This window comes from Agarivorans sp. D1326 (assembly GCF_056958115.1).
Window position 1 is genome coordinate 1 of record NZ_JBTWEN010000008.1, and the last position, 57,671, is coordinate 57,671.

General features: G+C 45.9%; 49 protein-coding genes (1 of these 49 running past the window's edge). 25 read left to right on the top strand and 24 right to left on the bottom strand.

Annotated features, from left to right (window positions below; all coding sequences use genetic code 11):
* Nucleotides 1–183: 183 nt before the first annotated feature.
* Nucleotides 184–1,521: an MATE family efflux transporter gene (locus ACYFDN_RS15245; protein ID WP_483511795.1), complete on the top strand. Its 1,338-nt coding sequence runs from the start codon at nt 184–186 to the stop codon at nt 1,519–1,521.
* Between the two features lie 56 nt (nt 1,522–1,577).
* On the opposite strand, the gene ACYFDN_RS15250 is transcribed toward ACYFDN_RS15245, so the two are convergent.
* The 3 genes from ACYFDN_RS15250 to ACYFDN_RS15260 all read right to left on the bottom strand — a co-directional run bounded on the left by ACYFDN_RS15250 (nt 1,578) and on the right by ACYFDN_RS15260 (nt 5,378).
* Complete coding sequence (locus tag ACYFDN_RS15250; RefSeq protein WP_483511796.1) at nt 1,578–2,549, bottom strand: aldo/keto reductase; 972 nt, start codon at nt 2,547–2,549, stop codon at nt 1,578–1,580.
* A gap of 141 nt (nt 2,550–2,690) precedes the next feature.
* Nucleotides 2,691–3,968, bottom strand: a complete 1,278-nt coding sequence (locus ACYFDN_RS15255; RefSeq protein ID WP_483511797.1) for an NAD(P)/FAD-dependent oxidoreductase — start codon at nt 3,966–3,968, stop codon at nt 2,691–2,693.
* 39 nt (nt 3,969–4,007) lie between these two features.
* Nucleotides 4,008–5,378 carry a glutamine synthetase family protein gene (locus tag ACYFDN_RS15260; RefSeq protein WP_483511798.1) on the bottom strand — a complete coding sequence of 457 codons (1,371 nt, stop codon included), beginning with the start codon at nt 5,376–5,378 and terminating at the stop codon, nt 4,008–4,010.
* A gap of 234 nt (nt 5,379–5,612) precedes the next feature.
* Here ACYFDN_RS15260 and ACYFDN_RS15265 point away from each other — a divergent pair, with 234 nt between their 5' ends.
* The 7 genes from ACYFDN_RS15265 to ACYFDN_RS15295 are packed head-to-tail and all read left to right on the top strand — an operon-like array spanning nt 5,613 to nt 13,026.
* Nucleotides 5,613–6,944 (top strand): glutamine synthetase family protein, encoded by a 1,332-nt coding sequence (locus ACYFDN_RS15265; RefSeq protein WP_016399823.1) that lies wholly within the window; start codon nt 5,613–5,615, stop codon nt 6,942–6,944.
* A 32-nt stretch (nt 6,945–6,976) separates the two neighbouring features.
* The gene (locus ACYFDN_RS15270; protein WP_483511800.1) at nt 6,977–8,335 is read left to right on the top strand and encodes an aspartate aminotransferase family protein; all 1,359 of its coding nucleotides are present in this window, start codon (nt 6,977–6,979) and stop codon (nt 8,333–8,335) included.
* 46 nt (nt 8,336–8,381) lie between these two features.
* A complete protein-coding gene (locus ACYFDN_RS15275) occupies nt 8,382–9,491 on the top strand; it encodes an extracellular solute-binding protein (RefSeq protein WP_016399825.1) in 1,110 nt (369 codons plus the stop codon).
* Nucleotides 9,492–9,551: 60 nt separating this feature from the next.
* The gene (potG, locus tag ACYFDN_RS15280; protein WP_016399826.1) at nt 9,552–10,691 is read left to right on the top strand and encodes a putrescine ABC transporter ATP-binding subunit PotG; all 1,140 of its coding nucleotides are present in this window, start codon (nt 9,552–9,554) and stop codon (nt 10,689–10,691) included.
* Nucleotides 10,652–11,611: a putrescine ABC transporter permease PotH gene (gene potH, locus ACYFDN_RS15285; protein ID WP_425514829.1), complete on the top strand. Its 960-nt coding sequence runs from the start codon at nt 10,652–10,654 to the stop codon at nt 11,609–11,611. Before potG ends, potH begins: the two co-directional genes overlap by 40 nt.
* Nucleotides 11,611–12,456: an ABC transporter permease subunit gene (locus tag ACYFDN_RS15290; RefSeq protein ID WP_152783687.1), complete on the top strand. Its 846-nt coding sequence runs from the start codon at nt 11,611–11,613 to the stop codon at nt 12,454–12,456. Before potH ends, ACYFDN_RS15290 begins: the two co-directional genes overlap by 1 nt.
* 27 nt (nt 12,457–12,483) lie before the next feature.
* Nucleotides 12,484–13,026: a cupin domain-containing protein gene (locus ACYFDN_RS15295; RefSeq protein WP_016399829.1), complete on the top strand. Its 543-nt coding sequence runs from the start codon at nt 12,484–12,486 to the stop codon at nt 13,024–13,026.
* 69 nt (nt 13,027–13,095) lie between these two features.
* On the opposite strand, the gene ACYFDN_RS15300 is transcribed toward ACYFDN_RS15295, so the two are convergent.
* Both ACYFDN_RS15300 and ACYFDN_RS15305 read right to left on the bottom strand, forming a co-directional pair.
* Nucleotides 13,096–16,182: an efflux RND transporter permease subunit gene (locus ACYFDN_RS15300; protein ID WP_483511801.1), complete on the bottom strand. Its 3,087-nt coding sequence runs from the start codon at nt 16,180–16,182 to the stop codon at nt 13,096–13,098.
* On the bottom strand, nt 16,179–17,306 hold the full coding sequence (locus ACYFDN_RS15305) for an efflux RND transporter periplasmic adaptor subunit (RefSeq protein ID WP_483511803.1): 1,128 nt from the start codon (nt 17,304–17,306) through the stop codon (nt 16,179–16,181). The genes ACYFDN_RS15300 and ACYFDN_RS15305 overlap by 4 nt, the downstream gene beginning before the upstream one ends.
* A 201-nt stretch (nt 17,307–17,507) precedes the next feature.
* On the opposite strand from ACYFDN_RS15305, the gene speB reads away from it, so the two are divergent.
* Nucleotides 17,508–18,431 (top strand): agmatinase, encoded by a 924-nt coding sequence (gene speB, locus ACYFDN_RS15310; protein ID WP_483511804.1) that lies wholly within the window; start codon nt 17,508–17,510, stop codon nt 18,429–18,431.
* A 116-nt stretch (nt 18,432–18,547) separates the two neighbouring features.
* On the top strand, nt 18,548–18,751 hold the full coding sequence (locus ACYFDN_RS15315; RefSeq protein ID WP_016399833.1) for a hypothetical protein: 204 nt from the start codon (nt 18,548–18,550) through the stop codon (nt 18,749–18,751).
* Here the strand turns inward: ACYFDN_RS15315 and ACYFDN_RS15320 are convergent.
* Nucleotides 18,729–20,246 (bottom strand): aldehyde dehydrogenase, encoded by a 1,518-nt coding sequence (locus tag ACYFDN_RS15320; protein ID WP_483511805.1) that lies wholly within the window; start codon nt 20,244–20,246, stop codon nt 18,729–18,731. The two genes, ACYFDN_RS15315 and ACYFDN_RS15320, sit on opposite strands and share 23 nt — an antisense overlap.
* 114 nt (nt 20,247–20,360) lie before the next feature.
* Between ACYFDN_RS15320 and ACYFDN_RS15325 the strand changes: the two genes are divergently transcribed.
* From ACYFDN_RS15325 to ACYFDN_RS15340, 4 genes are all read left to right on the top strand, one after another.
* Nucleotides 20,361–21,083: a glutamine amidotransferase-related protein gene (locus ACYFDN_RS15325; protein ID WP_483511806.1), complete on the top strand. Its 723-nt coding sequence runs from the start codon at nt 20,361–20,363 to the stop codon at nt 21,081–21,083.
* A gap of 113 nt (nt 21,084–21,196) precedes the next feature.
* Nucleotides 21,197–22,594: an efflux transporter outer membrane subunit gene (locus ACYFDN_RS15330; RefSeq protein ID WP_483511807.1), complete on the top strand. Its 1,398-nt coding sequence runs from the start codon at nt 21,197–21,199 to the stop codon at nt 22,592–22,594.
* Nucleotides 22,595–22,611: 17 nt separating this feature from the next.
* Nucleotides 22,612–23,775, top strand: a complete 1,164-nt coding sequence (locus ACYFDN_RS15335; RefSeq protein ID WP_016399837.1) for an efflux RND transporter periplasmic adaptor subunit — start codon at nt 22,612–22,614, stop codon at nt 23,773–23,775.
* 47 nt (nt 23,776–23,822) lie between these two features.
* On the top strand, nt 23,823–26,966 hold the full coding sequence (locus tag ACYFDN_RS15340; protein ID WP_483511809.1) for an efflux RND transporter permease subunit: 3,144 nt from the start codon (nt 23,823–23,825) through the stop codon (nt 26,964–26,966).
* Nucleotides 26,967–27,050: 84 nt separating this feature from the next.
* Here the strand turns inward: ACYFDN_RS15340 and ACYFDN_RS15345 are convergent, their stop codons facing one another.
* Nucleotides 27,051–27,875, bottom strand: coding sequence for an HDOD domain-containing protein (locus ACYFDN_RS15345; RefSeq protein ID WP_483511810.1), 825 nt, complete (start codon nt 27,873–27,875; stop codon nt 27,051–27,053).
* 172 nt (nt 27,876–28,047) lie between these two features.
* Here ACYFDN_RS15345 and ACYFDN_RS15350 point away from each other — a divergent pair, with 172 nt between their 5' ends.
* Nucleotides 28,048–28,260, top strand: coding sequence for a hypothetical protein (locus tag ACYFDN_RS15350; RefSeq protein WP_016399840.1), 213 nt, complete (start codon nt 28,048–28,050; stop codon nt 28,258–28,260).
* Here ACYFDN_RS15350 and ACYFDN_RS15355 read toward each other — a convergent pair.
* Nucleotides 28,252–28,908 carry a TetR/AcrR family transcriptional regulator gene (locus ACYFDN_RS15355; protein WP_016399841.1) on the bottom strand — a complete coding sequence of 219 codons (657 nt, stop codon included), beginning with the start codon at nt 28,906–28,908 and terminating at the stop codon, nt 28,252–28,254. The two genes, ACYFDN_RS15350 and ACYFDN_RS15355, sit on opposite strands and share 9 nt — an antisense overlap.
* A gap of 252 nt (nt 28,909–29,160) precedes the next feature.
* Here ACYFDN_RS15355 and argA point away from each other — a divergent pair, with 252 nt between their 5' ends.
* The gene (argA, locus tag ACYFDN_RS15360) at nt 29,161–30,492 is read left to right on the top strand and encodes an amino-acid N-acetyltransferase (protein ID WP_016399842.1); all 1,332 of its coding nucleotides are present in this window, start codon (nt 29,161–29,163) and stop codon (nt 30,490–30,492) included.
* 123 nt (nt 30,493–30,615) lie between these two features.
* On the opposite strand, the gene ACYFDN_RS15365 is transcribed toward argA, so the two are convergent.
* The 6 genes from ACYFDN_RS15365 to ACYFDN_RS15390 all read right to left on the bottom strand — a co-directional run bounded on the left by ACYFDN_RS15365 (nt 30,616) and on the right by ACYFDN_RS15390 (nt 35,800).
* Nucleotides 30,616–31,635 carry a porin gene (locus ACYFDN_RS15365; protein ID WP_016399843.1) on the bottom strand — a complete coding sequence of 340 codons (1,020 nt, stop codon included), beginning with the start codon at nt 31,633–31,635 and terminating at the stop codon, nt 30,616–30,618.
* 211 nt (nt 31,636–31,846) lie between these two features.
* Complete coding sequence (locus tag ACYFDN_RS15370) at nt 31,847–32,440, bottom strand: hypothetical protein (protein ID WP_483511812.1); 594 nt, start codon at nt 32,438–32,440, stop codon at nt 31,847–31,849.
* A 58-nt stretch (nt 32,441–32,498) separates the two neighbouring features.
* Nucleotides 32,499–32,693, bottom strand: coding sequence for a DUF4250 domain-containing protein (locus ACYFDN_RS15375; protein WP_016399845.1), 195 nt, complete (start codon nt 32,691–32,693; stop codon nt 32,499–32,501).
* Between the two features lie 165 nt (nt 32,694–32,858).
* Nucleotides 32,859–33,116: a GrxA family glutaredoxin gene (locus tag ACYFDN_RS15380; RefSeq protein ID WP_016399846.1), complete on the bottom strand. Its 258-nt coding sequence runs from the start codon at nt 33,114–33,116 to the stop codon at nt 32,859–32,861.
* Between the two features lie 140 nt (nt 33,117–33,256).
* Entirely contained in the window at nt 33,257–34,555 is a 1,299-nt protein-coding gene (locus tag ACYFDN_RS15385; protein ID WP_483511814.1) for a condensation domain-containing protein, read from the bottom strand.
* A gap of 45 nt (nt 34,556–34,600) precedes the next feature.
* Entirely contained in the window at nt 34,601–35,800 is a 1,200-nt protein-coding gene (locus ACYFDN_RS15390; protein WP_483511815.1) for a multidrug effflux MFS transporter, read from the bottom strand.
* Between the two features lie 100 nt (nt 35,801–35,900).
* Between ACYFDN_RS15390 and ACYFDN_RS15395 the strand changes: the two genes are divergently transcribed.
* On the top strand, nt 35,901–36,797 hold the full coding sequence (locus ACYFDN_RS15395; protein WP_406610153.1) for a LysR family transcriptional regulator: 897 nt from the start codon (nt 35,901–35,903) through the stop codon (nt 36,795–36,797).
* Between the two features lie 38 nt (nt 36,798–36,835).
* Here the strand turns inward: ACYFDN_RS15395 and ACYFDN_RS15400 are convergent, their stop codons facing one another.
* The 3 genes from ACYFDN_RS15400 to ACYFDN_RS15410 all read right to left on the bottom strand — a co-directional run bounded on the left by ACYFDN_RS15400 (nt 36,836) and on the right by ACYFDN_RS15410 (nt 39,082).
* Nucleotides 36,836–37,255, bottom strand: a complete 420-nt coding sequence (locus tag ACYFDN_RS15400; RefSeq protein WP_483511816.1) for an Hsp20/alpha crystallin family protein — start codon at nt 37,253–37,255, stop codon at nt 36,836–36,838.
* A gap of 272 nt (nt 37,256–37,527) precedes the next feature.
* Entirely contained in the window at nt 37,528–37,653 is a 126-nt protein-coding gene (locus ACYFDN_RS15405; protein ID WP_016399851.1) for a hypothetical protein, read from the bottom strand.
* 985 nt (nt 37,654–38,638) lie between these two features.
* Nucleotides 38,639–39,082 (bottom strand): hypothetical protein, encoded by a 444-nt coding sequence (locus ACYFDN_RS15410; RefSeq protein WP_483511817.1) that lies wholly within the window; start codon nt 39,080–39,082, stop codon nt 38,639–38,641.
* 412 nt (nt 39,083–39,494) lie between these two features.
* Here ACYFDN_RS15410 and ACYFDN_RS15415 point away from each other — a divergent pair, with 412 nt between their 5' ends.
* A complete protein-coding gene (locus tag ACYFDN_RS15415) occupies nt 39,495–41,054 on the top strand; it encodes a Re/Si-specific NAD(P)(+) transhydrogenase subunit alpha (RefSeq protein ID WP_016399855.1) in 1,560 nt (519 codons plus the stop codon).
* Between the two features lie 14 nt (nt 41,055–41,068).
* Nucleotides 41,069–42,466 carry a Re/Si-specific NAD(P)(+) transhydrogenase subunit beta gene (pntB, locus tag ACYFDN_RS15420; RefSeq protein ID WP_016399856.1) on the top strand — a complete coding sequence of 466 codons (1,398 nt, stop codon included), beginning with the start codon at nt 41,069–41,071 and terminating at the stop codon, nt 42,464–42,466.
* An 80-nt stretch (nt 42,467–42,546) separates the two neighbouring features.
* Here pntB and ACYFDN_RS15425 read toward each other — a convergent pair whose 3' ends face one another.
* The 3 genes from ACYFDN_RS15425 to ACYFDN_RS15435 form a co-directional block, all read right to left on the bottom strand.
* The gene (locus ACYFDN_RS15425) at nt 42,547–43,290 is read right to left on the bottom strand and encodes a hypothetical protein (protein ID WP_483511819.1); all 744 of its coding nucleotides are present in this window, start codon (nt 43,288–43,290) and stop codon (nt 42,547–42,549) included.
* 820 nt (nt 43,291–44,110) lie between these two features.
* The gene (locus tag ACYFDN_RS15430; RefSeq protein ID WP_221075631.1) at nt 44,111–44,632 is read right to left on the bottom strand and encodes a DUF2058 domain-containing protein; all 522 of its coding nucleotides are present in this window, start codon (nt 44,630–44,632) and stop codon (nt 44,111–44,113) included.
* Nucleotides 44,633–44,754: 122 nt separating this feature from the next.
* Nucleotides 44,755–45,282 (bottom strand): hypothetical protein, encoded by a 528-nt coding sequence (locus ACYFDN_RS15435; RefSeq protein WP_483511820.1) that lies wholly within the window; start codon nt 45,280–45,282, stop codon nt 44,755–44,757.
* 95 nt (nt 45,283–45,377) lie between these two features.
* On the opposite strand from ACYFDN_RS15435, the gene recG reads away from it, so the two are divergent.
* Nucleotides 45,378–47,459 (top strand): ATP-dependent DNA helicase RecG, encoded by a 2,082-nt coding sequence (recG, locus tag ACYFDN_RS15440; protein ID WP_483511822.1) that lies wholly within the window; start codon nt 45,378–45,380, stop codon nt 47,457–47,459.
* Nucleotides 47,460–47,476: 17 nt separating this feature from the next.
* Here recG and ACYFDN_RS15445 read toward each other — a convergent pair whose 3' ends face one another.
* Together ACYFDN_RS15445 and glpK are read right to left on the bottom strand one after the other, a co-directional pair.
* Nucleotides 47,477–48,418: a LysR family transcriptional regulator gene (locus tag ACYFDN_RS15445; RefSeq protein ID WP_016399863.1), complete on the bottom strand. Its 942-nt coding sequence runs from the start codon at nt 48,416–48,418 to the stop codon at nt 47,477–47,479.
* 179 nt (nt 48,419–48,597) lie between these two features.
* Entirely contained in the window at nt 48,598–50,112 is a 1,515-nt protein-coding gene (gene glpK, locus ACYFDN_RS15450; protein ID WP_483511824.1) for a glycerol kinase GlpK, read from the bottom strand.
* A 227-nt stretch (nt 50,113–50,339) separates the two neighbouring features.
* On the opposite strand from glpK, the gene ACYFDN_RS15455 reads away from it, so the two are divergent.
* The gene (locus ACYFDN_RS15455; RefSeq protein WP_016399865.1) at nt 50,340–51,119 is read left to right on the top strand and encodes a DeoR/GlpR family transcriptional regulator; all 780 of its coding nucleotides are present in this window, start codon (nt 50,340–50,342) and stop codon (nt 51,117–51,119) included.
* On the opposite strand, the gene ACYFDN_RS15460 is transcribed toward ACYFDN_RS15455, so the two are convergent.
* Nucleotides 51,108–51,854 (bottom strand): MBL fold metallo-hydrolase, encoded by a 747-nt coding sequence (locus ACYFDN_RS15460; protein ID WP_483511825.1) that lies wholly within the window; start codon nt 51,852–51,854, stop codon nt 51,108–51,110. The two genes, ACYFDN_RS15455 and ACYFDN_RS15460, sit on opposite strands and share 12 nt — an antisense overlap.
* A 192-nt stretch (nt 51,855–52,046) precedes the next feature.
* Between ACYFDN_RS15460 and glpD the strand changes: the two genes are divergently transcribed.
* Complete coding sequence (glpD, locus tag ACYFDN_RS15465) at nt 52,047–53,579, top strand: glycerol-3-phosphate dehydrogenase (RefSeq protein WP_483511827.1); 1,533 nt, start codon at nt 52,047–52,049, stop codon at nt 53,577–53,579.
* Between the two features lie 64 nt (nt 53,580–53,643).
* On the opposite strand, the gene ACYFDN_RS15470 is transcribed toward glpD, so the two are convergent.
* Complete coding sequence (locus tag ACYFDN_RS15470) at nt 53,644–54,033, bottom strand: hypothetical protein (protein ID WP_483511829.1); 390 nt, start codon at nt 54,031–54,033, stop codon at nt 53,644–53,646.
* 288 nt (nt 54,034–54,321) lie between these two features.
* Between ACYFDN_RS15470 and arnB the strand changes: the two genes are divergently transcribed.
* The 3 genes in view from arnB to arnA are tightly spaced (at most 28 nt apart) and all read left to right on the top strand, a layout consistent with a single transcriptional unit that may run on beyond the window.
* Nucleotides 54,322–55,497 carry a UDP-4-amino-4-deoxy-L-arabinose aminotransferase gene (arnB, locus tag ACYFDN_RS15475; protein WP_483511830.1) on the top strand — a complete coding sequence of 392 codons (1,176 nt, stop codon included), beginning with the start codon at nt 54,322–54,324 and terminating at the stop codon, nt 55,495–55,497.
* Complete coding sequence (gene arnC, locus ACYFDN_RS15480) at nt 55,487–56,491, top strand: undecaprenyl-phosphate 4-deoxy-4-formamido-L-arabinose transferase (protein WP_016399870.1); 1,005 nt, start codon at nt 55,487–55,489, stop codon at nt 56,489–56,491. Before arnB ends, arnC begins: the two co-directional genes overlap by 11 nt.
* A 28-nt stretch (nt 56,492–56,519) precedes the next feature.
* Nucleotides 56,520–57,671: the 5' portion of a bifunctional UDP-4-amino-4-deoxy-L-arabinose formyltransferase/UDP-glucuronic acid oxidase ArnA gene (gene arnA, locus ACYFDN_RS15485; protein WP_483511831.1), read on the top strand. 825 nt of this gene lie beyond the right edge of the window; the window shows 1,152 of its 1,977 coding nt (coding positions 1–1,152); the start codon lies at nt 56,520–56,522; the stop codon falls past the right edge of the window.

Sequence of the window (57,671 nt, forward strand, 5' to 3'; positions counted from 1 at the left end):
GTAAGAAGTGCTTAACAAAGAGTAAAGTTCGCTTATCCGCACCCTTCGGGCAGCATTTGCACAAACAATAAGCATAGCCCTTATTTGTTAGCTTTCCCTCTTGTCAGCTCCATTAAAGTGAATATGATGGGGCTGCAATTCAGTGCTCACTGAGTACTTTCTATTCCCTAACCTTGGTCAATCATGCTTAGTAAAAACATTACCTTACAATTTTGGCGCTATTCCATTCCTTCGGTCGTAGCAATGATTGTGAGTGGTATTTATCTGATTGTTGATGGCATGTTCATTGGCCAAGTGCTCGGCGCAGAAGGGTTAGCAGCCATTAACCTAGCTTGGCCGATTATATTTTTAGTCACCGGTTTAGGTTTAATGGTTGGAGTAGGTGGCGGTGCGTTAATCTCTATTGCTACCGGTGAGGGTAAAACCAGCAAGGCGCAGAGTTTGTTAAGCCACGCCTTCTTGCTCATGCTAATTATGGCGGTGCTGTTTAGTGCCATTTTGGCCCTATTAGGCGCCAAACCCATTACCTTGCAAGGGGCTAGCGGCAATATTCAACATATGGCCGAGAGCTACCTAGGCATTTTAGGGAACGGCGCGCTGGTTGTATTGTTTAGCTGCGCCCTGCCCATATTGATTAGAAACGACAACTCTCCCAACTTTGCCACCCTATTGATGATAGTGGGCGCATTGGCCAACATCGGCCTCGATTATTTATTTATTGTAAAGTGGGATTGGCAGCTAGCGGGTGCGGCTTACGCCACCTTAGGCGCACAAGCTCTGGTAATGTTCTTAGCGATTGCATACTTCTTCTCTCGCTACAGCAGCTTAAGTTTTCAAATTAGCGGTTTTTGCTTAAAGCCAAAGTACCTCGCCAATATAAGCAATTTAGGTTTAAGCAGCTTTTTTACTACGGTATACACCGCCTTTATTACCTTGGTGCACAATTACTTATTCTTACGTTATGGCAGTGTGACCGACACCGGCGCCTATGCCATTGTGTTGTACTTAAGCGTTATTTATTACTTTATTGCCGAAGGGTTTGCCAACGGCATGCAGCCTCTCATCTCCTATAACTTTGGCGCTAAACGCTACGACAATGTGCTAAAAGTGATGGCGCTAGGCTTTAGCATTATCCTAGGCAGCGGTGTAGCGGCAGTGTTTTTGATGAACCTATTTAGCGAACTTAGCGTATCGATATTTAACAACGATGACCCTGCACTATTAGACGCCACAGTAAGCGGTATTCGCTTACACCTGTGGGCCATGCCATTAGACGGCTTAATTTTTACCGGCGCGGTGGTGTTTCAGTCGATAAACCGCGCTAATCGCGCTAGCTTTATTTCGGTCGGCAACATGGCTATTCAACTGCCGTTTATGTTGCTATTGCCCGCCGCCTATGGCGTGGTGGGGATCTGGCTGGTTATGCCGCTATCTACGGTAATACTTAGCGCAGTAGTAGCGTGGTGGCTGGTAAGCTTGGTAAAACAACTTAAAGCAGAGTTCACGCCACCAGCAGCTTAGCTTTGCTAACAAAAACGCCGAGCATTAGCTCGGCGTTTTTCTTGAATATGCAGTGTTTAAGGTAAAGCCTTGCCACGCGATGTGACATACAACTGATACCATTGCTCGCGACTAAGCTGCAGTTTAGTGGCATCACCACAGGCGCGAATGCGGTCTGGGTTTACACTGCCAATAACTGGTTGAATCCCAGCTGGGTGGCGCATTAGCCACGCTAGTACAACGGCCTCTGGCGAACTTGAGTTTTGATCAGCGTATTGGCGAACAAGCTGCGCGGTATCACGCTGAGCTTGGCTGGCATTTGATAAATCGGCACCGCTAAACAAGCCGCGGGATAAACTTCCCCAAGCCTGAATTTGCACCTTATTCATAGCGCAATACTCAAGGGTACCAGGCGCAAAACTGTGGCCTTTTACCTGTTCGTCGTTTACTGCAATATTGTGGTCAAGCCAGTCTAGTTTCGACAAGCTCATCTCTAACTGATTAGCCACTAGCGGAAAACTCAGCAGCGATTGCAAATGCGCAATTTGTGCTCCACTCATGTTAGATACACCAAAGTGCTGCACTTTACCGCTATCTTTAAGTTCGCTAAGCACCGCGGCCACTTCGTCCATTTCGGCCAAAGGATCTGGGCGGTGCAGCATCATCACATCAATGGTTTCACTTTGTAAGCGGCGCAGCGAATCTTCAACATTTTGACGAATGTAATCTGCCGACCAATCATAACGACCACACCACTGCTCATCACCAAAACGAATTGCCGCTTTAGTTTGCAGAATAATTTGCTCACGCAGCTCTGGGCGCTGTGCCAATACTTGACCAAATACTTGCTCAGCCTTACCCATGGTATAGATGTCGGCGTGGTCAAAATAGTTAATGCCTATTTCTAAGGCCGCATCAATAGCGGTATGCGCTTGGTTTAAATGATCTTGCGTTACAGGTGAGTTATCCCAGTTTCCGCCTAAACCCATACAGCCATATACAAGGCGACTTGCCTTAGGAAAAACCTGATTAATCGGTGATGCAGCCATTACGTGCTTACCTTTATGATTACGAATATTAGGCAAGTATAACGATAAATCAGCGGGCGCTAATAGGTTTATAGGCAGAAAATACGAACTATAGTACGAGAAACAAGGATTGAACGGCTGGCGCTTGGCCAGCCGATAGTACTAAAGCAAATCTCGAATTCGGTAATAGGTCATGGCAAGCACTAAGGCAGGAGTACGTAATAAGCGCCCACCGGGAAAAGGCATATGTGGAATTTTATCGAATATGTCAAAGCGCTCTGAGGTGGCCATAATCGATTCCGCCATTAACTTACCCGCCAAACCCGTGGCTGCAATACCATGGCCCGAGAAGCCTTGAGCAAAATACACATTTGGCGCTATTCGGCCAAAGTGCGGCGCACGATTAATAGTGATGCCCACATTACCGCCCCAGGCAAACTCCACCGGTTCATCGCTTAATTGGGGGAAAACCCAATCCATGCGTTGTTTCATGGTTTGCGCTAAATTACGTGGTTCAATTCCCGAATAACTCACTCGGCCACCAAACAACATGCGGTGATCGCCAGAACAGCGGTAATAATCCAGTACAAAGTTGATGTCGCATACCGCCATGTTGTTGGTAATCAGTTCGCGTGCACGCTCTTCACCTAAGGGTTTCGTGGCACAAATATAAGTACCTACCGGCATTACCTTGCTCTCTAACTTACTGTTTAACCCTTCCATATAGGCATTACAGGCCAACACCACATGTTGGCAACTAACGCTAGCCTGCTCGGTATGAAGCCTAACCTTAGCGCCGTGTTCAATTTTGATGACCTTGCTGTCTTCATAAATGCTAGCGCCAGCATTTTCAGCAGCCTTTACCAAGCCTAAGGTGTAATTAAGCGGATGTAAGTGACCGCTATTTGAATCAAACATCCCGCCTAAATAACGGGGGCTTTTTAACTGGCTTTCCAGCTTATCTTGCGACCAATATTCTAAATGCTCATAGCCGTAATCTTCACTAAGCTGTTGCTGCCATTCTTTTAACTCGCGAACATGACGATCTTTAATCGCAACATGAATTTGACCATCTTGCCAATCACAATCAATTTGGTGTTTGCGAATGTTGTCTTTAGTAACAGCTAGCGATTCAACCGAGAGGTCCCAGAGTTTTTTTGCATCATCTTTACCCACCAATTTCTCTAGGGTGGACTGCTCACTGGCCCAGCCAAAAATAGCTTGTCCGCCACTTCGTCCCGAGGCTCCCCAGCCTACTCGGCTGCCTTCCAGCAAAATAACCTTATAACCTTGGCTAGCTAACTCTAGTGCGGTGCTAGCGCCGGTTATACCTGCTCCTACTACACATACATCAGCTTGATGCTCGCCTTGTAGTTGCGGATAGTCCAACTGTAGGTTGGCACTTGCTGCATAATATGAATTTGCATGTTGCGCTTTCATTTTCTCACCTTAAACATAAAAACAAATCTGCTGTTCGCACTACACCATTTGCTGATACCACTGCTGCTCTAAAGGTGTCACTTGCGCCTCAAAGCGCTGCCACTCATTAAGTTTGTTGGCATGGTACACATGGCTAAAATCTGCACCTAGGAGCGACCACAAGGTGGAGTGCTCAAATTCGGCTAAGGCCTGTTGCCAGGAACTCGGCAAAGCAGGGGCTGGTACTTTACTGGCATCGCCACTCACTGCTTTAGGGCAATCAAGCTGTTGTTCTATGCCATGGGTAATCCCGGCCAATAAGGCCGACATAACAATATAAGGGTTACAATCGGCACCCGCTACACGGTGCTCGATACGGGTATTTTCAGTGCTACCAGAAGGTATGCGCAAGGCAACGGTGCGGTTGTCCCAACCCCAATCGGCTTGCAATGGCACAAACATATCTGGTTGGAATCGGCGATAAGAGTTGGCATTAGGTGCTAACAAAGCAATGGCCTGGGGCATGGTGTCTAAGAGCCCGGCCAAGGCGAATTCCAGCAAGCTTTGTTCAGTGGCAAAGCGGTTTTGGCCCTGCTTGTCTAACATACTAATGTGCACGTGGCAGCCATTGCCAGAATGCTCGGCATAAGGTTTCGCCATGAAAGTGGCTAAATAGCCATGTTGTTTGGCTACTGCTTTAATTGCGCGTTTCAAGAGAATGGCTTGATCGCAAGCCAGCAGCGGGTCGTGCTGATGCTGCAATGTCACTTCAAACTGCCCAGGAGCGTATTCTGCAATAACGTTGTCACTGGGAATATTTTGGGTATGGCAGTAATCCTGAATATCACGAATAAATTCATCAAACTCATCGAGTTCATCTAAGGAATAAACTTGGGTTTGCTGCATACGCTGCTGCGATTTTGGCAGCAATGGCGCTTGTGGTTGGCGGTTTTCACTACGTGCATCAAGTAAGTAAAACTCCCACTCAATGGCCACACAGGGAAATAAATTTTGCTGATGCAATCCTTGCAATACTTTACTAAGTAATTGTCGTGGGTCTGCAAAAAATGGCGAACCATCAACTTCATGCATGGTTAATAAAGCTTGCGCGGCATTTTTTTTCCAAGGAATCATCGACAAGCTATGCGGTAACAAGTGACAAATACGATCGCCATCGCCTTGTTCAAAGCCCAGTCCGGTTTGCTCTACGGTGTCACCGCAAATATCTAGCGCAAATACCGAAGCTGGTAAACACATCCCCTCTTGGGCAATTTTGGCTAAGGACGCCGCTTCTATGCGTTTACCGCGGATCACACCATTCATGTCAGATAGCATTAAATCAATGCTCTCTAACTGTGGATGAGCCGCCAAAAAATCCTCTACTTGTTGAAGCATACTGATTGGCTGAATCTGTGGCTGGTGTTTCAACATAATTAACAGTCCCTTGGTAAAAGCGTCCCTTAAACCCTATAAATTTACAACACAGTGTTAAGTATAATGCAAATTAAATTGCACAATAAGCTAAAAAAGGGGCTATATTTAGTTTTTATTTAACACTCTGTTGACTTTGGCGAAAAATCATGACAATTCTAATTAATACGGGGCAAAAATTAAGCTAAACAAGAAAATGCCCCTATTTACTTAACAGATTTATGACAGGTGATTATGGATAACGTCAGGAAGTGGTTTGAGGAAAATCGTATAACCGAAGTTGAGTGCCTCATCCCCGATATAACCGGTAATGCTCGCGGCAAAATCATTCCCGCCAGCAAGTATCTAAAAGAAGGCGGTATGCGCCTGCCTGAATCAATTTTCTACCAAACAGTCACTGGCGACTGGCCCGACGATGATGACTTATTCGATTGGACCGAAAAAGACATGAACCTAGAGCCCGATACCGACAGCCTGCGTTTTGTTCCTTGGGCCAAAGAGCCAACCGCTCAGCTTATTCACGATTGTTACGACAGCCAAGGCGAGCTGATTGGCATGGCGCCACGCTCGGTCCTAAAAAAAGTACTCGCGCTCTACGAAAAAGAAGGCTGGAAACCAATTGTGGCGCCAGAACTAGAATTTTTCTTAGTGAAGAAAAACCTCGACTGGGATTACCCGCTAGAACCACCCATTGGACGTAATGGCCGACCAGAAACAGCACGTCAATCTTTTAGCATTGATGCGGTAAATGAGTTTGATCCGCTGTTTGAAGACATGTACGACTACTGCGAAGCGCAGAACCTAGATGTAGATACCTTGGTACATGAATCTGGTGCAGCGCAAATGGAAATTAACTTTGATCACGGCGAGCCAACGTTAGCCTGTGACCAAGTATTCCTTTTCAAACGCACCATGCGCGAAGCAGCCTTACAGCATGATACCTATGCCACGTTCATGGCTAAGCCAATGGAAGATGAGCCCGGCAGCGCGATGCATATTCACCAAAGCTTAGAAGACCATAATGGCAACAATTTGTTTGCTAATGAAGATGGCAGCAACAGCCAAATGTTTTTAAGTTTTATCGCCGGTTTACAGCAATTTACTCCTGCTAGCATTGCCTTTTATGCCCCTAACGTGAACAGCTATCGACGCTTAATGTTTGGCGACTCGGCGCCAATTAATTTGCAATGGGGCATCGACAACCGCACCGTGGGTTTACGCGTACCGCTATCAGATAAGCAAAATCGCCGCGTAGAAAACCGCTTTGCCGGCGCCGACGCCAACCCTTATCTAGCCATGGCACTTACCTTAGCCTGCGGTTACATCGGCATGAAAAAACAACTAACACCTTCTGCAGAGGAAAAAGGTGATGTAAGCGAAGATCGTTACACCCTGCCCGGCACCTTAGAAGAAGCATTAGTTAAGTTAGAGCAATGCGACGAACTCAAGGAAATTCTGGGTGAACGCTTTGTGAACTGTTACGTGGCAGTAAAACGTAAGGAATACCAAACCTACTTCAAGGTCATTAGTTCTTGGGAGCGTGAGTTTTTGTTACTCAACGTATAAACCCAGAGTTAACTCAGCCACAAGGAGGCGAAATGAGCACAGCAACATTGACGATACAACAACAAGACAGCGCCCACTGTTTGCACCCTTTCACTAACTTTAAAGAGTTAAATGCCAAGGGAGCTCGAGTGATAGAACGAGGCGAAGGTGTGTTTGTATTCGACAGTGAGGGCAATAAGTTGCTCGATGCCATGGCCGGCCTGTGGTGTGTGAATCTAGGTTATGGTCGCCAAGAGTTAGTGGATGCTGCAGCCAAACAAATGCAGCAGCTGCCCTACTACAACCTGTTTTTTCAAACGACTCACAGCCCGGCGGTTGAATTATCTACCCTGCTAGCCGAGCTAACACCAGAGGGCTTAAACCATGCTTTTTTTACCGGCTCGGGTTCAGAGTGCAATGACACCGTAGTACGCATGGTACGCCACTATTGGGCCAGCAAAGGCCAGCCCAATAAGTTAGAAATAATTAGTCGCAACAACGCCTATCACGGCAGCACCATGGCTGGAGCAAGCCTTGGTGGCATGGGCTTTATGCACGCCCAAGGTGGCTTGCCATTGCCTAATATTAGCCACATCGATCAACCTTATTGGTTTGAAGAAGGCCAAGGCCAAGATCCACAACAGTTTGGTTTAGAGCGTGCCCAACAATTAGAGCAAAAAATTCTAGAGCTAGGCGAAGATAAAGTAGCAGCATTTATCGCCGAGCCTATTCAAGGTGCCGGTGGCGTAATTATTCCACCCGACTCTTATTGGCCTGAGATTCAACGCATTTGCGACAAATACGATATTTTGTTGATAGTAGACGAAGTGATCTGTGGATTTGGCCGCACCGGTGAATGGTTCGCCTGCCAAACCTACAACATTAAGCCAGATTTACTGTGTTTAGCGAAAGGCATTACCTCTGGCTATTTACCAATGGGCGCAGTGATGGTGTCGGACAAAGTAGCTCAAGGCCTAACCGAGGCCGATACCGAATTCGCCCATGGCTTTACCTATTCCGGCCACCCTGCAGCTTGCGCGGTAGCCATTGAAAACATTCGCATCATGCAACAAGAGAACATTATTAGCCATGTACGTAATGACATAGCCCCTTATCTAGCCCAACGCTGGCAAGAACTGGCCAGTCATCCCTTAGTCGGCGAGGCTCGCAGTAAAGGCATGGTGGCAGCCATAGAGCTGGTTGCCGATAAAAACACCCTGCAACGCTTTAGCAAAGAGCAAGGCGCTGGCGGTGTGTGTCGCGATATATGCATAAACAATGGGCTTATCATGCGCGCTTGCGGCGATACCATGATTATTTCACCCCCATTGGTTATTACAAAACAACAAGTCGATCAGTTAATTACACTGGCAAAACAAAGTTTGGATGACACTCTGCAGGCATTGAGTTAATCCGCGAAGCAGTACGAGCAATCACCACAAGGATTTGGAGAACAACATGAAAAACGCTAGCTTTACCCTAACCCTAGCATCCCTGTTAACTGCCAGCGCATTTACCCTGCAGGCAGCCGAAGAAAAAGTACTTAATGTGTACAACTGGTCTGACTATATCGCCGAAGACACCATCGCCCAGTTTGAAGCCGAAACCGGCATTAAAGTGGTTTACGATGTATTCGATTCAAACGAAGTACTTGAAGCCAAGATTCTTTCTGGCTCAACCGGTTTTGACATTGTGGTGCCAACTTCAGACTTTTTAGCCCGCCAAGTTCAGGCTGGAGCGTTTATCAAATTAGATAAAACAAAGTTGAGTAATTACGCCAACTTAGATGATAAAATCATGTCAATGCTTGATGAAACTGCAGATCCGGATAATCAATATGCAGTGCCTTACCTTTGGGGAACCACAGGTTTAGGTTACAACGTAGACAAAGTTAAAGAAGTATTAGGTGACGACGCCCCAGTAGATAGTTGGGATCTGGTATTTAAGCCAGAAAACATGGAAAAACTGCAAAGCTGTGGAGTAGCATTTTTAAATGCTCCTACCGAGTTATTTGCAGCAGCGCTGCATTACGTAGGTAAAGATCCAAACAGTGTTGATCCAAACGACTACAAAGACACTGGCGAGGCATACAAACTGCTCAAATCAGTACGCCCTTATGTGACTTATTTTCACTCTTCGCAATACATTAATGACTTAGCGAACGGTGACATTTGTGTGGCTATTGGTTGGTCTGGTGATGTACTGCAAGCCTCTGATCGCGCAGCCGAAGCCGATAACGGAGTAGTGGTTGAGTATGTTATCCCGCAAGAAGGGGCCTTAGCCTGGTTTGACCTAATGGCCATTCCAGCAGATGCACCACATAAAGATAATGCACACAAATTCATTAACTTCTTGCTGCAGCCTAAAGTGATTTCGGAGATCTCTAACTACGTATGGTATGCCAACCCAACGCCTGCCTCTAAAGAGTTTATTGATCCAGAAATTATTGAACATCCGGGTATCTATCCAAGTGACGAAACCTTGGCTAAATTATATGGAGCCAAGGTAATGCCAGCAAAAGCGTCTCGAACTCTGACACGCTCTTGGACTAAGTTTCTTCAAAACTAAGTAATCACTTGCCACCCTTGGGTGGCAAGTGCGTTTTTGATTCTTTATGGAGGATCCGCAATGGCTGCGGTGTCACACATTTCAAAGCTTCCAGTTGATGGCGAGAAAGCCCCGGAACCTTTGTTACACATTGAAAATTTAAGTAAAGACTACGACGGCGCAATTGCCGTAGACAACGTAAGCCTAACCATAAACAAAGGCGAAATTTTTGCCTTATTAGGTGCATCGGGTTGTGGTAAATCCACTTTACTAAGGTTGTTAGCTGGCTTCGAAAAGCCCAGTGCTGGCAAAATTATTCTCGATGGCCAAGAGCTGATTGGTGTACCTCCACATCAGCGCCCAGTGAATATGATGTTTCAATCCTATGCGTTATTTCCCCACATGACCGTGGAACAAAATATCGCCTTTGGCCTAAAACAAGACAAGCTGCCCAAAGATGAAATAGGCGCAACCGTAGCTAAGATGCTCGAGCTAGTGCGCATGAAAGACTACGCTCGCCGCAAACCGCATCAATTATCGGGTGGACAACGCCAACGCGTGGCACTGGCCCGTAGCCTAGCTAAACGTCCAAAGCTATTATTGTTAGACGAACCGATGGGTGCACTTGATAAAAACCTGCGTGGTCAAATGCAGCTTGAAGTAGTGGATATTCTAGAAAAGGTTGGCGTTACCTGCGTAATGGTAACCCACGACCAAGAAGAAGCCATGACCATGGCAAGCCGCATTGCCATTATGAATCGCGGCCAGTTTATTCAAGTAGGCGAACCAGAAGAAATTTACGAATACCCTAACTCACGTTTTAGTGCCGAGTTTATTGGTTCAGTAAACGTATTTGAGGGAGTGTTACGTGACAATGATAACGACAGCGCAACTATCGACAGCCCAGAGCTTGGTTATCCAATTAGCTTGAATCACGGCGTATCATCGGCTCCTGGCGTACCGTTCATGGTGGCTGTTCGCCCCGAAAAAATGAGTATTTTCAAAACCCTTAAAGGGCGCCATAACAATGTATGCCAAGGCAAGGTAGAAGACATCGCCTATCTTGGCGATCAGTCTATTTACTATGTGCGTTTAGCCAGTGGTAAACGGGTCACAGCCGCTATGCCCAATAGCAGCCGCCACCGCAACAATATGCCAACTTGGGAAGACCAAGTGTACTTATGCTGGCAAGCCGACAGCTGCGTGGTACTCAAAATATGACCATGCTTAGCAATAAACTTAAACAAAGGCTTCATCGCTGGGTGCCAAGTGGGCGCTGCGCCATTATGGCGGTGCCTTACTTTTGGCTATTTTTATTCTTTTTAATGCCGTTCTTTATCGTCTTTAAAATCAGTTTTGCCGAGGCAATGATTGCCATTCCTCCCTATAGTGAGTTAATCACTATGGTGGATGAGCAAGTGCAAATTCTGCTTAATTTAGGCAACTATGGCTACTTAATCGAAGACGATCTCTACATTAGTTCCTACTTGCAGTCGGTACGCATTGCCTCAATTTCGACTTTTTTGTGTTTTGTGATTGGCTTTCCAATGGCCTGGGCCATCGTGCATTCGAGCCCTGCTAACAGAAATATTTTGCTGATGCTGATCATTCTACCCTCGTGGACCAGCTTTTTAATTCGGGTTTATGCCTGGATAGGCATTCTTAAAAACAACGGTTTCTTAAACAACATCTTGCTCTACGTAGGTGTTATCGACGAACCGCTACAAATACTGCACACCGACACAGCGGTTTATATTGGCATTGTGTATACCTATTTGCCGTTTATGATCCTGCCCTTATACACCGCTCTTATGCGAGTTGATTATTCCCTGATAGAAGCGGCACGTGATTTAGGCGCCTCCACACTAACGGTATTATTCAAAGTGCTACTACCGCTAACTAAAGCTGGGATTATTGCAGGCTCAATGTTGGTATTTATTCCTGCAGTAGGTGAGTTTGTTATCCCTGAATTACTGGGAGGGCCCGACTCAATTCTTATTGGTAAGGTGCTGTGGCAAGAGTTCTTTAATAACCGGGACTGGCCGGTTGCATCAGCCGTAGCCTCGGTAATGTTATTGCTATTAATGGTGCCGATTATGTTCTTTTATCGTTATCAAAAACGTGAGTTGGAGGCCAGCTAATGGACGCGATCCCGATTTACAAAACTAAGTGGAAGTGGCTGATACTTAGCCTTGGCTTGGCCTTTTTATACCTGCCAATCTTAAGCCTCATCGCATACTCGTTTAACGCTAACCGCTTAGTTACAGTGTGGAGTGGCTTTTCTACCAAGTGGTATGGGGCGCTGTTTAACGACTCACTACTAATGAATGGCATTAGCTTAAGCTTACTCATTGGCTTTTTATCAGCCTCTGCGGCAGTAGTATTAGGTACCCTTGCTGCCTTTGTGATGACCCGCTACAGCAAATTTAGAGGTGAAACCAGCTTTGCCTTTATGATTACCGCGCCACTGGTGATGCCAGAAGTGATCACCGGCTTAAGCCTGTTATTGCTGTTTATTTCTTTAGGCCAAGTATTTGATCTATTCAGCCAACGAGGCATGCTAACTATTTGGATTGCCCACGTCACCTTCTGTACGGCCTATGTATCGGTGGTGGTGAGTTCGCGCTTGCGCGAGCTAGATAAAAGCATCGAAGAAGCCGCCATGGATTTGGGGGCGACACCTTTTAAAGTGTTTTTCGTTATCACCCTGCCGACAATTCTTCCTGCCTTAGTGGCCGGCTGGTTATTGGCCTTCACTTTATCTTTAGATGACCTAGTAATTGCCAGCTTTGTATCCGGCCCAAGTGCCACAACCTTGCCGATGGTGGTGTTTTCTAGCGTAAGGTTAGGGGTAAGTCCCAAAATTAATGCCCTAGCTACCCTGATTATTGGTGTAGTATCTGTCGCTACTTTTATTGCTTGGTGGCTAATGGCCAAAGCAGAAAAACGCCGCTTGCTAGAATTAAAGATTAGCAATGCTAAATAGGCGTTGAATTTTGAGGAATAAAACTTAATGGATGTTGGAAAACGCCTTAAAAGTATTCGCCTAATGCGCGGCATTTCGCAACGCGAACTGGCCAAGTTAAGCGGGGTCACTAACAGCATGATCTCGCAAATTGAGCAAAACCAAGTTAACCCTTCGGTAGGCTCATTAAAAAAAATACTTGATGCCATTCCTATTTCAATGGGCGAGTTTTTCACCCTTGAAATGGAAAGTGACGACAAGATTTTCTATAGCGCCGAAGAACTTACCGACCTAGGTGACGGCAAGGTCAAAATGTTATTGGTTGGTAGTAAACACAATGGCCGACAACTGGCTATTTTGCGCGAGATCTACCCGCCAGGCGCCGATACTGGCACCGAGTTTATTCAACACGAAGGTGAAGAAGGTGGCATTGTAATCCGCGGAGAAATTGAAATTACCGTAGGCAGCAAATCTAAAGTGCTAAAAGCTGGTGATTCTTATTACTTTGAAACCCGTAAGCCACATCGCTTTCGCAATAAAAGCAAGGAAGAGTGTGAGCTCATCAGCGCCGCGACGCCACCTACTTTCTAAGCTCTGTTGAGACTAAAATACTAAATAAAAAAAGCCGCTTTAGCGGCTTTTTTATTCTTTGAGGTTTTACTAATGCGCCACTGTTGGCTCACCTACCGATGGGATTTTGCGTTTGCCTTTGGCAATTATCGAAAAGACCACTGGCACAAAGAAGAATGACAGCATAGTGGTAAGCACCGTACCACCAGCAATCGCCACCGCAAACGGCGGCCAAAAACCGCCACCTTCTAAAATTAGTGGTAAGAAGCCACCCACAGTGGTGATGGTGGTAGAAGTAATATGCCGAGTACAACTAAGCACCCCAAAACATATCGATTCATGATCGCCAGCGCAGGCCTTAGCATCGGATTTAAGCTCCGCAACAATCACAATGGCCGCATTAATCGCTAAGCCCACCAGACCTAATAGCCCAATAATAACGGTAAAACCGAAGGGGTAATTAAATATAAATACGCTTAATAAACCCAATCCTGCCGCTTGAATAGCAGTAATCATAATCAAGAAGCTTAAACGGAAGGAGTTAAACGACAGCACCACCACAGTAATCAGCAGCACCGCGATAATGCCAACACTGGCCAATAAATTGCCCACTGCCTCATTACGCTCGGCGCCCTCACCACCAAACTCCAAGCTGTATCCAGCGGGAAGCGGAATATCGGCTTGCTCTAAACGCTCTCGAAATACTTCCAAAACCTGTTCTGGCAGAATATCGGTTTGCAAATAACCTTCTACGGTATTTACTCGTTTACCGTTCCGACGCGGTATTTCGCCGCGACTGGGGCGAATGTCTAGTTCAGCGATAGACGCTAACGGTATATTCCCAGCTATTTGGCTGGTAAGGGTTATATCACCTAAGTTCTCAACGTGTTTACGTTGCTCATCGGCCAAACGGATCCTTACCGGCAAAGACTCACTCGCCTCGAGCACACTGCCGTTAATACGGCCTTGCAGGTTTGCCTGTAACTGACCAGCAATATCGGTCAATACAATGCCGCTTAAGCGAGATGCTTCTTCATTAACTTTTAACCACACCTTGGGTGTACCCGCCAACAATGTAGCGCGCGTATGAGTAACGTGTGGGATCTCGGAAAGAATGCGGCGGTATTGATCTCCCAGTTCTTTAAGTTTATCTAGGTTTGGCCCGTAAACCCGCAGCTCGATAGGCGCGTTAAAAGGCGGACCCTGCTCTAGCTTTCTGACTAAAATTTGCGCCTCGGGATAGAGCAAATCAAACTCGACTTGTAACTTAGGAATTAAGTCATTCGCAGCCCTAAAGTCGTCAGTCTTAATCATTGCTTGGGCGTAGTTTTTAGCCCCCTGTTGGCGCAGCATCAAGTTGTAGTAAAACGATGGGGCGTTATTGCCTACAAACCAACTTACCGAGCTGATGCCCTCTTTGGCATATAAATGCTCAGTTAGCTTTTCGGTTAAGCGTTCTGTGGCATAAATACTCGATTGCGGCGCCATGTACACTTCAATTTGGAACATGTCACGATCAGACGGCGGAAAGAATTGCTCGGTTAAACTGCCAGCGCTGTAGAAACCCAAAATTGGTAAGCTAGATACCACAATAATTGCTAGTTTAGGGTAGCGTAGACTAGTACGTAAACAGGCTTTAAAGGCTCCGCTGAGCCAAGTAACTTGCACGCCTTTTTCGTACCAATGGTCGGCAGTTTGCTGTGAAGGCAAAAAGTGGCCAGAGAAAATCGCTACCAAGGTGTGCGAAATAAAGTAAGAACCAATCAGCGAGAAAATCACGCTAAGTGCAATACCTCCAACAAACTCACCCGCTGGCCCTGGCATTAATACAATCGGTAAAAACGCAAGTATGGTTGTTAATGTAGAGCCCAGCAATGGCAGCCATAAGTGAGCTAAAGACTCTTTTACCGCCTGTAAACCGCTCTTACCCTGCTGGCGTTTTTGGGCAATGGTATCGGCCATTACAATGGCGTTATCCACCATAATACCCAAGGCCACCACCAAGCCGGTTACCGACATTTGATGGATGGGCAAGCCATAAAACTTCATACAAGCTAAGGTGAACATTACCGTCAAGGGCAGTGACAAACCAACAATCAGCGCCGAACGCCAACCTAAGGTAAGCAGCAATACCACCACAATAATGGCAAAACCAATAAGCACGTTAACCACCAGCTCTCCTAAGCGTTTGGCGGTGTAACCATCTTGCTCAAAGATGATGTCGGCACTGACATTACTAGGCAAAATGGTGCGGTAGTCATCCAGTGCTTGGTTCACTCGGGCGCTCCACAAATCGACCCGATATTCAGACAGCATTCTTATGCCCACTACCACCGCATAATCGCGCTCAACCACAGCAATTTGCTCGGGTGGAGATTTAAGCTGCCGTGTTACTTTGGCCAAATCACCTAAGCGGAATACATAACCATTTTCGGCGCTGCTTACTGGGATATTCTTAATCCGCTCTAGCGAGTTAAGCTCACCCTCCAGCTCTAGTTGCATCCGTGTATTGTCGTTAGTCAGTTCGCCCGCCGATACCTTAGCGTCTGCTCCGGCGATTATTTGCGATACTTGCTCAGTAGTTAGCTGCATAGCGCCTGCTTGGTAGGGCTCAATTTCTACCAGTATTTCTTCTTCACCCTGCCCTTGTAAGTCAACAAAGTCGGTTCCTGCCACATTGCGCAAACGGTTTTGTAGCTCTTTAGCATAACGGCCAAGAATAGCTAAATCGGTATCTCCGGGGCCTGTCCAACGCAGTGCAACCAAGGTGGTAAACGCATAACCTCGGTCATCATCGACTACTGGCTCAGAACTCCCCAAGGGCAACAAGGGGGGGAGTTCTCCCACCAAATCACGCACCCTTGCCCATACGGGAACAACATCGATGACTTCATCTTTTAACTCGACTTGCAGCACCGAAAAGCCAGGACGAGAAGAGGATTGAACCCGTTTAATTTCTGGCAATTTGCGAATTTTGTTTTCGATTAATTCGGTCACCAAGGCTTCAACCCGTTCTGCAGACGCACCGGGATATTGAGTCACAATACTGGCAAAACGACTGGTAATTTTAGGGTCTTCGCTGCGCGGTAAGGTGCTAACAGCCCCCATGCCAGCCACCAAAATAAGCGCTATAAGTAAGGAAATTAAACGCCCATTATTATAAATAGCTGCAATCATTGGCTAAGCGCCTTGCTTGGGTTAACTGTTTGCCCGGGCACGTAACGGTGCATTCCTGTAGCAACGATGGCTTCGCCAGCCTGCAGTGCGCCTCTCACAAAAGCCTGCTCTTCGGTGGCATATCGCACACTTACATCACGGCGCTCTAACTTAAAGCTGCCGTCACTTTGCGCCACAATGGCATATACATTCCACAAGCCTCGCACACCATCGGTAATCGCGCTCACGGGCACCCAATAACCGGGCTCTTTAACGGTTTCCACTACATTTAGATAGGCCAGTTGCCCACTCACCAAACTATCGTTATCTGGCAAAGCAAACCGCAGTTGTACGGTGCGAGTAACCGGGTCAACCTGCCCCCCCGCGGCCACTAAATCTACCGAATAATGACGCTTAGCCACTGTCACCGATTTAGGCGTGACCATATCAACCTGCTCGAGCAAGCGCACTGGCACGCCTACTTTTACCTCGTTAGCACCTTGCTGCAATACCGTAAGCACTGGCTGAGAAGCACCTACTACTGCGCCTTCCGACACCGTTCGTTTATCGATAATGCCGTTATAGGGAGCCAGTAATGTGGATTTTTCAATGCGGGTGCGATTAGCTTTAATTGAGGCGTCGATACGCGCTTTATTGGCTTTTAAGGATTTTTGCTGGGCAACCAACTCATCGACACTTTGCGCCGAGGCATAACCGTCGTTCTTAAGGGACTTAACCCGTTTTAAATTGGCTTGAACTAGAGCAGCATCGGCTGCTAATTGTTGTAGTTGCGCTTGTAAGTCAATGTATTCAATTTCTAGCAGCTCGGTGTCTAGCTGCATCAACACATCACCTTGCACAACACGTTCGCCTTCATCTACGAATATTTTGGATATTTTACCTGCTAGTTCAAAGCCAATGTCTGCACGCTGCTTAGCAATAACTTGCCCAACAAACTGCCGCTCAACCGCATAATCCTCACTTAATACCGGCACAAAAGCTTTTACTTGTTGCACATTTACCGCAGTGTCGGCAAACAGTTCATCATCTGCGGCAAATGCATGCTGACTCAATGCATTCACTGCCATCCCCCCCAAAGCAAGGGGTATGAGTAAAAAGGTGAATGAAAATAATGACCTAGGCATATAAACGTCCGTGTAACTAAAAGTAGTGAGAGCTTCATTCAGTGTAGGAAGAGTGCTCTTTAGTGTCTAGTGTTTGCTTGCTCAATTAGCCCGCTATTTTCTACTAATAAGCTAGCTATGTCATTTTATACAAAACACTTGTAGTAATTAGAGAAGCAATTCACAATGAATTGTTAACTATTTTATAGCAAGGAATAAATAATGAGCACGCTTGCCGATCATCCTGATTACTCGCTGTACTCCAACGCAAATACCTTTTTACGACAGCGCTTAGATCATCGTCCCGAGCAAAGTGATGCCGACATAGTGATAACAGGCCTTCCTTTTGACTTAGCCACAACCGGGCGATCCGGTGCACGATTGGGTCCTGATGCCATTCGCCGCGCCTCAGTCAACATAGCTTGGGAAGAAAAGCGCTGGCCTTGGGATTTTAGATTGCTTGATCGAGTGAGTTTGGTTGATGCCGGTGACTTAGTCTTTGATTGTGGTGAGCAAGCACAGTTTGTTGAAAGACTTGAAGCCTACGCCAAGCAGCTGCTGCAAGCAGGCAAAACCATGCTGAGCTTTGGTGGCGATCACTTTATTACGCTGCCACTATTGCGCGCTCACGCACACCATCATGGAAAGTTAGCCTTAGTGCATTTTGATGCCCACACCGATACCTACAGCGAAGGTAGCCGCTACGACCACGGCACCATGTTTTACCATGCGCCCAAAGAGGGCTTAATCGACGCAGCGCACTCAGTACAGGTAGGTATTCGCACCGAGTATGAGCGAGTTGGCCACCCATTCACTGTCATCGATGCTGACCAAGCTAATAACTTAAGCATTGAGCAAGTGGTAGAAAGCATACGTAAGCAAGTGGCGGATTTGCCAGTTTATCTTAGCTTCGACATCGATTGTTTAGATCCCGCCTACGCGCCAGGCACCGGCACGCCAGTAGCTGGCGGTTTAAGCAGCAATCGAATACTGCAAATCCTGCGTGGCTTAAAGGGTTTAAACCTTGTCGGCATGGACGTAGTAGAAGTAGCACCTGCTTATGATAATAGCGAAGTGACAGCATTGGCCGCAGCGACCATTGCAGTGGAATTATTACACCTTTGGGCTGATAAAAACCGCCCCTAACTATCACTCTAGCCAATACAGCTATACTTGTAGTGACAAGCTAAGATAACTGGCAATACTTTACTGCCAGTGACATCTTGGCTTAGCCACCTCATTAGGATGTATAGGAGGATGCTATGAGTGATTGTTGTTTATTGCCCAAGGGCACCGATCTGATTAGAGCGGTTAAGTATATCGGCGAGCACCATTGTCATGATGCTCGCTCCTTAAACGATGTAGCGTTTCGCTTTGACTTGAACCCACTCGATCAACAGTTCATTTTAGAACACTTTATCGAGCAGCCCGATCCCATTAACGCTAAGTCAAATCAATCCAAGTAGACTTAAGCTCGGTGTATTTCTCTAGCGCGTGCAAGGATTTGTCGCGCCCATTGCCCGACTGCTTAAAACCACCAAAGGGCATGGTCATATCACCGCCATCCCAATTGTTCACAAATACCGTACCGGCGCGCAGGGCACGTGAAGTGCGCACCGCAGTATTAATGTCACTGGTCCACACTCCGGCGGCTAGGCCATATTCGGTGTCGTTGGCTAAGGCAATGCCCTGCTCAAGCTCGTCAAATACTTGAATCACTAACACTGGACCAAAAATTTCTTGTTTCACAATATCCAGCTTGGCATCTACATCATCAAAAATAGTGGGTTTAAGGAAGTAGCCACCACTTTCCTGTAAGGCTTGCTCACCACCACATAACAGCTTGGCACCCTGTGCTTTTGCTTGCTCTATAAATGCCAATACTCGCTGCATTTGTACTTCATCAACCATTGCCCCCATGCTGATGTTGGGATCCAGTGGGTTGCCCGGTTGCCAGTTATCAACAAGAGCTAGCATTTTATCTACTAAGGCTTTATGCACGCTGCGATGCACGATAAGCCGAGACCCGGCAGTACACACTTCACCTTGATTATAAAAAATCGCAGCAACTGCAGTGGCGGCGGCTTTATCTAAATCGGCAACATCAGCACACACCAGATTCGGGCTCTTACCACCACACTCCATAAAGGCACGTTTTAAGTTCGATTGCCCAGAAAACTCCACCAGCTTTTTACCCACAGCAGTAGAACCAGTAAAGGTAATGCAATCTACATCCATGTGCAGCGCCAACGCTTGCCCAGCGGTGTGTCCATAACCCGGCAGCACATTAAACACCCCGTCTGGAATACCCGCCTGTTTCGCCAGTTGCGCCAAATACAGTGCACTTAAGGGGGATTTTTCCGAAGGTTTTAAAATAACCGAATTACCGGTGGCCAAGGCAGGTCCAACCTTCCACGAGGCCATCACTAAGGGAAAATTCCACGGCACAATGGCAGCCACTACTCCCAGCGCCTCTCGTGTGACTAAAGCAAGAGCATCAGTGGTAACAGGTGCCACTTCATCATAAACCTTATCTATCGCTTCACCATTCCAAGCAATACAGCGTGCGGCGGCAGGTGCATCGTAGGACAGAGCGTCACCAATAGGTTTACCCATGTCTAGGCTTTCTAGCAAAGCGAGTTGCGTTTGATGCTGCTCAATGAGGTGAGCAAAGGTTTGTAGCTTTTGCTTTCGCTCGGCCGGCGGAAGGTTTGACCACACTCCACTTTGATAGGCTGTTCGTGCTGCGCTAACCGCCAATTCAACATCGGCAGCATCACACTCAGCCACCTCGGCTAGCACTTGTCCAGTCGCGGGGTTAATGCTGCTAAAGGTTTTTCCTGATTGCGCATCCACAAACGCTCCGTTAATAAATGCCTTAGTGGGGAATTCCAATTCCCGCGCTTGTTGTTGCCAATAAGCTAGATCCTGCTGCGCCATGTTCCCTCCAGATGAATCCATCAACTGTTACCCAATAATGAACAAAACTACACAAATATTAAATTTTATTCCATACTTGATACAGTTTATTTAACAGCTTATGGTCAATATATAGCTATTCTTTAGGTTTTTACTATGCAAATTGCGATTCTAAATTGTGACCGAGTTGATAAGCAACTTGCTGAAATTCATGGTGAATATCCCGATATGTTCATCAAGCACCTGAGCGAGCAAGATTCACAACTACAGTTTGAAGTGTTCAATGTACTTAACAGTGAGCTGCCTAAGCTCAATCAATTTGATGGCTTTTTAATTACCGGCAGCCGACATAATGCTTACGATCAACAGCCATGGATTTTACAATTAGTCGCTTGGGTACAGCAGTGTGAACAATTGCAGCGCCCCTTGGCAGGAATTTGTTTTGGTCATCAGATCATTGCTCGTGCACTAGAGGGCAAGGTTGAAAAATCAAGCGCAGGTTGGGGTTTAGGGGTGGCTAAAAACACTCTTATTCATGCGCCCACTTGGGCAGAGCCGACAGAGCAAGATAGCTTATCCATCTTGGTGAGCCACCAAGACCAAGTAACCGTTCTTCCAGCACAAGCCCAGTTGCTAGCCAGTAGCGACTTTTGCCCTAACTTTATGTTCCAAATTGGCCAACATACCTTTGCTATTCAAGGACATCCCGAGTTTCCGCTTGCCTACGCAGAAGCGCTTATTGATAAACGGCAAATGATCTTATCGCCTACTCAATTCGTTTTAGCTAAGACAAGTTTGGTACGTCCGCTGGATGCAAAACTGGTCTTCTCTTGGATTTTGCAGCTTTATCGCTTGGGTCAAGCTAAACACCAGGTTTAGCCAAAGCAACTGTAAATAAAGGTAAAAGCTTTGCTAGAAGACTCGACAATGCAATCCAAGAAACGTTAAATAACACTAATAGTAAGGATTGAATCATAGGACATGGAATGCACGTGGCTAGTTGGGCTTGGATAACGCTACTTATTGTAAGTTTAAGCGCTTGCAGTTTGAACGATACGCCTGCTCATGAACCGCATACTGTGGCCACAACCACCAGCTGGACCAGTGAATATCAGCAAGGTCAATTCAATCAACAGCGATTTGAGCAAGCCTTACCTAGTGACCTCCAAACCTTGATCACTGAAGCGCTAAGCAATAATCCCGCGTTACAACAACAAGGCTTTGCCCTTGACCAACAGCTTTACCAAGTAAAAATCCAAGATTCACAAAGCTGGCCAAATGTTGAAGCCTTTTTAACCGGCCAACGCAGTGGCAGCGATAGTAGCACCGCCACTCAACTGCGCGCAGGCCTAGATATTAGCTGGGAAATAGATTGGCTAGGAAAACTTGATGCTTTGCAACAAGCCGCAGTGTTAGATGCCAAAGTAAGCTTTGAACAATGGCAACAAGCGCAAATTCGTTTAGCCGCAAACACTGCGCAACAATGGTATAACGTGATTGAGGCCCAGCAGCAGCAACAGCTCATAGAAGAGCGTTACAACAACCTCAAAGCCAACCTGCAAATTATCGAAGAAAGCTATCAAAGTGGTTTAAACAGTGCCTTAGATGTTTACCTAGCGCGTGCTGACTTAAGTGCTTCTCAGGCCCAGCTAAACTCTCGAAACAATCAACTCACTCAAGCACAGCGCGAGCTAGAGCTGCTGCTTGGTCGCTACCCCGGCGGTGACATTAAAGTAGCTGGGCAACTTAACGTGCCATTAGATGCTATACCAGCAGGCTTGCCCTCAGAGTTATTAATTCGACGCCACGACATTAAGGCAGCTCAATATAGGCTAGCCGCTGCCGACTTACGGGTGTATGCAGCTTATCGTGACCGCTTCCCGAGCCTTACCCTCACCGCCAGTGGCGGCGCGCAAAGCAGCCAACTTAACCAATTACTTAATGGCGAATCATTGGTGTGGTCTTTGTTTGCCGGAGTGACAGCGCCAATTTTTGACGCCGCTCGTCGCGAGAATCAGCAGCTTCAACAATATGCGGTTGCTCAAGGTTTAAACTCGGCATATTTAGAGCAGGTATTGGCAAGTTTTGGCGAAGTGGAAGAAAGCCTCACCCTCGAGCCTAGCCTGTACCAAAATGCCCAGCTACTCGCCACCGCAGCGGAAGACTCAAAACAAGCTGAGTCTTTAGCCTTTGAAAATTACTTAGCAGGCTTAAATGAATACGTCACGGTATTAGAGTCGCAGCGCCGCGCCTTTGATGCCCAAAGCAGCGCTATTACTGCGCTTAACTTGCAGCTACAAAATCGTATCGAGCTTTACCTCGCCCTAGGAGGGCATCTCGAACAAGCACAAACCACTCGTGAGGCCTTTACCTCCGAGCCATTATTTTAACTGGAGTGATGCCAATTATGGCCAAACTGATACGACTTAGCCTGCCTCTGTTGGTGATTATTATTGGCCTACTCATTAGCCAATACATCAAGGCAAACAAACCACAGGCTCAACGTAAACCGCAAGCAGAACTCGCTAAACTCGCAGTGGAAGTGAGTCCACTCAGTTTGCAGAGTTATCAGGCCAGTGTTAGCTCCTTTGGAACCATTCGCCCACATACCGAAAGCAACCTAGTCGCCCAAGTAGCTGGCAGTATTACCTATGTGTCGGATAATTTTCGCGAGGGCGCTTTTTTTGAAAAAGGCGAAGTGCTACTTAAAATTGATGCCAGAGATTACCAAAATGCCATCACTATCGCCGAAGCAGAGTTACAAACTACCCAACTGCAATTAGCCGAAGAACAAGCCAAAGTAGAACAAGCCCTGCGTGACTGGAAACGCTTAGGCAAAGGCAAACCGGCCAACGACTTAGTCTTACGCAAACCCCAATTGGCCGCCCAAGAAGCCGCGATGGCCTCGGCCAAAGCCAAGTTAACTCGCGCTAAATTGGATTTAGAACGCACCGTGATTCGCGCCAGTTACGCCGGAAGAATTCTAGAAAAAAATGTCGAGTTGGGTGAATACGTTAGCAGCGGGAAAAACCTAGCGAGCAGCTACGCTGTCGATTATTTGGAAGTGCGTTTACCCTTAAGTTTGAACGAACAAAGCGTATTAAATATTCCTGAAAACTATCGTCGCAGTCAAAGCCCAGCCAGTAAACCTCTAGTAGATTTAAGCACTAACTTTGGCGCTAAAGAATACCATTGGCAAGCTAAGGTAGAACGCAGTGAAGCAGCCCTAGATAGCGCCAGCAGGCAACTCTTTGTGGTGGCAAAAATTGATGACCCATACGGCCCCGCCAATGAAAACAAACCGGCGCTTAAGATTGGCCAGTTTGTCAGCGCGCAAATTCAAGGAAAAACCTTAGAGCAGGTATTTATTATCCCTCGCAGCGCCCTCTATTCCGGGCAACAAGTGATTGTATTGGAAGATGGATTACTACAAAGAAAATCAGTCAATATTCTGTGGCAAGATCAGCAAAGTTATATTGTGAACGGCGGCATTGAAGCCGGCCAAATGTTGGTAACTACGCCCCTTGGCAGGGTAATTAGTGGTACCCCCGCTAAACCCATAGGAGCTTAAACCATGCAGCAAATTACCCAATTAATCCCCTTAGGGAGAGGCCTATTATGCATGGCTTAATTGCTTGGTTCACTCGCAATCATGTTGCCGCTAACTTGCTAATGGTGCTAATCGTCGGCTTAGGTTTATATTCGGCCAAGTTTCGTTTGCCGCTAGAAGTTTTCCCTGAGTTTGAATTAGATATGGTGAATGTGAGCATCGCTTTGCCGGGCTCCAGCCCAGAGGAAAGCGAAGAAAGCCTAGCCATTCGCATAGAAGAAGCGATTAGCGATATTGAAGGTATCGACCAAATATCTTCAGTCTCGCAAGAAGGCGCTGCTCGGGTGAGCGCCGAAATTAACTCTCGCTACGATACTCGCGATGTAATGAGCGATATTAAATCACGTATCGATGCGATTAATACCTTCCCTAGCGATGCAGAGCGCCCAGTGGTAAGTCTTACCCAGCGTAAGCGAGAAACCATTACCGTTGCCGTCTCCGGCGACTTAGCTCATAGCGAATTGCGCTTAGTAGCGGAATCGATTCGTGATGAACTATTGCAGCTACCCGAGCTCACTCAGGTCGAGTTAGATTCGGTAGCCCCTTACGAAATCTCTATCGAAGTCTCCGAGCAAAAGCTACGCGAATATGGCCTAGAGCTAAGTAAAGTTGCTCAAACCATTAGCCAAGCCTCGCTAGATTTATCTGCAGGTTCAGTGAAAACTCAGGGCGGTGAGATATTACTGCGCACCAAAGGCCAAGCATATGTAGGTGATGAGTTTGCCAATTTGCTGATTATTAGTCGTGCCGATGGCACCCGCATTCGCTTATCAGACATTGCTACGGTGGTCGATGGTTTTGAAGAAACTCCCATCGAGAACCGCTTCAATAACCAACCTGCAGTAATGATTGAGGTGTACCGAGTTGGCGATCAAAGTGCCATTGCCATCTCCGATGCGGTGAAGCAATACATCAACGATAAGCAGTCTTATTTGCCGCAGGGCATTTCGCTAAACTATTGGCGAGACAGTGCCAAAATCGTAAAAGCTCGTTTAAACACCTTAAAAAACAGTGCCATTCAAGGCTGTTTATTGGTGGCGTTGTTACTGGCAATCTTCCTACGGCCCGCGATTGCGGTTTGGGTATGTATAGGTATTCCCATTAGCTTTATGGGAGGTTTGCTGCTGATGCCAACCATGGATGTCACCATCAACATTATCTCGTTATTTGCCTTTATCATGGTGCTGGGGATCTTAGTAGATGATGCCATTGTCACCGGTGAGAATATATATACTCATCTAAAAGCAGGTGAGGAGCCCTTGCATGCGGCAATTAAAGGCACGCAAGAAGTGGCTGTACCGGTTACTTTTGGCGTACTCACCACCATTGCTGCTTTTATGCCGCTAATGATGATTGAAGGCGTACGCGGCAAAATATTTGCACAAATTCCACTGATTGTTATTCCAGTACTGCTGTTTTCTTTGGTGGAATCAAAGTTGATTTTGCCCGCCCACTTAAAACACATCAAACCGGCAAGTAATAACCCGGGGCGCTTTAGCTATTGGCAAAACCGCTTTGCCAACGGCTTTGAAGCGGCTATTTTAAAGTTTTATAAGCCGCTGCTAAAAGCTGCTCTATCTCGACGACTACTAAGTGCGGCCATCGCCATTAGTATCTTTGTGGTGGTGTTGTCTTTGGCGACAGCTGGCTGGGTACGTTTTATTTTCTTCCCTAGAGTGCCCAGTGAAACCGCCCGTGCCACCTTAGTAATGCCGGCGGGCACCGCCTTTAATACCACCGATGATTACATTAATCGCATGCTCGGTGCCGCCCTAGAATTACAAGAAAAATACCGTGACCAAGAAACCGGCAATAGCGTTATTTTGAATATTTTGGCCACCAGCGGTTCTAGCGGTGGCTCCGGAAGTGGCCAAAGCAATAAAGGCCGAGTGGTATTTGAAATAGAGCCACCCGAGTCTCGTACTAACCCAATTAGCAGTGGCGATTTAGTCAGAGAATGGCGACAACTCATCGGTAGCCTGCCTGGCGCAGAAAGCCTAACCTTTAGGGCAGAAATAGGCCGCGGAGGCTCGCCCTTAGATGTGCAATTCAGCAGTAACGATTTTGCAGCGATGGCGCAGGTTGCCGACCTTACCAAGCAAAAACTACAAGAATACCCAGCAGTATTTGATGTTGAAGACAGCCTAGCCGACGGCAAACTAGAGCTACAACTAAACATTAAACCACAAGCCCAAGCGCTAGGGTTGAGCTTAAATGATTTAGCCCAACAGGTAAGAAGTGCATTTTTTGGTTATCAAGTGCAGCGCATTCAACGTGGCCGTGAAGATGTAAAAGTATACGTTCGCTATCCCGCCAGCGAGCGTCGCTCTCAGTACAACCTCAATAACATGCTTATTCGCACCCCCGACGGGGCCGAGTTACCGTTTAGTGAAGTGGCCAGCGTTACCCCTTCACAAAGCCCAGCCACCATTACTCGCATAGACCGCTTACGCACCCAAAATATCCGGGCCGACGTGAACAAAGAGCAAGCCAATATTGAGGTGATTAAAACAGAACTGCAGCAGTGGCTCAGCCAAACCTTGGTGGCCTACCCACAGGTAAATGCTAGCCTAGAAGGCGAAGCCAAAGAACAACGAGAATCCTTTAGTAGTTTAGGCTTTGGCTTGTTGTTTGTACTGTTTGTTATCTACGGCTTGTTGGCAATTCCATTTGGCTCCTACTGGCAACCTTTAGTAGTTATGTCAATCATCCCCTATGGCGCAGTGGGTGCAGTATTAGGTCACATGATTATGGGCATGCCATTAACCATTATGAGCATGATGGGCATGCTGGCGCTGACCGGGGTGGTGGTAAACGACAGCCTAGTATTGGTGGATTATATTAATCGCCAACGTAAAAAAGGGGTGGACTTAATGAGCGCGGTAGCCAATGCCGGCGTGGCTCGTTTTAGAGCAGTAATTCTCACCTCCCTCACCACTTTTGCAGGCTTAATGCCGCTAATTTTCGAGAAAAGTACCCAAGCACAATTTTTGATCCCCATGGCGGTATCATTAGGCTTTGGCATTATCTTCGCCACCATGATCACTTTGTTGATTGTGCCAGTTAACTACCTGTTGTTAGAAGACGCCCAACGAGCACTAAAACAAGCCAAGCAGTGGTGGCTACGAGGGTTTGAATCTCCCAGCAATTAAACCAAATGCCTAACTCAAACAAGCCACTCAAACAAAAAAGGGATTAGCTTAGCTAATCCCTTTTTAGTCTAAACAGACTTATGTTTAAGCTACGCTGGTCGCAACCATTTGCTCGCCTTGCTCTACTGCGTCGGCAATAAATTCGGTCACCTTCTGTGTATCAACCCCCACCACTTCACACAAAGGAGCAGGTAAGTTGTTGGCCACCGTTTCACTACTTAAACCGGCGTTAAGCGCATGGTGAGCAAAAATGGCCAAGCGGATTAGTACCGCTGGCTTAGACACTTCTTCAAAATCCATTGGATTAAGCTGCTGCTCAATGGCATCGGTGATTACCGGAGAAAAGTTCCAACGGCGCGCTAGCTCTCCACCAATTTGCGCATAATCTAAACCTAGGGTTTGGCGTTGTGCCGACACCCGCGTTTCCCCGGTTTCTAAGCTCAACTCAATTAAGCCCGCTTCTTCGGGTGTGGCACTGGCTATTAATAATTCACCAAAGTTGTGTAACATGCCGCAGGTAAACGCCATTTCCGGTTCAATGTCGGTGCTTTTTGCTAAAGCCTGCGCTAGCAACGCCACATACATGGCTTGGCTCCAGAACTGCTGTTGGTCGAAGTTTTTGCTTGGCATCATGCCATTTAAACCCGCAGCAACCACCAATGAACGAACCCGCTTTAAACCAAGGCGAATAGCTGCGGCTTCAATAGAGTCAATTTGTTTAATGCCGCGAAACGCCGCCGAGTTGGCCATTTTAAGTACGTTGGCACCCAAAGATTGATCAGTAGCGAGCTTTTTACCCAACTGATGTAAATCGACATTCTCATCGTTAATGCTGGTCAGCAATTCCTGCATAATTTGCGGCATCACTGGCAGTTTTTTTACCTGCTGGAAAAAGGCTTCCAGTTCCATGGATTACTCCCTAAAAAAATAATGTGAAGCACTGCATGCTTTCACTTACCAATTGGTCAAAAATTGAGCGCCATTTCACATTGGTGTAACAAGCTGACTTGTTTATCACCAAATTGACCCACACTGAATCTTATATGCAGAATAGTTTGACCTTATAGGCGCGGAAAATACAGTGACGATCGCACAAAATGGCAGGAAAACTTGGCCGAGCTGTAAACCTATTACTCAAGGTTTGTCAGAACAGGTTCTAAAAGAATTAATTTTAGGAAACAAAACCTTAGATTACGGTTCGTGGTTACATTGCTTAGGTGCAGAACGCTTGGTTGACGAGCAAGAATACCCCAGTGCCAGCCAAGCGCATATTGTCAGTGACGCCTTAGCGTAAAAACTGCTCCGGTACTTCGCCTAACAACACCATCTCACGTACTTCATTTAACATCACTTGAAACCAAGTAAATTGATGTTGATGCTCTTCGGCGCTAAAACCGATTGTTCCCGCCATAAAGTTTCGAGTGAAACCATACAAATACAAACAAACACTGGTTAGGGCTTCATCATCCCACTTTGAGCCATTTTCAATAAACGAGCGTTTACTGTGGAGTATCACAATCTCGCGGTGCCAATACTCTAAGGCTTTAAAATCTTGATCGTGAGTGAACAGTTCATGAAAACTCACCAACATAACATCGGTTTCTGGTAGCTGATTAATCAGAAACTGGGTGCTGTCTTTGTACTCTACGATGTTACCAACAACTTGTTGAAAGTTGTGCTCTGCAACAACTAGCTGGACCTTTTCAAACCAACGCTTAGCGAGGGCAAAAAAGATCGCATCTTTGTTCTTAAAGAAACGGTACAGAGAAGCAATGTCGATCTCGGCATATTGAGCGATAAGGTTGGTATTTACCGATGCCATACCTTGCTCTTTGATGAGAGACAATGTGCTATCTAGGATGTGCTCCACTAGTCGCCTGGTTCGCTCTTGGCTTGGCTGCTTACGCATCGCCAGATGCTCAGGTACGACATAGTTTTCCATATTCACCCTCTCATTGATAAAAATATCATCTAAATTCCATCAGCTAATCCAGATTAAATGAAGCTTAGCTGAGATAATACAGCAGCTTATACTCCACATAGCTTAACTAAACAACTCTTGCATAAGATAACTGTGTATAAGTTTTGTCATGAAGAAAAACATATTGCTCGACAATGCTAAGGAATATGCAACAATACACAAATATTTGACTCATTAGTCAGATCTAGTAGCTAGTTATTCACGGAGAAGAATTTGGACCGCTCGGCCGAAGATTTAGTCAACTGGTTTCGTCAGTCGGCGCCTTATATAAATGCCCACCGAGGCAAAACCTTTGTTGTAATGCTTAGTGGCGAAGCCAGCAGCAGCGGCAATTTTAGCAATATCATCCAAGATATCGCGCTACTTAAAACCCTTGGGGTTAAAATAGTATTGGTATGCGGCGCTCGACCACAAATCGATGGTCTGATTGCAGCACATCAGCATAGTTGTTTGTTTGCCGGTGAACAACGCATCACCGACGAGCGTAGCCTTAACATCATTAAGCAAGCCGTTGGCCAAATCCAAATGGATATTGAAGCCCAGCTGTCTATGGGTTTGGTGAATTCACCTTTGCATCAAGCCCACATTAATGTGGTGCGTGGCAACTTTGTGGTAGCCCAGCCCATTGGCGTAGAAGATGGCATCGACTTTTTGCACACCGGTAAGGTGCGACGCATTAACCATCAGAGCATTAAACGCCAGTTGGACCATGGCGAAATCGTCATGGTGTCACCATTAGGCGTTTCCGTAACTGGCGAACTGTTTAATATCTGTTCAGAAGACATTACCACTGAAATAGCAGTGTCGTTAAAAGCGGACAAAGTGATTTATTTCTGCCCCGAGCAAGGCATTCATAACGACAAAGGCCAGCTAGTGAGTGAGCTATTGCCAGACACCGCTAATCAGCTGATGCGCTCTGAGCCCTTTCTTCGAGAAACCGACAAAGACACGCTTCGCTACTTACGCGCGGCTATCCAGTGTAGTGATAGAGGCATTGATCGTTGCCACTTAGTGAGCTATCAGCAAGATGGCGCGCTACTGCAAGAGCTCTATACCCGCGATGGCAGTGGAACCCAGCTAGTTCAATACAGTTACGAACGGGTGCGCGAAGCAAGGCTTGATGACATTAATGGCATTATCGAGTTAATAAGACCACTAGAAGAAGAAGGCATACTAGTGCGTCGCTCACGCGAATTGCTGGAGATGGAAATTGAACGATTTACCATTGTAGAGCGCGACGGCATGATCATTGGCTGTGCTGCACTCTATGCCTTTGAACAAGAAAACATTGGCGAACTGGCCTGTTTAGTTAGCCACCCGCAATATCGTCAAGCCAGCCGTGGTGATCGCTTATTGCAAGCGATTGTAAAACGCGCTCGACAACAAGGCTTAAGTAAGTTGTTTGTGCTAACCACTAAAAGCATTCATTGGTTTAGAGAGCGCGGCTTTGCACCTGCCGATTTTGAAGATCTTCCTACCGAAAAGCAGGCTATCTACAACCTGCAACGACGCTCTAAGATCTTAATGATGGATATCACTCACTAAGCCTTATTGCTGAGTAGCCAAATACAAAAAACCAGCTCTAGATAGAGCTGGTAAAAAGACAAACATACACAAGATAATAAGGAAACACGCTAAGTAGGCGCTTAGCGTGTTGACTACATTTCCTTAGAAGTCGTAGCGTGCTGCGAAGTGGAATTCGTTTTCAGCGTCGTCGATGTTGTTGATTTGGTAAGCAGCTACAATGCGTAGTTGCTTAGTCAGGTCGTAACGACCTTCGATAGTGTAGTAATCAACAGCGTCGTATTTAGCTTGGCCTTCGTTTTCAACTTCAGCTTTGTTCCACATTGCTTGCGCGCGGAAAGCTTTAGTGAACTTGTAACCAGCAACTAACTCGTAACCTGTGTGCTCGTTCTTAGCGTCAGAACCGTGCAATTTAAAGGCTTTGTTGTTTTCGCCCATTGAGTAGTTAAGTGCAGCGTAAACACCGTTAGCGTCGTAGTTAACACCAACTAGTGCCATTGTGCTGTCTTTAGCATCGCCATTGTTAGCAATGTTGTAACCAGCACCTAGGCCTAAACCAAAGTCGAAGCCGTAAGCTACAGCGATACCGTAAGCAGAGTTGTCTTGGCTAGCGCCAGTAGTCTCATCTTTTTGGTTATCGTTAAACTTGTAAGAAGCGTGGATGTCGAAGTTGTTGAACTCGCCAGCGTACTTAAGAACACTGTCTGAACGGCCAATACCTTCTTCACGGCTAGAGCTGATACCAATCGCAGAGTTACCGTAAGGGTTAACGTAGCTTGAATCAGTCCAATCGGCTACTAGCTCTAAAGCACCGTAGTTACGACCGAAAGTTACTTCACCAAAGTCGCCACCGAAGCCAGCGTAAGCTAAACGTGCTTTAGTAGCTGAAGTGTTGTCACCTTCGCCGTTGTTTTCCATTTGTAGCTCGTAGCGACCAAGAGCGTAGCTTGACTCACCAAACTGAGATTTAACTTTAGCGCCAAAACGAACATATTGGTCAGCACCAAAGTTGTCAGATTTACCAGCATCGTCACCAGCAGTGTAACCAGCGTATACACGGCCATATAGATCAACAGCGTGTTTTTCATCTTCGTAAACTTTAGCAGCGTTAGCTGAACCAGAAGCAGCGGCAACCGCCAGAGCGATAATAGTAAGCTTTTTCATTTTAATCCCTAAAAAAGTGTGAAGTACATCAAGTAAAAGTTGAACAAATCTTAGGGTTGAAAAATGACAGCTAGGTGACTGAAGTATTAAAGATTAATGACAGCGGAACTTTATTGAATAGTTTGTAAGAGTTTATTTTTTAAGCAGTTTATTTAGTAAGTGCTGATATTTTTCAGCACTTACCAGAAGATTATATCGTTAGCGGGTGAGGTTAAAATCGGTAGTTTAGCCCCAAATTTAAGCCCAATTGGGACCAATAACTGCCCACAAAAGTAACTTGGCAGCCAGGGCCACACTCTATCCTGGTACCTTCGTTTACAAAGGTGCCATATAGACGGCCTTCTAGTTTTAAATCGAGGTTTTCAGTGAGGTGATAAAAGTAACCGCCACCTAAGCTAATAGAAAAGCGTTGGGTATCACTACCTGGGCTGGCAGCAAAATGGGTAACACCAGCGCCACCGCTGGCAAAGGTTTCAAAGTTTTCGTATTGCCATCGGCGTGATGCGGTTAAATGAGCATATACTACGTCAACATCGGTAGTAGCCGAGTCGTCCATCTCGGTGTTTTGCCAAGACACCAACACTCCCACGTAGTTTTCGTAAGTCTCACGTTTGCGGTTTTCGCCACGACTAGTAGCAAAATCAAAGGCGGCCATATAAGAAGGAGCCGAACGAACCGAATAGGTCTGTTCAGTGTCTAGGTCGGTCATTTCGCCGCCAAAGGTATAGCCAGCACCAATGCTTACATCCGCGAGTGCGGGCAGCGAAACACAGCACGCCAATAATAATCCTATTTTCCTTAGCATCGGTCACCTCCTGTTAGACACATCAACAGTGTCTAACATTCAGTAACTTAAGCCAAGTTTAAATAGCCTTAAATTGATTGGTTATCACATCGTAATGGTAACCAATGGTTTCTAACCGGCGCGCTAAAGAGCGCTCTTCAAAACCAAAGGTTAAGGCTAGGTCTTCTAGGCTATTACACTCTAAGCGCAGTTTTTCGTTCACAATACCTAATAAGATGTTGGCTTCGAGGTTCAACATATAGCTCGCATCCATAATTAACTCCTCATCTATTGGCTACATCGAGTTAATTTGAGCTTAGTTAAACAATCCTCACTTTTGTAGCTAAGCGCTAGCAACAATGCTGTATTTTTTTGTTTACTTAAGTAGTGGGCAACAAAAAGCCCGGCGAGTGCCGGGCTTTAATGAGGTAATCTTGTATTAGATATCAAACTGTTCGCGCATTAATGCTTCATACTCGGTACATCCGCCAACGTGTTTCTCGTCAACAAAAATCTGCGGTACAGTTTCAACCGGCTTACCTACAGTTTTTTCAAGATCGGCTTTTGAGATGCCTTCAGCATGAATATCAACATAACGGTAGTTATAGTCTTCGTGTGCTTCGCTTAATTGCTCGGCGATCTGCTTGGCACGAACACAATAAGGGCAACCAGGGCGACCAAAAATTACTGCAAACATCTTAAACTCCAAAACCAATGTGAATTAGCCCTACTATAGCGGCTAGCTACTAAATAAAAAAATCGAATATTTCACTGTTAGCGATAGGTACTAGCTATCAAATCTTATAGACCTCGTCTGTTAGCGTTATCTTTCATCGCTCAACGCTCTTCAATTAAGCCTAACAAACCTTGTTTAAGCAATCTGCTAAAGTCGTTACGCATTGCTTGATCAACCATCGGTTCTACACAATTAATCGTAAGGCTTAATGCGCCAGCGACACTTTGCGCGCCAAGCCAAAATATGGCCCCTACCAAATGCTGAGCGGCAGTGAAATAGTATTGCTGGGGAACTAAACCAGAATCTTCCAAAGAGTCAAACACTGGCTCTAAAGGCCCAAGATTAGATAGGTGTAAGCAATTGAATCTGCCTGCTACTTGTTGCATTTCATCATCGGCACGGCGTGGTGCCTGCGCCTCCCACCAATTATCGTTACACGATACCAAGTGCAGACCAGAGTCTACTTTCTCTTTATAGGCCTGTTTAATTTTCTGAGCGCGTTGCCAAAAGCCTTGCGATGAATCGCTAGCCACTTCAAACGAGAACATAGAAACATAACAAGCTAGTTCTTGCTGATTTACCGGTGGTTCAACTATTGGTCGAACATTGGCATTACCGCCTGCACTTACTTTACTCACTGGTGAGCGAGCAATCTTTGCGGCTACTTCAATCGCTGCGCAATAAAGAGTAATAGTTAGGCTCACTTGATGCTTGCGGCTTATCGCTAATAAACGCTGAGATTGTTGCTGGCTAAAATTCAACAGCTCCAGTTTATTCTGTTGGTTTTGCGTTAAACCAGCTTGGTTTAGCCATACTCCTGCTTGAGCCGGACTAATAGGAGTGGCAAAAGGGTTATCGTCAGGCGAGTACTCATCCATGGCCAAGGCTTGGTGAACGCCAGCGCGAATACTTAAGCGCTGAATATCTGGCACCATTTGTTGAGCCACTTGCTGGTGCCGCTCTAACCACTCAGCTAACAAAGAAGCCGCCGACAAGCCATCACAAATACTGTGATGCATGCTAATCACCAAAGCCGATTGCTGCTGACCTAACAAAACCGATACCCGCCAAAGCGGGCCGCCAACGTTAAGCGGGGTATTAGTTTGCTGCTGCATGGTGTCACGCAGTGCTTGGGAAAATGGCAGCTTGCTTTCATCAATTTCTGCCACTTCAAGTTCTGGCTGGCTAGAACACTCTTGCCACTGCCATTGCTGCGCCACTTGTTTTAAACACAGTGACAAAAACGGGTGGCGAAGTTGCAATAACTGATGGATTCGCGGAATAAAGTGAGTGTTTATCTTACCTTTCACTGTCACCGCATTCACCACCAACATGGCACCCGTGCTGGTTAATTCGGCAAACAAAGACTCAGTTTTTCCCAATTGGCGAATCGTCATCATAACCCCCTAAAGCAAGTAAACTGCAGATAACTCAATAAGCAGCAATCATTGCATAGTTGGCGCTTTCACTTTCACTATCTGGATCACCATGTTGAGTATTAAGGCTAAAGCCATCACGCTAAATATGATCGCCATCGCACTTGGGCTCGGCATAAAGGCGGTTGTTAAGCCACCAACGGCTAAGGCGGTAAGGGTCATCTGCGTTGTGCCACTTAGGGCAGACACCGTGCCAGCTTGCCCCGAAAAGTGGCCAAACAAACCAGATTGAGAAATAGGATAAATAGCCCCTACGCTAATACTGATCAAACTCATTGCTGCAATTACCCAAACTAAAGTGCTTGCATGAGTGAGCAATATAAAGGCTGCAATAAAAGGCAGCAGCGACGCTAACAGCAAAATGTGTTGCTCTGGCCAGCGACCATTAAAGCGGCGAGTAAAAGCGCTGCCCAAAGCCAAGCCTGCAGCCGGGATTATCATCACTAAACCAAAATCATCAGCCGACAAACCAAAGCCATGCTGCAATACAAAAGGCGCGCTACTAATCATGTACATCAAACCAATGCTGGCGATCCAAGCAAAGCTAGAATAATGAATAAAGTGGCGATCGAAGGCCAAGCTTAAGTAGTCGTTTGCCACACGGTTCAAGTTTAGCGGCGGGCCAACTTCTGTTTGGGTTTCTGGTAATAGCTTGGCAGCAATAATCAGTAAACTTGCGCCAGCAATACCAATGATCACAAATAGATAGTGCCAGCCCCAGTAAGCCGTCACTATGCCACCAATAACCGGACCTAAAACGGGAATAACCGACGCAGCCATGCCCAACCAAGCAAAACCATGTTTTAACTCTTTACCGCGATAACTGTCACTAATTAAGCAGCGGGCCAGTATTTGGTTACTGCCTGCGCCTAAACCTTGAATAAGTACACCAGCTAATAACAAATCAAGATGATTAAAGCCCAAAAACGTGAGTAAGTTACCCAGCAGGAAAACTGCCTGCCCCATCCAAAATACCCGTCGTCTGCCATAACTATCGGCTAACGGGCCATAAAATAGTTGGGATATGCCTAAGCCTAAAATAAACACCACAATGAGGCGCTGCACTAAGTGCTCTTCTACCGCAAAATGCGTGGCCATTTCTGGTAAGGCAGGTGCCAGCAACCCATTGGTTAATTGGGAACAAGCAATAAAGGCAATAGAAAAAAACAGCGGGACTCGCGAATAGCTCACTAATAAACTCCAATACATCAGCGTTCTTCATTGTAAATCAAAGCCAAAAGCGGATAATCATTCATCAAAGACATGATTTATTTCCCAGCAGGAAACAATTAATCAAAAGAGGCCGAGTATGGATTGGTTGAACGCGGTGCAAACCTACGTAGCAGTTGTAGAGAGCAGCAGCTTTGTGCAAGCAGCGCAGCAACTCAACATTACTACCTCAGCCTGCAGTAAACGCATCTCTTGGTTAGAGTCTCAATTGCATTGCCAATTGCTATTACGTACGACTCGCAGGGTGCGCACTACCGAGCAAGGCCAGCAGTTTTATTTGCAAAGTTGCGATTGGTTAAGCCAGTTCAATAATATGCGCCAACAACTTGGCCCCTCTAGTCTTGGCTTAACTGGCAGCCTCACGATTGGCGCTCCTGCGGTATCGGGAAGTTTATTTGTAACGCCTTTAATAGCTTCGTTTTTACCAAAGCATCCGCACCTTAATATTGAGTTATTAGAGGTAGAGCCTGGGGAAATTCCAGATTTATCACTCGACATTGTAGTAACGCGCCAGCTAGACAATTTTGATAGCACTAGCTATCGCATGTTGCATCTATTTAATTACGCAGTGAAGTGTTTTGCCAGCCCTACATTTTTAGCGGATTGCGGCCCAATACAAAGCGCAAAGCAACTGCAAGCTCTACCGCTATTGTTGGTGCAAGGGCAAATCAAAGCAGGCGGCGTAAAACTAAATGAAGGCACTGTGCTTAACCAAGCTTGTCGCTTTGTTACTCACGACCCTATGGCTGCCATTCAAGCAGCTGTTCACCATATGGGTGTAGTCTTGGTATCGGAAGATCTGGTACAACAACATCTATTAGACGGGAAGTTAGTTGAAGTGCTGCCTGGCTTATTGTCTGAGCAACGCAGCGTATGCGCCTATTATCCGGCTCAGCGTTTTGAAAACCCCAATATAAGCGCCTTTTTACAGCACTTACGTGAACAAAGCCAAGCCGCCAGCAATAACCATCAATAACTGGCAGCTTGTGTTACTTAGCCAAGGCGGTACTCAGCTTAACTAATTTCTATTTGCTGCTTTTCACTCACCTTAGCAACAGCTTTGGGCGCTTTAAGCATTAACAGACCGTTGACTAATTCAGCGCTAATATCCTCAGCTTGAATGGCTTTACCAACATTAATGTTTCTGCGGAAAAAACCCCTACGCCGTTCTTTACGCAGTACACTGTCGCCCTGCTGTTGATGTTGCTGCTCAATTTTGGCTTGAATGCTCAACACACCATCGTGCAACTGCACATCAATATCTTCCTTAGCCACACCAGGCAACTCGGCAACAAATAAGTAGCTATCTTCTTTGTCGATGATATCGACACGCGGTTGGAAAAAACCGTCATCACGCATGGTAAATTGTGGGCTAAAAAGCTGCTCCCACAAATGGTCTTCTCCAAACCAATGATCTCTAGGTAACATGTTCATAATAAGCTCCTTAGTTAGAACCAACACTAAACAACAGCTTACTCAATTTAATTTTAGTAGAGACAAACTGGCCCAACAGGAAGTTGAGGCCAAAATAACCAGCGAGTTTGACCTAAAGCAAACTCATCGATAACTATTATTTTGAGGCTAAGAAAAGGTACAAATTATGCGGTAGGAGGCGGGCATAAAAAAACCGCTAGCCAAAGCTAGCGGTTTAGGATGTAACAAGCGTTAGTTCGAGTCACGAGTTAAAAAGGCAACTACGGGGTAGTTTACTCGGCCGCTTCAACATCTGATTCGCATTCTTTTGCTTCAATATCTTCACTGATTGGAAGGCGCACAAAAAAACCTTTACCAGTTGCAAAACAACGCATCGTTTGTTGTTGGTCTTGTTCCATTTAGATAAATCTCCTAAGTTGTTGCAAGGGTGAAAAAGTTAAATGTTATGTTTAATTTCTCGTTATATTTTGCTTATTGCCACTTGCGTAAGTAAGGCTAGCTAGTGAATAAAAATTGCACAAGAAATAATCAGTAAAAATTCCATTTAGCCAAACATTTCTTGATCTAGCTCAGTCTTGCGGGAGGTAATCTATAGGCTTTTGCTAGAAATGTGAAGTACTAATTTACCACTTTGGGGATGCAAGCCAAATCCACAAAAAATAATATCCATAAAAAACAATAGCTTAAAAACAAGGCAAAATATAAGAAAATATTACTTATAGCTTTTTGGCATGTAGAAAATGTGTTTTATATCTGTTTGGCTATATTCGGGTTAAGCCGAGAAAATAACAATAGATGAATCAGTTACTTACACCGAGCTATCATTCAAATAAAGTCTAGTGAATAATTATTCAAAATAGTAACTAATGACATAAAAGACAGTTGCAAAACTAGAGCGCAGGCCGCTCACAGGCTAGGCTTAGCGCTTTTTGATTTTTACGAAATCGAAAAAAAGCCATAATGCAATAATGGTTGCCGACACCACCACGCCATATTCTAGATAAAGGTGGATATAACCGAGAAAAAAGCTTACTGCGGGTAAAACTAATACAAGCATTAAGGCCAACAACAAATAGCCCAAGATAATCTCCTCTTTTTTATTAGATTATATCCTGAGAAATTCCCGCCAAGCTACTGCAAAATAGGTAATTTAGAGTGATTTCACTGAGATGTTAACTAAGCCAAGAAATAGCAAAATAAAAACGTAATTCGATAATGCAAAAACCTTTACCGAATAAAGTAGATAAGCATATTGGAAATTCTTTTGGCGCTGATGGTAGTCACTGTGAAAGCTGCGCTATAACACGGCTAACGGTGGAACAAACCAGAGTATCAATCACCAAATATACAAGAGCTTATTGGCATCCTCTGCTCAGCGCTGGGTTATTCAAAGTAAGATTTAAGTTGCAGCTGTACGTGGCCATCTTTCCATACTGTGGTGTCGATTTGCGTTTTGCAAATTGCACACAGCGTTTTGTTCGACAAGGTTAAGTGGCCCGACAAACGGTTACCTTTGGCACGAAACAACAAATTATTTTGCGCTTGCCAGCGCACGCCACCACGCCAATTAGCACGCCATTGCGGCACTTGCTGGTAACGTAAAAACTCAGATTGCTCAGTAGTATTAGTAGGAAGCTGATTACTGCTAGCGCTGCGAGCACTAAAATTCTGTTCTTGTAACCAATTAATATCATTGAATAAATCACTAGCAGCTTGAGGTTGTTCGAGCTCGTTCTCAACACTAAAGTCGAGCGCCAGTTTAGGCTTTGCCTGAACCATGTTTGCCCACACCAATACTGCAATCATTAACGATAATGCAATACCCATAACAACCTCCAACGCACCGTTAATTTAGTTAACTACTTCCTCTTATGGTTTGGTTTACATCTCGCACCTTGCCAAGCTTGGTAAGGTGCTTTTATTAAAGAGTAGTAGACGCAATGGGTTCTTGCTATTTCCATGCCACTACTAAGCTTTTACACAGGTGCGCGTTACATTCTGCTAACTTTATTCAACCTAGGCATAACCTATCACACCGATAAACTTTACAAATTGGTTTGACCAATGGAAATAAGCGATACTTTTGTGCGAAGTTACTTGACTGTTAGGCCGTAGTTTTCTTTCATACACACCAAATGCGAAAAATTAGCTAACATGCAGTAGCTAACAAACATTTAATATGCAGCGACGTGTTGCCAACACAGCAACTCAACATAACAACCATTAGCAGGAACACACTATGCAAATCGGAATACCTAAGGAGATCTTCGACCAGGAGAGCCGGGTAGCCGCCACCCCAAAAACCGTAGAGCAGTTGCTTAAACTAGGCTTCTCTGTGGCAGTGGAAAGCGGTGCAGGAACAGCAGCCAGCTTTAATGATGATGCTTATAGCGAAGCAGGCGCAGAAATTGTAAGCAAAGAGCAAGCATTTCAAGCTGACCTCATCTTTAAGGTTAACGCTCCACTAGACGGAAGCGACAACACCACCGACGAACTTTCTCTTATAAAGGAAGGCGCAACGGTAGCCAGTTTTGCATGGCCTGCACAAAATCCAGAATTGCTTGAAAAATTTAAAGCAGCCAAGGTTAACTTATTAGCCATGGACATGGTGCCGCGGATTTCTCGTGCTCAATCTTTGGATGCACGTAGCTCGCTAGCCAACGTAGACGGCTACCGCGCAGTGGTAGAAGCAGCTAACCACTTTGGCCGTTTCTTTACCGGTCAAATTACTGCTGCGGGTAAAGTACCACCTGCTAAAGTATTGGTAATTGGTGCAGGTGTAGCCGGTTTGGCTGCCATTGGTACCGCTGGTAGCTTGGGCGCTATTGTTCGCGCCTTTGATACTCGCCCAGAAGTAAAAGAGCAAATTAACTCTATGGGCGCCGAGTTCCTAGAGCTTGATTACGAAGAAGAAGATACTGGCAGCGGTGACGGCTACGCAAAAGAAATGAGCGCAGCCTTCATTGAAGCCGAAATGGCCTTGTTCCGCGAACAAGCCAAAGATGTAGACATCATTATTACCACCGCATTAATTCCAGGCCGTCCAGCTCCAAAGCTGATTTTGGCCGACATGGTTGAATTAATGAAGCCAGGTAGCGTAATTGTTGATTTAGCAGCAGCCACTGGCGGTAACTGTGAGTTAACCGAGCCTGGCGAAATTGCCGTTAAGCACGATGTAACCATTGTCGGCTTAACCGATATTTCTCGCCGTTTGCCTGCTCAAGCTAGCCAACTTTACGGCACCAACTTAGTAAACCTACTTAAGTTACTTAGCCCAGAGAAAAATGGCGAAATCAACATCGACTTCGAAGACGAAGTTTTACGTGGCGTAGCCTCGGTTAAAGATGGCGAAATCACTTTCCCACCACCGGCGATTCAAGTAAGTGCTCAGCCTCAAGCCGAAGCACCTGCTGCAGAGCCGGCTCCAGTGGAAGAAGAAAAACCAAGCAAGCCTTGGCTAAAACCTGTGCTAGCAGCAGCCGGTGCAGCCGCTTTTGCTTGGGTAGCCGACGCAGCACCAGCAGACTTTGTACAACACTTCACTGTGTTCTTGCTGGCTTGTGTAGTGGGTTACTACGTAGTTTGGAACGTAACACATGCCTTGCACACACCATTAATGAGTGTAACCAACGCCATTAGCGGCATTATTATTGTGGGCGCCTTAGTGCAGATGAAAGCCGACACCTCCTGGGTAGTACTACTGCTCTCGGGTATCGCCGTGCTTATCGCCACCATTAATATCGCCGGTGGTTTTACTGTGACTCAGCGGATGCTGAAAATGTTCCGTAAAGACGACTAAGGAGAAATAGTCACATGTCTCAAGGTATAGTTTCTGCAGCGTATTTAATCGCTGCCCTATTGTTTATCTTCAGCCTAGCCGGCCTAAGTAAACAAGAAACCGCCCAGCGCGGTAACATCTTTGGCATCATCGGTATGGTTATCGCCGTACTCGCCACATTAGCTAGCACCCAAGTAACCGGCGGTAGCTGGATTATTACCCTAGCCATGGGTATTGGTGCCGCTATTGGTATCCGTTTAGCACTCAAAGTTGAAATGACCGAAATGCCAGAGCTGGTTGCTATTTTGCACAGTTTTGTAGGTATGGCAGCAGTATTGGTTGGTTTCTCAAGCGCTATCGACCACGGCTCGTTAATTGATTCAGTTACTGGCTTAATTGACCCAGTAGCGAAATCTATTCACGACGTAGAAGTATTCCTAGGTATCTTTATTGGTGCAGTAACCTTCACCGGTTCGGTAGTCGCTTTTGGTAAACTTCGCGGCCTTATTAGCAGTGCCCCTAAAGCCCTACCAGGCGCTCACTGGCTAAACTTAGGCATGATTGTAGTATCAATCTACCTAGGCAGTGTATTCATGGACAGCGGCTCTATGTGGCCACTAGTTATCATGACCTTTATCGCCTTTGTATTTGGTTACAACCTAGTATCTGCAATCGGCGGCGCCGATATGCCAGTGGTTGTATCTATGCTTAACTCATACTCTGGTTGGGCAGCAGCAGCGGCAGGTTTCATGCTAGGCAACGACTTGCTAATTGTAACCGGTGCACTAGTAGGTAGCTCGGGTGCAATTCTGTCTTACATCATGTGTAAAGCAATGAACCGCTCGTTCATCAGCGTAATTTTAGGTGGTTTTGGTAGCGAAGGTGGCACTGTAGCTACAGACGTAGACCAAGGTGAACACACCGAAGTACAGGCTGAAGAAGTCGCCGAGATGCTAAAAGATGCTAACGAAGTAATTATCGCACCTGGTTACGGCATGGCGGTTGCGCAAGCCCAATACCCAGTGGCCGAAATTACCAAAAAACTGCGTGATAAAGGCGTAAACGTACGTTTTGCTATTCACCCAGTAGCTGGTCGCTTGCCTGGTCACATGAACGTATTGTTAGCCGAAGCCAAAGTACCTTACGACATCGTAATGGAAATGGACGAAATTAACGAAGACTTCGCCTCTACCGACGTAGTACTAGTAATTGGTGCTAACGACACGGTTAACCCTGCAGCTAAAGAGCCAGGCAGCCCAATTGCGGGTATGCCAGTACTAGAAGTATGGGATGCAAAAAACGTGATTGTATTTAAACGTTCAATGGCCACTGGTTATGCTGGTGTTCAAAACCCATTGTTCTTTAAAGAGAATACAGACATGTTGTTTGGTGATGCGAAAGAAACGGTTCAGAAGATCCTTTCTCATATCTAAGCAAATGATGTGTTGATGATAAAAGCCGCTCATTGAGCGGCTTTTTTATACTAGCAATTCTCTAAGATAAACATGTGAACTTAGCCACTTAAATCAACACCCAACAAATTAGAAATAGAATTTCCAGCGAGCCTATCAATTTTCTTAGCTGTGTCTAAGGTCTTATTCACAAATTCTAGCAAACCATAGTAGCCCTCAATAAAGCTTTGATTATCTTCAAAACCTGAAGACTTAATCCTCTCTTTATTGTATACCAATGTTCCAATATTCATTTGTAACTGCTGCTCAATACCATCAATACCGTTTATTTTATAAAGTAATAATGATTGCCTTAAGCCTTCCAAGTTTCTAATAAAAATCTCTTTTAGCGGAGAGCCTAGCTGGCTGCTTAATACTTCTTCGGTCAATTTATCAAGCATGAACTTAATTTTTGAAAAATCTTCGTTGTTTAAGCTTGTAGCGTTATGAACACGGCTCAGTTTATCTGAACATATGTTAAGCCCATAAATTGTGACGTCGTCAAGTAACTGCTTTGACGTTTTCCATTGTGATTCAAGATTTAAAGTGGATAAGATTTTCTCTATATTTACAAAAGGCTTCAAAAACAATTCATGATCAATATCATCTATATCTATTAACTGTTTTTTTGTTTGATCACTAAGCCTTATGAGTTCGGCCAGCATAAGTAGTAAAGCACCGGAGTCATCCTCTGGTATATCAAAAACAACAGCCCAAACTTGCCTAGCCCTCAAATTATCTGGTTTTGTTTTTGCCTCTTTGAGAATGTCTAGTAGACGCCCCGCAGCATCAGACTTTACTTCCATATACCCTCTCAATGTTCAAGTTTGGCTATTATCAAGCTAGAAATCTTCTTCTATCAAAAATCATCTTTACAATAAGAAACTGAATTTTGGTTTTTATCTTCTAGACACAATACCATTGACTAGTAAGTATTTCAGTTAACGAAGCTACATATTGACAATTACCTCTAGAGCCCAAAAGAGCGAATATATAGTTTGTCTTTACCCCGATTTCGCCCTGACGGCGACTTCCTTTTTCTTTGAACAGCCAAAGAAAAACTAAGGAAAAAGAAAGGCTGCCCCAGCATCATCTTCTTCCTGCGTTGCTCACTCACTGCGGCGCCAAAACAACTCGCTACGCTCAAACAGGTTTTGCCTATACCCGCAGCTCGCTTGCGCTACTCGGCGATGATGAGGGGGAAAGAAGATCAAGAGCCCACGACGGGCTGCTCTCGATACCCATCATTCCCGCTGAGTATCGCAGTAAATTAACGAATAAGCCGAGGACTGTTTGAGCGCAGCGAGTTTCCGTAGGCGCGTTGATTTATGAGAAACGCAAGATTCAAGGGAATGCGGGGCGGCCTTTCTTTTGTACACTTTTCTTTGGCCGCACAAAGAAAAGTGTATCGCCGGCAAGGCGAAACCTGAACCAACACCAAGCATTGGTTCAAATGAAACTAATATAAACACAAGCTCACAGCTCTGCTTTCAATACACCATCATCGCCGCCAAGCCAAAACCTGAGCCCACAAGTACATCGCAAGCAAAATAGTTAACGAGAAGAGGAAGCTTACAAATACAAAAAAACCGCTAATTAGCGGCTTCTTCTCAAACTAACATCCCATTACCACATCAAATCATCTGGGATTTGATAATCAGCATACGGGTCATCTTCATCAATCACATCTTGGCTTGGGTCGTTAATTAGCACTACTACGCTTTCATCACGCTGGGCGATTTTTTCCGCAACAATCGTAGGGACGACTTCATAAGCTTCGCCCAGAGTAACAATGGCTAAGCGGCCGTTACTAAGCTGCTTGCGCAGTTCTTCGGTAACATAAATCTTTTTAATTAGGCCTTCATGGGTGAAGTTGTAAGCTTCTTCGCCACGCTTTCTGTCTAACATGTTCATCTCAATCAATTGCTTGATTTGAGCGGCAACGGCTTTTTTGGCTTTCTCGGCATTTTGTTGCTGAGCTAATTCGGCGTCACGTTGTTGTTGGTCAAGCTTGGCTTGCTCGGCAGCTGCTTTTACTTCCTTGGCCAAGGTGCGTGATTTTTTATTGGTTTTGCCTACTTTTTTGGCTTTTTTCTTGTCAACTAAACCAGCTTTAAGCATCTGCTCTTGCAGCGATAACTTGGCCATAGCAAATCTATACCTTTGAATTCGATGGGTGGATTTATAATGCAGCACTACGGCCACTAAAGGCCTAGATAATACGTGAAGCGGCTACAAATTTGAACCTATAGCGAACAAGTTAACCAGGCCTACTCGGCTTGTGGCGCTAGGGTTAACGACAAAGGTTGATCTTGCGGATAGCCCGACAAATCAATCTCGCTACCATTGAGCTTTAAGCTAAAACCCTCAATTTGGGAAAAGTACAAAGATGCTGGGTGCATTACCTGCCAAGAGCGCAGATCACCCATGCCTAACCAGCCATCAAATACCACTTTATCGCGACCATCAATAAGCAGTAATTCGGCTCGGTCGTCGGCTTCAATTTCTAGCTCTATAACTTGCTCTGGCTTTAAGGCTTCTGGTTGCCACAAATCGCTAGGTGCGACCCAATAGTAGGTTCTTGCACCTTGCCAACGATGGGGTAACTGAGCAGGCGGACGAATTGGGTAAATAGGTCGAATTGGACGTTCAATAGGATGGCTAGGGATTGGGCGCTCTATGGGTTGCTCGGGTTTGTGTAGCTGCGCTGGGCGAGCGGCCTGTTCCGCCATACAGGCTTCTATAACGCCAATGGCTAACAGTAAAGCCAAACCTATATTACAAAGAAACCTTAGCATTTCTCGCCCCAAAAACAGTTAAACCCTTGATTAGTAATAATAGCCGAAAAATTCATATATACTCTTGGTACATGATCATATTTACAGTGGTTTAAGTGGAATTAAGCAGCCTGCCCATCACCGCACTTAAAGGAGTGGGTGATAAACTTGCCGAAAAACTCCTACGTCTACATATTCGAAATGTCGGCGACTTGCTGCTGCACCTCCCCCTGCGTTATGAAGATCGCACTCGCGTATGGCCAATTAACGATTTACTGCACGGCGCCCATGTTTCGGTGCATGGCGAAATTACCAAGGTAGAAACCATTCACGCCCGTCGTCGCATGCTAACGTGTCGCATCAGCGATGGCAGCGGCAGTATTACCCTGCGCTTTTTCAACTTTAATAACGGCCAAAAGGCTGCCATGCAACAGGGTAAGTGGATGCGTTGCTTTGGCGAAGCTAAGCGCGGTAAACATGGTTGGGAAATGATCCACCCGGAATACAGCATTGTTGCCGATCCTAGTGCACCCTTAATGGATGAAAAACTTACCCCGGTTTATCCCACTACCGAGGGCTTAAAGCAGCTCAATTTGCGAAAACTCAGTGAGCAAGCTTTTAAGTTACTAGAGCAATATCCCTTGGTAGATTGGCTACCACCTGCATTACGCCCCCATGGTTTAGATCTTAACCAAGCCTTAATGCAGCTGCATCGCCCCGATCCAGATACCGAGCTCAGCTTATTAGAAGAAGGCCGGCACCCTGCCCAGCAGCGTTTGGTATTAGAAGAATTAGCCGCCCACCAGCTCAGCATGTTAAAGCTACGCCAAGAGCAACAGCGCCAAGCGGCCATTGCTTTACCGCTTGCCAGTGACTTAGAACAGCAGTTTTTAGCCCAACTCCCCTTTAAACCAACCAATGCCCAACAACGGGTGGTGGCCGAAATTAAAAGCGATACCCAGCAGCCACATGCCATGATGCGTTTGGTACAAGGTGATGTAGGCAGTGGCAAAACCTTAGTAGCAGCAATGGCGGCTTTGCAGGCCTTAGCTAATGGTTATCAAGTGGCACTGATGGCTCCCACCGAAATATTGGCCGAGCAGCATGCGCTTAACTTTGCCAAATGGTTCGAGCCCCTAGGCATTAAAGCTGATTGGCTTGCTGGCAAACAGAAAGGCAAAGCTCGCAACGAGGCTATGGAGCGCATAGCCAGTGGCGAAGCGCAAATGGTCGTGGGTACTCATGCCATTTTCCAAGAGCAAGTGCAATTTGCCAAACTCGCCTTAGTGATTATCGACGAGCAGCACCGCTTTGGGGTGCACCAACGCATGGCCTTGCGGGAAAAAGGCGCCGCTGTAGATGGCAGCAACACTTTACCCCATCAGTTAATTATGACGGCTACCCCTATCCCTCGCACCTTGGCGATGACGGCCTATGCCGATTTGGAGCTGTCGATTATTGATGAGTTGCCGCCCGGGCGAACCCCAATTAAAACCGTGGCCCTGCCCGATACCCGCCGTGAGCAAGTGATCGAACGGGTGTATCAGGCTTGTCACAATGACGGGCGCCAAGCTTATTGGGTTTGTACCTTAATTGAAGAATCAGAAGTTCTGCAGTGCCAAGCAGCCGAAGACACCGCCGATACTTTACAAAAGCAATTACCCGATTTACGCATTGGTTTAGTGCATGGCCGCATGAAACCGCAAGAAAAACAGTGGGTAATGGAGCAGTTTAAAAACCATCAACTTGATCTACTGGTGGCTACCACCGTGATCGAGGTGGGTGTGGATGTACCTAACTCCAGTTTAATGATTATAGAAAACCCCGAACGTTTAGGTTTAGCTCAGCTCCACCAGCTACGTGGCAGGGTGGGTCGTGGCCAAGTGGAAAGCCACTGCGTATTGATGTACCACAGCCCCTTATCTAAAACCGCCAGTTCACGTTTAAGTGTATTACGCGACAGCACCGACGGTTTTGTAATTGCCCAACGCGATATGGAAATTAGAGGCCCTGGCGAACTACTTGGCACCAAGCAAACCGGTTTAGCAGAATTTAAAATTGCCGACTTAGTACGAGACCAAGCAATAATAGGTGAAGCGCAGCGCCTTGCTAAACAACTTCTTCAGCAAACACCGGTTGCAATTGAGCCCTTAATTGACCGTTGGTTAGCCGGCCGCGAACAATTCGCTCAAGCTTAGCAACATATGACACTCTGTTAGTTGATGCTGAAGATCTCATCACGGCATTTTTCCACCAAAATCTCCTGCAACCATAGGTACAAAGGATTTTGTCGATTGCGGTAGTGGAATACATAGCCGGTATCATACTTTAATGCCAAACCTTTAAATTCTTCACTTAGCTGCAACTGTCTAATCCCAGGAATATCTTCTGGCGGGTAATAGGTCACGCTGGGGTAAACTAAATCACTCACCCGCAATACATCCATAATCGATCCCGGCAGTTCAGAACGAAAACCAATAGTCACCTCTACGCCATGAGCTGCCAAAAACTTTTCTGCTTCGGTGCGCGCCGCGCTCCAACCCGGAACATGAATGAGCGCAGTAGCGTAGCTTTCAAAATCTTGCGGGGTGACAATGTCGTCACCAATTGGATGAGCATCGCGCGCATAAACATAAATAGGCTGACGCCATAAACGTCGTTGCACTAGCTCTTTCGAGCCTTCAACTGGCAATAAACACAAACCAAAATCAATTTGCCCACGCTGAATCAACTCGCAAGTATCGGCTCCCCAAGTAGCCACTTGCAGGCGAAGATCCGGCGCATGCTGCTGCAATGCCACAAACAAACGCTTAGCGACCGACGCTAATAACATTGGGTGCATAGCAACTTTTAGTACGCCTTCTAACTTAGCTGGGTCAAAGTCATTATGGTGGTCAACAACGTTAGCAAGCTCGGCTAAAATGCTTGGCAAGCTAAGCGATAACTGTTCGGCTTTTGGGGTGGCAATAAGCCCATGTTGAGCACGTACAAAAAGCTCATCAGCAAAATGCTCGCGCAGTTTTTGCAAGCTGCGACTAATCGCTGGCTGACTAACATTCATACGTTCGGCAGTACGGCGCGTATTAAGCTCTTGCGCCAACACCACAAACACTTTTAGTAAATTTAAATCTAGCGTCTCAAAGGAACTATTGGTCACCTACTTCCTCCAGCATTATTCTCCAGTAAGCCCCTTAAACATTAGCAATGAATCGCGCTAAGCTCATCATTTTTCGAAGAAGCTAGGCATTTACTGAGAATCAACACATAAACTGTGGCGGCAGGCACAAAAAAGCCGCTACTGCTTAGCGGCTTTTCGAATATACGCGCTAAAGCTGATTAGTCGTCTAGGTCTTTGTCGTACCAACCTCGGCTGCAATCAACCGCACGTTTCCAACCTTTGTATAAACGTTCCCGTTTCGCCTCATCGCCATCAGGAGAGAAGCAACGATCTGGGGTATTGCTCTCGGCCAAGCTTTCTACGCTCTCCCAGTAACCCACTGCTAAGCCGGCTAAGTAAGCAGCTCCTAAGGCTGTGGATTCAATCAGCGAAGGGCGTACCACTTCGGTGCCCAGCGCATCGGCTTGAAACTGCAATAAGAAATCATTGGCTACTGCGCCGCCGTCTACTCGCAATTGTTTTAGCGAAATGTCAGCATCGGCTTGCATGGCTTCTAATAAGTCTCGGCTTTGATAAGCAATCGATTCAAGCGCAGCACGAATAATATGGTTACGGTTAGCGCCACGGGTTAACCCTACAATGGTACCGCGTGCATAAGGGTCCCAGTAGGGTGCACCTAAACCCACAAAAGCAGGTACTAAGTATACCCCGTTGGTATCGTCTACCTTAGAGGCAAAATACTGGGTATCGGAGGCATCGCGAATCAATCCCATCTCGTCGCGCAACCATTGAATGGTAGCACCGCCCATAAATACACTGCCTTCTAGGGCGTAATTGACCTTGCCATCTAAAGAAAAAGCGATAGTGGTGAGCAAACCATGGGTTGATTTCACCGGTACTTCGCCAGTATTCATCAATAAAAAGCAGCCGGTGCCGTAGGTGTTTTTTGCCATGCCTTTGCGATAACACTGCTGACCAAATAGCGCCGCTTGTTGGTCGCCAGCGATACCGGCGATAGGAATACGCGTTCCACCTTTACCGCCAATATTGGTTTGGCCGTAGATTTCCGAACAGGCTTTCACCTCTGGCAGCATTTGTTTAGGCACACCCAGCATATCTAACAATTTATCATCCCATTGCAAGGTATGAATGTTAAACATCATGGTGCGAGAGGCATTGGTATAGTCGGTAACATGCACTCGCCCGTTAGTAAGCTTCCAAACTAACCAGCTATCTACCGTGCCAAACAGCAAGTCACCCGCTTCGGCTTTTTCGCGTGCGCCTTCTACATTATCTAAAATCCACTTTAGCTTTGAGCCAGAAAAGTAGGCATCTAAGATTAGGCCTGTAGTATCTTGAATATACTCTTCCCAGCCTTGCTCTTTTAGCTCTTCACATAATTTGGTGGTGCGGCGACATTGCCAGACAATGGCATTATAAATAGGTTGGCCGGTGTTTTTATCCCAGACAATGGTGGTTTCTCGCTGGTTGGTAATGCCAATCGCGGCAATTTGATCACTACGGATACCGGTTTTTGCCAAAACCTCGGTTAAAGATGCACTTTGGCTAGCCCATATCTCCATGGGATTGTGCTCTACCCAACCTGATTTTGGGAAAAACTGGCTAAATTCGCGTTGTACGCTGCCAACAATTTCAGAGTCTTGGTTAAAAATAATCGCTCTTGAGCTTGTTGTGCCCTGATCAAGGGCAACTATATATCGTGCGGTGTCCATTGATATTACGGTTCCAGATTAGCATTTATGTCTATTATGCTCGAAAACGAACATTTTAGAACATTTTTTTAACCAAAGCGTGACAAAACTTTAATTTCATTTCAGCAATTTCTCTAAAAAGCTGCGATGCAGTTTGCGGTATCGCTTTGTTAACCGTGACAAAAACTGCATTTTAAGTAGACTTATGACTGCGCTATAAAATGTATACCAATAAGAGAAACCCAGTTGTGAAGCAGACTCAACGCCATCAACAAATCTTGCAGGTGATTAAAACCCAAGGCTTTGTGGCTACCGAAGAATTAGTAGAATCACTTAATGTAAGCCCGCAAACCATTCGCCGCGACCTTAATGTATTGGCCGAACAGAAGCTGATTCACCGCCACCATGGTGGTGCTTCGTTACTATCAAGTAGCGTAGTGAACGACTCTTATTCCAGTCGAAAGATTAAACAACATCTTGAAAAAGAAAGCATTGCTCAGAAAATTGCAGAGCAAATTCCTAATGGCGCATCGCTGTTTTTAGATATTGGTACCACCGCCGAAACGATTGCAAGAGCCTTATTGGAGCACCGCGATTTACGCATTATCACCAACAATATTCATGTTGCATCGCTACTAATGGTTAAAGACGACTTTAATGTGATTATGGCCGGCGGCGCGTTGCGTAATAAAGATGGCGGCATAGTGGGTGAAGCCACCATCGACTTCATAAAACAATTTCGCCTAGATTATGGGGTAGTAACGGTTAGCGGCATTGATTTAGATGGTTCGCTACTAGATTTTGACTACCATGAAGTAAGGGTGACTCAGGCTATTATTGCCAGTTCTCGCAACGTTATTCTTGCTGCAGACCACAGTAAATTTGGCCGTAACGCGATGATTAACATTGGCAATATTGCACAAATTGACCACTTGTATACCGATCGGCCAGTGCCGCAAGACATCAGCGAAATCCTTAAACAACAAGACGTACAGTTAACACTTTGCCCTACTCAGTTAAGCAGTTAAGCGTTTGCGCAGCAGTTCACCAAGAAAACCTTTATAGCTGGTAGCCTGTTCGGGGCATAGTTGCTGCAACTGTTGTAGTTCTGCTTGGCTAATCTTGCCGCCCTCGCCATGAGCCAATAAGTAATTATCAACTTGTAGCTGGCTAAACCTTTCAATTGAGCTTCGATATTGACGAGGACTGCTGATCGGAAAGGGACAAATCAGCTTTCCTTTAACCCGCAATATACAGTCGGCCACATACAAGGTCTTAGTCGCTGGGTGATAGAGCGATAAGTCACGGTCGGTATGGCCTGGTGTGAACAACACTTGCCAATCTTCAAAGCCTGGTAGGTTTTGGCCGTCTTTTAGTCGATGAGTAAATTTGAGTGTTGGCGAATACCATAAGTTAGCTTTGGCGCGCTGATGACGCCTAGCCACATAATGAGCCAAGGCTAAATCCATTAAGTGATTACACCTTCCAGCAATACCTTGATACCACTCGCCGGGGTGCTCTGCACCTGCAATAGAAAGCTGGTAGCGACGCTGCAAATAACTGGCACCGCCGGCATGATCTGGGTGCATATGGGTTACCATCACCAGTTCTAGTTGGCTAAGTGGTCGTGCTAACTGTTCACAAATAAAACGCTTAAGCATTGCAACATCAGCGCGGCAACAACCATCCAGCAAGAGTAACTTGTTTGGATACTCAATCAAAAAAATGTTCTGAATATAGCCTTCCAACTGATGGATCTTCATAGCTTACCGCAAACAATTGTTAACAGGATGTAACAGTTTAGAGCAAATGCTCCACGCAGACAAATCTAGCCAGCAAGCTAAAAAGCGCGTTTTGCACATTTTTTTTACATCGGTAATTGTTTTTTGATCACAAAATGCTCTATTATGCTCGATAACGAAACAAAACGAACTTTATTGAAAGGATCGCTCAACATGGCACAAACAAATGACCCGCATAACTTCGACCTAATAGTCATTGGTGGTGGTATAAACGGCGTGGGCATAGCGGCAGATGCCGCTGGCCGAGGCCAACGCGTTGCTTTGTTTGAGCAAAACGACTTAGCCAGCGCAACCTCTTCTGCTAGTTCGAAGCTGATCCATGGTGGCCTGCGTTATTTAGAGCATTATGAGTTTCGTTTAGTGAGCGAAGCCCTTAAAGAGCGTGAAGTATTGCTTAATATGGCTCCTCACCTTGTTGAGCCGATGCGTTTTCGTTTGCCACATCGCCCCCACCTGCGACCTTGGATATTGATACGCATGGGGCTCTTTCTTTACGACAACCTAGCTAAACGCGGCACCCTTCCCGGTTGTAAGGGCTTAAGCTTCGCTCACAGTGATGTACTAAAAAGTGATATTACCAAAGGCTTTGAATACTCTGATTGTTGGGTGGATGATGCTCGACTTGTGATTAGCAATGCCTTGCTAGCAGCTAAACACGGCGCGTTTATTGCGCCACGCCAACAAGTAGTAGCAGCCAAACGCGAAGCCGAGCATTGGTTGATAGATGTAAAAGACATGCAAACAGGTATGCAACAACAGTATCGCTGCAACACTTTAGTTAACGCCGCTGGTCCTTGGGTTCAGCAGTTCATTGAAGAGAACATGCAACAAACACCACCACGCACCATTCGCCTAGTAAAAGGCAGCCATATAGTGGTGCCAAAAATTCACGACGAGCCGCAATCCTACATCTTACAAAACACCGATAAACGCATTGTGTTTGTGATCCCTTATCAGCAGCAATACTCGTTAATTGGCACTACCGATGTGGAATATCAAGGCAACCCTTCCGAGGTGGCCATCTCCGACAAAGAAGTCAGTTACTTGTGTGATGTAGTAAACCAGCACTTTACTAAGCAAATAGCACCAAGTGATGTTATTCATACTTTTTCTGGAGTACGACCACTTTGCCAAGATGAGTCGAACGATCCTTCGGCAGTTACTCGTGATTACACCTTAGAATTAAGTGATGAAGTAGAAGGGGCTCCGCTGTTATCGGTATTTGGCGGCAAGTTAACCACTTACCGAAAACTGGCCGAAGCGGCCTTAGAAATGTTGGCTCCCCGTATTAACGATCTTGGTCCAGCGTGGACTAAAGCCTCTTTCTTACCAGGCGGCGCCATTGGCGGAGATATTCACTCTTATATTAAGCGGCAACAAGCCAACAGCGATTTACCCACAGGGCTAGTAGCCCGCTGGTGCATGCACTACGGTAGCCAAGCCGAACAATTAATACACAATGCTAAACAGCAGGGCTTAGGTGAGTTATTTGGCGGTAACTTATATCAATTAGAAGTCGACTACCTGTGTGAGCAAGAATGGGCCTACCGAAAAGAGGACATTTTGTGGCGCAGAACCAAACAAGGTTTAGCATTTACCGAAGAACAACAGCAGCGTTTACAAGACTATTTGAATAACAAGCATCTTCAGCAGGAATCGCTAGAAAACACCGCTCAAGCCAGCTAGCTGGCCTTAACCATACCAAGCCTGATTGTTACGCTCTCAGGCTTGGTTGTCTAAACAAAAGCGCTTAACTTACACTTTTTAGCACTTCATCAATATTGCACTGGTTATTCTGATAAACCGTTTCAGCTAAAGCTAGCGCTTCTTGTTTGCCACTTTTCTGCTCAACGGCATGTAAACCCATAGACGCTTCACCCAAACCGTAACCTAATACCGTTAGAAATGCTGATGACTCCCGACTTATTTGCTCATCTGGCATGTGCGCAACAATTTGCGCTAAGGCTTGTCGTTCATCTTTATCATGAATATAAGCATGCGCCGCCAAACAGCGCGCACTGCTATTGGCCATATCAACCGCCAGTTGCTTTTGCTCATTGCTTAATTGCCCAGCCGAAGCCGGTAAGGCCAGTACCAAGCTAGCGCTTGCAGCAGTCACCAATGTTAGAATCTTATTCATCACTAATACCCTATACGTTTATGAATTAAGCAGCGGAATCAAGTTCAACTGCGTAAGGCTAAAGGCCTTAATGCGGGCATTGTTGCACAACAGCGAGTATTGATTAGCTAGCGAAAATGGTTTGCATCGTTGCATAAATTGGAACAAGCGCACTAATTCAAGAAAGCACTTACAAAAAACACCGATATTTACCTAATCAACACACAAGACCGACGTTTGAGCCTTTCAATAAACCCGCAGCACGGTTAGACTTCATCCACTTTGGTATAGATATGCTGACCGAGAGTCATGGAACAAACATTTTTACCCCTAAGTCGCCCAGCGATTGAACAACAAGAAATCGACGCAGTGGTTGAAGTACTCAAATCCGGTTGGATTACTACCGGACCAAAAAACGCTGAGTTAGAAAACGCCATTAAAAGCTATACCGGTGCCGAACACGCCGTAGCGCTAAGTAGCGCCACCGCTGGTTTGCACCTCACTCTAGTGGCTTTAGGCATTGGCCCTGGCGATGAAGTGATTACCCCTTCAATGACTTGGGTTTCAACGGTTAACCTCATCACTTTAATGGGTGCTAAGCCAGTATTTGTTGATGTTGATGCTGATACATTAATGACCACGGCAGAGCGCATTGAAGCGCAAATCACCAAAAAAACCAAACTGATCATTCCGGTTCACTATGCCGGCGCCCCACTCGATTTAGATGCCATCTACGCCCTTGCGGAACAATACAATATTCCCGTGGTCGAAGATGCTGCACATGCTATTGGTTGTGAATATAAAGGTCGACCCATTGGCCAAACCGGTCACTGTATTTTCTCCTTACACGCGATAAAAAATGTAACCACTGCAGAGGGCGGCATTTTTACCACTAATGACGCCGAATTAGCTGAGCGGATTCGTCGCCTTAAGTTTCATGGCTTAGGCGTAGATGCCTTTGATAGAGAAACTCAGGGGCGAGCGCCACAAGCTGAAGTGATAGAGCCAGGCTACAAATACAACATGCCTGACATTTGTGCCGTATTAGGTTTAGGTCAAATGCAGCGCTTAGCCAGCATCACTGCTCAGCGCCAAGCCTTAGTTGCGCATTATCGTAAACTGTTGGCTGAGGTTGAGGGGATTAGCCCCATGAGCGTGCCATCTTATGTGCATACTCACTGTTGGCACTTAATGATAGTGAGAGTTGAGCCGAGTATTTGTGGCTTTGACCGCGACCAGCTCATTAGCATGTTAAAACAACAGGGCATTGGCGCTGGCATTCATTTTAAAGCCTGCCATAGTCAAAAGTATTATCGAGAGAATTATCAAACTAGGTTTGGTGAGATTAACCCAGATTTAAGTAATACCGAATTTAACAGCCAACGCATTTGTTCGCTGCCATTGTTTCCAGGCATGCAACTAAGTGATGTTGAACGTGTTGTTTCCGCAATCAAACAAAATATTGGACCTTCTCATGAGGCATAAGCAAGACATCAATTTTGTATCCATTGTGATACCGGTTTACAACGAAGCCGATAGCTTACAAGAGCTAATCACACGCACTTGTGCAGCTGCTGACACCATGGGTAAAGACTATGAGTTGCTGCTGGTTGACGATGGCAGTAAAGATAACAGCGCAGATCAAATTGAAGCAGCTGCAGCCCAAGAAGGCAGCCATGTGGTAGGCATTATTCTTAACCGCAATTATGGCCAACATAACGCGATTATGGCGGGCTTTGAACATGTACGCGGCGACTTGATTGTGACCCTCGATGCCGATTTACAAAATCCACCAGAAGAGATCCCTAATTTGGTGGCGAAAGCCGAAGAGGGTTACGACTCGGTTGGCACGGTGCGCAAAAATCGCCAAGACAGCCGCTTACGCCGTTACCCTTCAATGCTGATCAACAAGATTGTAAAACGCTCAACGGGCGTAGAGATGAATGACTACGGCTGTATGTTACGCGCTTATCGTCGCCACGTAGTGGACGCGATGCTGCAGTGCCATGAGCGCAGTACCTTTATTCCTATTTTGGCTAATGGCTTTGCTCGCCACACCGTTGAAATAGATGTGGAACATAGCGAGCGCCAACAAGGCGAATCAAAATACAACATCATGGGTTTAATTAACCTAATGTTTGATTTGCTGACCAGCATGACTACCGCCCCATTAAGAATGCTTAGCATCATGGGGGGGGCAATTGCCGCACTAGGTGGCCTATTTGGTTTAGTGTTACTTTTTATGCGCCTAATCTATGGCGCGGAATGGGGTGTTGACGGGGTATTCCCGCTATTTGCTCTATTGTTTATCTTTATTGGTGCTCAATTTGTTGGCCTAGGTTTATTAGGCGAATATATCGGCCGTATATACTCCGACGTAAGGGCAAGGCCACGCTACTACGTACAAGATGTGCTGGTTGGCGAAGCAACCAAACAGGCCCGTGACAACGACGTTAACGCTGATAACAACGATAACTAATTTACCTATTACAGTTAAGGAATAAGCCATGAAAGCAGTGGTGTTTGCCTATCACAACATTGGTTGTGCTGGTATTAAAAGTCTTCTCGATGCAGGTGTAGAAATCGCCGCAGTGTTTACCCATTTAGACGATGGCAACGAAAATGTCTTTTTTGAATCTGTAGCTAAACTAGCGGCACGTAACGGTATTCCAGTATTTGCACCGGAAGACGTAAACCACCCATTGTGGATAGAAAAAATTAAGGCAATGCAGCCTGAGGTCTTCTTCTCCTTCTACTACCGCTCAATGATCAGCCAAGCAGTACTAGAGCTAGCGCCAAAAGGCGGCTTTAACCTACATGGTTCACTTTTACCACGCTACCGTGGCCGCGCACCGGTAAATTGGGCGCTATTAAACGGCGAAACTGAAACTGGCGTAACCTTACATGCCATGACCAGCAAAGCTGATGCAGGCGACATTGTTGCTCAAGAAAAACTTAGCATTAATGCTGACGACACTGCGGCCACCTTGCATAGCCGCTTAACCGAGCTAAGCAGCCAGTTATTGGCAACTGCCTTACCGCAATTAATCGCCGGTACTCACAGCCTAAGACCACAAGATGAAAGCCAAGCTACGGTATTTGGTCGCCGCACACCAGCAGACGGTGAAATAAAATGGGCCGACAATGCGCAAACTATTTTCAACTTATGTCGCGCAGTGACCGAACCCTTCCCTGGAGCCTTTACCTTTTTAGGTGAGCGCAAGGTGATTTTTTGGAGCACTAGTGCCAGCGAGCAAGAGTTTGATGCAACGCCAGGTACCATTGTTGCCACCGCGCCATTAACCATTGCTTGTACTCAAGGTTCTTTAATTGTTAATGCAGGCCAAACCGAAAACGGTTTGTACTTAAATGGCGAACAGTTAGCGGCTGAAATGCACTTAGTTTCCGGCATGCGCTTTGGTCCACAAGCCAGCGCTGTTATTGCTGCAAAACGCCGCCAAAAAGTGCTTATTTTGGGTGCTAACGGCTTTATTGGTAACCACTTAACCAAGCGTTTATTAGACGACGGTAAATACGAAATTTACGCCATGGACATGAGTGCTAACCAAATTGAACAGCACTTAAGCCACCCAGATTTCCACTTTGTAGAAGGTGATATCACCATTCATAACGAATGGATCGAATACCACATTAAGAAG

Excerpts from the sequence above, each read along its gene's own strand:
- ACYFDN_RS15245 (WP_483511795.1), top strand. The coding sequence starts at position 184 with ATGCTTAGTAAAAACATTACCTTACAATTTTGGCGCTATTCCATTCCT.
- ACYFDN_RS15250 (WP_483511796.1), bottom strand. The coding sequence starts at position 2,549 with ATGGCTGCATCACCGATTAATCAGGTTTTTCCTAAGGCAAGTCGCCTT.
- ACYFDN_RS15255 (WP_483511797.1), bottom strand. The coding sequence starts at position 3,968 with ATGAAAGCGCAACATGCAAATTCATATTATGCAGCAAGTGCCAACCTA.
- ACYFDN_RS15260 (WP_483511798.1), bottom strand. The coding sequence starts at position 5,378 with ATGTTGAAACACCAGCCACAGATTCAGCCAATCAGTATGCTTCAACAA.
- ACYFDN_RS15265 (WP_016399823.1), top strand. The coding sequence starts at position 5,613 with ATGGATAACGTCAGGAAGTGGTTTGAGGAAAATCGTATAACCGAAGTT.
- ACYFDN_RS15270 (WP_483511800.1), top strand. The coding sequence starts at position 6,977 with ATGAGCACAGCAACATTGACGATACAACAACAAGACAGCGCCCACTGT.
- ACYFDN_RS15275 (WP_016399825.1), top strand. The coding sequence starts at position 8,382 with ATGAAAAACGCTAGCTTTACCCTAACCCTAGCATCCCTGTTAACTGCC.
- potG (WP_016399826.1), top strand. The coding sequence starts at position 9,552 with ATGGCTGCGGTGTCACACATTTCAAAGCTTCCAGTTGATGGCGAGAAA.
- potH (WP_425514829.1), top strand. The coding sequence starts at position 10,652 with ATGCTGGCAAGCCGACAGCTGCGTGGTACTCAAAATATGACCATGCTT.
- ACYFDN_RS15290 (WP_152783687.1), top strand. The coding sequence starts at position 11,611 with ATGGACGCGATCCCGATTTACAAAACTAAGTGGAAGTGGCTGATACTT.
- ACYFDN_RS15295 (WP_016399829.1), top strand. The coding sequence starts at position 12,484 with ATGGATGTTGGAAAACGCCTTAAAAGTATTCGCCTAATGCGCGGCATT.
- ACYFDN_RS15300 (WP_483511801.1), bottom strand. The coding sequence starts at position 16,182 with ATGATTGCAGCTATTTATAATAATGGGCGTTTAATTTCCTTACTTATA.
- ACYFDN_RS15305 (WP_483511803.1), bottom strand. The coding sequence starts at position 17,306 with ATGCCTAGGTCATTATTTTCATTCACCTTTTTACTCATACCCCTTGCT.
- speB (WP_483511804.1), top strand. The coding sequence starts at position 17,508 with ATGAGCACGCTTGCCGATCATCCTGATTACTCGCTGTACTCCAACGCA.
- ACYFDN_RS15315 (WP_016399833.1), top strand. The coding sequence starts at position 18,548 with ATGAGTGATTGTTGTTTATTGCCCAAGGGCACCGATCTGATTAGAGCG.
- ACYFDN_RS15320 (WP_483511805.1), bottom strand. The coding sequence starts at position 20,246 with ATGGATTCATCTGGAGGGAACATGGCGCAGCAGGATCTAGCTTATTGG.
- ACYFDN_RS15325 (WP_483511806.1), top strand. The coding sequence starts at position 20,361 with ATGCAAATTGCGATTCTAAATTGTGACCGAGTTGATAAGCAACTTGCT.
- ACYFDN_RS15335 (WP_016399837.1), top strand. The coding sequence starts at position 22,612 with ATGGCCAAACTGATACGACTTAGCCTGCCTCTGTTGGTGATTATTATT.
- ACYFDN_RS15340 (WP_483511809.1), top strand. The coding sequence starts at position 23,823 with ATGCATGGCTTAATTGCTTGGTTCACTCGCAATCATGTTGCCGCTAAC.
- ACYFDN_RS15345 (WP_483511810.1), bottom strand. The coding sequence starts at position 27,875 with ATGGAACTGGAAGCCTTTTTCCAGCAGGTAAAAAAACTGCCAGTGATG.
- ACYFDN_RS15355 (WP_016399841.1), bottom strand. The coding sequence starts at position 28,908 with ATGGAAAACTATGTCGTACCTGAGCATCTGGCGATGCGTAAGCAGCCA.
- ACYFDN_RS15365 (WP_016399843.1), bottom strand. The coding sequence starts at position 31,635 with ATGAAAAAGCTTACTATTATCGCTCTGGCGGTTGCCGCTGCTTCTGGT.
- ACYFDN_RS15370 (WP_483511812.1), bottom strand. The coding sequence starts at position 32,440 with ATGCTAAGGAAAATAGGATTATTATTGGCGTGCTGTGTTTCGCTGCCC.
- ACYFDN_RS15375 (WP_016399845.1), bottom strand. The coding sequence starts at position 32,693 with ATGGATGCGAGCTATATGTTGAACCTCGAAGCCAACATCTTATTAGGT.
- ACYFDN_RS15380 (WP_016399846.1), bottom strand. The coding sequence starts at position 33,116 with ATGTTTGCAGTAATTTTTGGTCGCCCTGGTTGCCCTTATTGTGTTCGT.
- ACYFDN_RS15385 (WP_483511814.1), bottom strand. The coding sequence starts at position 34,555 with ATGATGACGATTCGCCAATTGGGAAAAACTGAGTCTTTGTTTGCCGAA.
- ACYFDN_RS15390 (WP_483511815.1), bottom strand. The coding sequence starts at position 35,800 with ATGTATTGGAGTTTATTAGTGAGCTATTCGCGAGTCCCGCTGTTTTTT.
- ACYFDN_RS15395 (WP_406610153.1), top strand. The coding sequence starts at position 35,901 with ATGGATTGGTTGAACGCGGTGCAAACCTACGTAGCAGTTGTAGAGAGC.
- ACYFDN_RS15400 (WP_483511816.1), bottom strand. The coding sequence starts at position 37,255 with ATGAACATGTTACCTAGAGATCATTGGTTTGGAGAAGACCATTTGTGG.
- ACYFDN_RS15405 (WP_016399851.1), bottom strand. The coding sequence starts at position 37,653 with ATGGAACAAGACCAACAACAAACGATGCGTTGTTTTGCAACTGGTAAA.
- ACYFDN_RS15410 (WP_483511817.1), bottom strand. The coding sequence starts at position 39,082 with ATGGGTATTGCATTATCGTTAATGATTGCAGTATTGGTGTGGGCAAAC.
- ACYFDN_RS15415 (WP_016399855.1), top strand. The coding sequence starts at position 39,495 with ATGCAAATCGGAATACCTAAGGAGATCTTCGACCAGGAGAGCCGGGTA.
- pntB (WP_016399856.1), top strand. The coding sequence starts at position 41,069 with ATGTCTCAAGGTATAGTTTCTGCAGCGTATTTAATCGCTGCCCTATTG.
- ACYFDN_RS15425 (WP_483511819.1), bottom strand. The coding sequence starts at position 43,290 with ATGGAAGTAAAGTCTGATGCTGCGGGGCGTCTACTAGACATTCTCAAA.
- ACYFDN_RS15430 (WP_221075631.1), bottom strand. The coding sequence starts at position 44,632 with ATGGCCAAGTTATCGCTGCAAGAGCAGATGCTTAAAGCTGGTTTAGTT.
- ACYFDN_RS15435 (WP_483511820.1), bottom strand. The coding sequence starts at position 45,282 with ATGCTAAGGTTTCTTTGTAATATAGGTTTGGCTTTACTGTTAGCCATT.
- glpK (WP_483511824.1), bottom strand. The coding sequence starts at position 50,112 with ATGGACACCGCACGATATATAGTTGCCCTTGATCAGGGCACAACAAGC.
- ACYFDN_RS15460 (WP_483511825.1), bottom strand. The coding sequence starts at position 51,854 with ATGAAGATCCATCAGTTGGAAGGCTATATTCAGAACATTTTTTTGATT.
- glpD (WP_483511827.1), top strand. The coding sequence starts at position 52,047 with ATGGCACAAACAAATGACCCGCATAACTTCGACCTAATAGTCATTGGT.
- ACYFDN_RS15470 (WP_483511829.1), bottom strand. The coding sequence starts at position 54,033 with ATGAATAAGATTCTAACATTGGTGACTGCTGCAAGCGCTAGCTTGGTA.
- arnB (WP_483511830.1), top strand. The coding sequence starts at position 54,322 with ATGGAACAAACATTTTTACCCCTAAGTCGCCCAGCGATTGAACAACAA.
- arnC (WP_016399870.1), top strand. The coding sequence starts at position 55,487 with ATGAGGCATAAGCAAGACATCAATTTTGTATCCATTGTGATACCGGTT.